At 67.5% G+C, this 55,317-nt stretch carries 63 protein-coding genes and 1 pseudogene (2 of these 64 only partly in view); 19 read left to right on the top strand and 45 right to left on the bottom strand.

The window, feature by feature from the left end; all coding sequences use genetic code 11:
* The 3 genes from A5747_RS17415 to A5747_RS17405 all read right to left on the bottom strand — a co-directional run.
* Positions 1–163 carry the start of an anti-sigma-D factor RsdA gene (locus A5747_RS17415; RefSeq protein ID WP_083700519.1) on the bottom strand. It extends 644 nt beyond the left edge of the window, so 163 of the gene's 807 nt are visible here — the first part of the coding sequence; it begins with the start codon at positions 161–163; its stop codon lies off the left edge, out of view.
* On the bottom strand, positions 156–731 hold the full coding sequence (locus tag A5747_RS17410; RefSeq protein ID WP_076061698.1) for a sigma-70 family RNA polymerase sigma factor: 576 nt from the start codon (positions 729–731) through the stop codon (positions 156–158). Before A5747_RS17410 ends, A5747_RS17415 begins: the two co-directional genes overlap by 8 nt.
* A 91-nt stretch (positions 732–822) precedes the next feature.
* A complete protein-coding gene (locus A5747_RS17405; RefSeq protein ID WP_142245630.1) occupies positions 823–1,635 on the bottom strand; it encodes a lipopolysaccharide assembly protein LapB in 813 nt (270 codons plus the stop codon).
* Positions 1,636–1,990: 355 nt separating this feature from the next.
* On the opposite strand from A5747_RS17405, the gene A5747_RS17400 reads away from it, so the two are divergent.
* The 3 genes from A5747_RS17400 to A5747_RS17390 all read left to right on the top strand — a co-directional run bounded on the left by A5747_RS17400 (position 1,991) and on the right by A5747_RS17390 (position 3,878).
* Positions 1,991–2,299: a WhiB family transcriptional regulator gene (locus A5747_RS17400; RefSeq protein WP_076061695.1), complete on the top strand. Its 309-nt coding sequence runs from the start codon at positions 1,991–1,993 to the stop codon at positions 2,297–2,299.
* 305 nt (positions 2,300–2,604) lie between these two features.
* Positions 2,605–3,402 (top strand): Rieske 2Fe-2S domain-containing protein, encoded by a 798-nt coding sequence (locus A5747_RS17395; protein ID WP_083667716.1) that lies wholly within the window; start codon positions 2,605–2,607, stop codon positions 3,400–3,402.
* On the top strand, positions 3,399–3,878 hold the full coding sequence (locus A5747_RS17390) for a hemerythrin domain-containing protein (protein WP_076126409.1): 480 nt from the start codon (positions 3,399–3,401) through the stop codon (positions 3,876–3,878). Before A5747_RS17395 ends, A5747_RS17390 begins: the two co-directional genes overlap by 4 nt.
* Here the strand turns inward: A5747_RS17390 and A5747_RS17385 are convergent.
* The gene (locus A5747_RS17385) at positions 3,870–4,757 is read right to left on the bottom strand and encodes a LysR family transcriptional regulator (RefSeq protein ID WP_076126406.1); all 888 of its coding nucleotides are present in this window, start codon (positions 4,755–4,757) and stop codon (positions 3,870–3,872) included. The genes A5747_RS17390 and A5747_RS17385 overlap by 9 nt on opposite strands.
* 70 nt (positions 4,758–4,827) lie before the next feature.
* Between A5747_RS17385 and A5747_RS17380 the strand changes: the two genes are divergently transcribed.
* Entirely contained in the window at positions 4,828–5,163 is a 336-nt protein-coding gene (locus tag A5747_RS17380; RefSeq protein WP_076126403.1) for a nuclear transport factor 2 family protein, read from the top strand.
* A gap of 49 nt (positions 5,164–5,212) precedes the next feature.
* On the top strand, positions 5,213–5,950 hold the full coding sequence (locus A5747_RS17375) for a superoxide dismutase family protein (protein WP_076126528.1): 738 nt from the start codon (positions 5,213–5,215) through the stop codon (positions 5,948–5,950).
* Between the two features lie 70 nt (positions 5,951–6,020).
* Here the strand turns inward: A5747_RS17375 and A5747_RS17370 are convergent, their stop codons facing one another.
* From A5747_RS17370 to glmS, 14 genes and pseudogenes are all read right to left on the bottom strand, one after another.
* The gene (locus tag A5747_RS17370) at positions 6,021–6,485 is read right to left on the bottom strand and encodes a cupin domain-containing protein (protein ID WP_076126400.1); all 465 of its coding nucleotides are present in this window, start codon (positions 6,483–6,485) and stop codon (positions 6,021–6,023) included.
* A gap of 153 nt (positions 6,486–6,638) precedes the next feature.
* The gene (gene groL / locus A5747_RS17365) at positions 6,639–8,255 is read right to left on the bottom strand and encodes a chaperonin GroEL (protein ID WP_076126397.1); all 1,617 of its coding nucleotides are present in this window, start codon (positions 8,253–8,255) and stop codon (positions 6,639–6,641) included.
* Positions 8,256–8,331: 76 nt separating this feature from the next.
* Positions 8,332–8,634: a co-chaperone GroES gene (gene groES, locus A5747_RS17360; protein ID WP_076061676.1), complete on the bottom strand. Its 303-nt coding sequence runs from the start codon at positions 8,632–8,634 to the stop codon at positions 8,332–8,334.
* 241 nt (positions 8,635–8,875) lie between these two features.
* Positions 8,876–9,901 carry a tRNA (adenosine(37)-N6)-threonylcarbamoyltransferase complex transferase subunit TsaD gene (gene tsaD / locus A5747_RS17355; RefSeq protein WP_076126394.1) on the bottom strand — a complete coding sequence of 342 codons (1,026 nt, stop codon included), beginning with the start codon at positions 9,899–9,901 and terminating at the stop codon, positions 8,876–8,878.
* Complete coding sequence (rimI, locus tag A5747_RS17350; RefSeq protein WP_076126391.1) at positions 9,898–10,365, bottom strand: ribosomal protein S18-alanine N-acetyltransferase; 468 nt, start codon at positions 10,363–10,365, stop codon at positions 9,898–9,900. The genes tsaD and rimI overlap by 4 nt, the downstream gene beginning before the upstream one ends.
* Complete coding sequence (tsaB, locus tag A5747_RS17345) at positions 10,365–10,985, bottom strand: tRNA (adenosine(37)-N6)-threonylcarbamoyltransferase complex dimerization subunit type 1 TsaB (protein WP_076126526.1); 621 nt, start codon at positions 10,983–10,985, stop codon at positions 10,365–10,367. Before tsaB ends, rimI begins: the two co-directional genes overlap by 1 nt.
* Complete coding sequence (gene tsaE, locus A5747_RS17340) at positions 10,982–11,443, bottom strand: tRNA (adenosine(37)-N6)-threonylcarbamoyltransferase complex ATPase subunit type 1 TsaE (RefSeq protein WP_076126388.1); 462 nt, start codon at positions 11,441–11,443, stop codon at positions 10,982–10,984. Before tsaE ends, tsaB begins: the two co-directional genes overlap by 4 nt.
* Positions 11,436–12,488: an alpha/beta fold hydrolase gene (locus tag A5747_RS17335; protein WP_198938214.1), complete on the bottom strand. Its 1,053-nt coding sequence runs from the start codon at positions 12,486–12,488 to the stop codon at positions 11,436–11,438. Before A5747_RS17335 ends, tsaE begins: the two co-directional genes overlap by 8 nt.
* 52 nt (positions 12,489–12,540) lie before the next feature.
* Positions 12,541–13,707 (bottom strand): alanine racemase, encoded by a 1,167-nt coding sequence (gene alr, locus A5747_RS17330; RefSeq protein WP_198938212.1) that lies wholly within the window; start codon positions 13,705–13,707, stop codon positions 12,541–12,543.
* A gap of 45 nt (positions 13,708–13,752) precedes the next feature.
* On the bottom strand, positions 13,753–15,150 hold the full coding sequence (locus A5747_RS17325) for a glutamate decarboxylase (protein ID WP_076126382.1): 1,398 nt from the start codon (positions 15,148–15,150) through the stop codon (positions 13,753–13,755).
* Between the two features lie 22 nt (positions 15,151–15,172).
* Positions 15,173–16,597: a bifunctional ADP-dependent NAD(P)H-hydrate dehydratase/NAD(P)H-hydrate epimerase gene (locus A5747_RS17320; protein ID WP_076126380.1), complete on the bottom strand. Its 1,425-nt coding sequence runs from the start codon at positions 16,595–16,597 to the stop codon at positions 15,173–15,175.
* Between the two features lie 10 nt (positions 16,598–16,607).
* Entirely contained in the window at positions 16,608–17,288 is a 681-nt protein-coding gene (locus tag A5747_RS17315; protein WP_369805126.1) for a rhomboid-like protein, read from the bottom strand.
* Positions 17,289–17,318: 30 nt separating this feature from the next.
* Positions 17,319–18,259, bottom strand: a pseudogene (locus tag A5747_RS24645) (DUF4436 domain-containing protein).
* Positions 18,260–18,322: 63 nt separating this feature from the next.
* Positions 18,323–20,188 (bottom strand): glutamine--fructose-6-phosphate transaminase (isomerizing), encoded by a 1,866-nt coding sequence (gene glmS, locus A5747_RS17300; protein ID WP_076126371.1) that lies wholly within the window; start codon positions 20,186–20,188, stop codon positions 18,323–18,325.
* A gap of 431 nt (positions 20,189–20,619) precedes the next feature.
* Between glmS and A5747_RS25120 the strand changes: the two genes are divergently transcribed.
* Genes A5747_RS25120 through A5747_RS17285 form a run of 4 tightly spaced genes read left to right on the top strand, consistent with a single transcriptional unit; the run spans position 20,620 to position 23,093 of the window.
* Positions 20,620–20,775, top strand: a complete 156-nt coding sequence (locus tag A5747_RS25120) for an Rv1535 family protein (protein ID WP_158070280.1) — start codon at positions 20,620–20,622, stop codon at positions 20,773–20,775.
* Between the two features lie 9 nt (positions 20,776–20,784).
* On the top strand, positions 20,785–21,624 hold the full coding sequence (locus A5747_RS17295) for a dienelactone hydrolase family protein (RefSeq protein WP_076126369.1): 840 nt from the start codon (positions 20,785–20,787) through the stop codon (positions 21,622–21,624).
* A gap of 32 nt (positions 21,625–21,656) precedes the next feature.
* Positions 21,657–22,007 (top strand): nuclear transport factor 2 family protein, encoded by a 351-nt coding sequence (locus A5747_RS17290; protein ID WP_076126367.1) that lies wholly within the window; start codon positions 21,657–21,659, stop codon positions 22,005–22,007.
* A gap of 42 nt (positions 22,008–22,049) precedes the next feature.
* On the top strand, positions 22,050–23,093 hold the full coding sequence (locus tag A5747_RS17285) for an LLM class F420-dependent oxidoreductase (protein ID WP_076126365.1): 1,044 nt from the start codon (positions 22,050–22,052) through the stop codon (positions 23,091–23,093).
* A gap of 4 nt (positions 23,094–23,097) precedes the next feature.
* On the opposite strand, the gene A5747_RS17280 is transcribed toward A5747_RS17285, so the two are convergent.
* From A5747_RS17280 to eccCb, 11 genes are all read right to left on the bottom strand, one after another.
* The gene (locus A5747_RS17280) at positions 23,098–24,489 is read right to left on the bottom strand and encodes a hypothetical protein (protein ID WP_076126363.1); all 1,392 of its coding nucleotides are present in this window, start codon (positions 24,487–24,489) and stop codon (positions 23,098–23,100) included.
* A 2-nt stretch (positions 24,490–24,491) separates the two neighbouring features.
* A complete protein-coding gene (locus A5747_RS17275; protein WP_076126361.1) occupies positions 24,492–24,821 on the bottom strand; it encodes a type VII secretion target in 330 nt (109 codons plus the stop codon).
* 46 nt (positions 24,822–24,867) lie between these two features.
* On the bottom strand, positions 24,868–26,205 hold the full coding sequence (gene glmM / locus A5747_RS17270) for a phosphoglucosamine mutase (RefSeq protein WP_076126359.1): 1,338 nt from the start codon (positions 26,203–26,205) through the stop codon (positions 24,868–24,870).
* A 140-nt stretch (positions 26,206–26,345) separates the two neighbouring features.
* Entirely contained in the window at positions 26,346–26,843 is a 498-nt protein-coding gene (rpsI, locus tag A5747_RS17265) for a 30S ribosomal protein S9 (RefSeq protein ID WP_076126357.1), read from the bottom strand.
* A complete protein-coding gene (rplM, locus tag A5747_RS17260; RefSeq protein WP_076126355.1) occupies positions 26,840–27,283 on the bottom strand; it encodes a 50S ribosomal protein L13 in 444 nt (147 codons plus the stop codon). Before rplM ends, rpsI begins: the two co-directional genes overlap by 4 nt.
* 253 nt (positions 27,284–27,536) lie before the next feature.
* On the bottom strand, positions 27,537–28,082 hold the full coding sequence (locus A5747_RS17255) for a hypothetical protein (protein WP_076126353.1): 546 nt from the start codon (positions 28,080–28,082) through the stop codon (positions 27,537–27,539).
* A complete protein-coding gene (locus A5747_RS17250) occupies positions 28,075–29,199 on the bottom strand; it encodes an ImmA/IrrE family metallo-endopeptidase (RefSeq protein WP_076126351.1) in 1,125 nt (374 codons plus the stop codon). Before A5747_RS17250 ends, A5747_RS17255 begins: the two co-directional genes overlap by 8 nt.
* A 209-nt stretch (positions 29,200–29,408) precedes the next feature.
* Positions 29,409–29,711 (bottom strand): WXG100 family type VII secretion target, encoded by a 303-nt coding sequence (locus A5747_RS17245; RefSeq protein WP_142245627.1) that lies wholly within the window; start codon positions 29,709–29,711, stop codon positions 29,409–29,411.
* 6 nt (positions 29,712–29,717) lie between these two features.
* Positions 29,718–30,035 carry a WXG100 family type VII secretion target gene (locus A5747_RS17240; RefSeq protein ID WP_076126347.1) on the bottom strand — a complete coding sequence of 106 codons (318 nt, stop codon included), beginning with the start codon at positions 30,033–30,035 and terminating at the stop codon, positions 29,718–29,720.
* 26 nt (positions 30,036–30,061) lie between these two features.
* Entirely contained in the window at positions 30,062–31,315 is a 1,254-nt protein-coding gene (locus tag A5747_RS17235) for a type VII secretion-associated protein (protein WP_076126346.1), read from the bottom strand.
* Between the two features lie 7 nt (positions 31,316–31,322).
* Positions 31,323–35,000 carry a type VII secretion protein EccCb gene (gene eccCb / locus A5747_RS17230; protein ID WP_076126344.1) on the bottom strand — a complete coding sequence of 1,226 codons (3,678 nt, stop codon included), beginning with the start codon at positions 34,998–35,000 and terminating at the stop codon, positions 31,323–31,325.
* A 132-nt stretch (positions 35,001–35,132) separates the two neighbouring features.
* Between eccCb and eccD the strand changes: the two genes are divergently transcribed.
* The gene (gene eccD / locus A5747_RS17225; RefSeq protein WP_076126342.1) at positions 35,133–36,512 is read left to right on the top strand and encodes a type VII secretion integral membrane protein EccD; all 1,380 of its coding nucleotides are present in this window, start codon (positions 35,133–35,135) and stop codon (positions 36,510–36,512) included.
* Positions 36,503–37,819: a type VII secretion-associated serine protease mycosin gene (mycP, locus tag A5747_RS17220; RefSeq protein ID WP_076126340.1), complete on the top strand. Its 1,317-nt coding sequence runs from the start codon at positions 36,503–36,505 to the stop codon at positions 37,817–37,819. Before eccD ends, mycP begins: the two co-directional genes overlap by 10 nt.
* Here mycP and eccB read toward each other — a convergent pair.
* On the bottom strand, positions 37,784–39,175 hold the full coding sequence (eccB, locus tag A5747_RS17215; protein ID WP_076126524.1) for a type VII secretion protein EccB: 1,392 nt from the start codon (positions 39,173–39,175) through the stop codon (positions 37,784–37,786). The genes mycP and eccB overlap by 36 nt on opposite strands.
* A 206-nt stretch (positions 39,176–39,381) precedes the next feature.
* Between eccB and A5747_RS17210 the strand changes: the two genes are divergently transcribed.
* Positions 39,382–40,230, top strand: coding sequence for a cutinase family protein (locus tag A5747_RS17210; protein WP_076126521.1), 849 nt, complete (start codon positions 39,382–39,384; stop codon positions 40,228–40,230).
* 32 nt (positions 40,231–40,262) lie between these two features.
* Positions 40,263–40,844, top strand: a complete 582-nt coding sequence (locus tag A5747_RS17205; protein WP_076126338.1) for a cutinase family protein — start codon at positions 40,263–40,265, stop codon at positions 40,842–40,844.
* Here A5747_RS17205 and truA read toward each other — a convergent pair.
* The 8 genes from truA to infA form a co-directional block, all read right to left on the bottom strand.
* Positions 40,841–41,731: a tRNA pseudouridine(38-40) synthase TruA gene (truA, locus tag A5747_RS17200; protein ID WP_076126336.1), complete on the bottom strand. Its 891-nt coding sequence runs from the start codon at positions 41,729–41,731 to the stop codon at positions 40,841–40,843. The genes A5747_RS17205 and truA overlap by 4 nt on opposite strands.
* Positions 41,703–42,293, bottom strand: coding sequence for a 50S ribosomal protein L17 (rplQ, locus tag A5747_RS17195; protein WP_076126334.1), 591 nt, complete (start codon positions 42,291–42,293; stop codon positions 41,703–41,705). Before rplQ ends, truA begins: the two co-directional genes overlap by 29 nt.
* 32 nt (positions 42,294–42,325) lie before the next feature.
* Positions 42,326–43,369, bottom strand: coding sequence for a DNA-directed RNA polymerase subunit alpha (locus A5747_RS17190; protein ID WP_076126332.1), 1,044 nt, complete (start codon positions 43,367–43,369; stop codon positions 42,326–42,328).
* 80 nt (positions 43,370–43,449) lie between these two features.
* Positions 43,450–44,055 (bottom strand): 30S ribosomal protein S4, encoded by a 606-nt coding sequence (gene rpsD / locus A5747_RS17185; RefSeq protein ID WP_076061623.1) that lies wholly within the window; start codon positions 44,053–44,055, stop codon positions 43,450–43,452.
* 15 nt (positions 44,056–44,070) lie between these two features.
* Positions 44,071–44,490, bottom strand: coding sequence for a 30S ribosomal protein S11 (rpsK, locus tag A5747_RS17180; protein WP_076126330.1), 420 nt, complete (start codon positions 44,488–44,490; stop codon positions 44,071–44,073).
* 3 nt (positions 44,491–44,493) lie between these two features.
* Entirely contained in the window at positions 44,494–44,868 is a 375-nt protein-coding gene (rpsM, locus tag A5747_RS17175; protein ID WP_076126328.1) for a 30S ribosomal protein S13, read from the bottom strand.
* A 145-nt stretch (positions 44,869–45,013) separates the two neighbouring features.
* Positions 45,014–45,127: a 50S ribosomal protein L36 gene (gene rpmJ, locus A5747_RS17170; RefSeq protein ID WP_003879483.1), complete on the bottom strand. Its 114-nt coding sequence runs from the start codon at positions 45,125–45,127 to the stop codon at positions 45,014–45,016.
* 32 nt (positions 45,128–45,159) lie between these two features.
* Positions 45,160–45,381 (bottom strand): translation initiation factor IF-1, encoded by a 222-nt coding sequence (gene infA, locus A5747_RS17165; protein ID WP_003418601.1) that lies wholly within the window; start codon positions 45,379–45,381, stop codon positions 45,160–45,162.
* A 225-nt stretch (positions 45,382–45,606) separates the two neighbouring features.
* Between infA and A5747_RS17160 the strand changes: the two genes are divergently transcribed.
* Genes A5747_RS17160 through A5747_RS17140 form a run of 5 tightly spaced genes read left to right on the top strand, consistent with a single transcriptional unit; the run spans position 45,607 to position 49,466 of the window.
* Complete coding sequence (locus A5747_RS17160; protein WP_076126326.1) at positions 45,607–46,452, top strand: LLM class F420-dependent oxidoreductase; 846 nt, start codon at positions 45,607–45,609, stop codon at positions 46,450–46,452.
* An 18-nt stretch (positions 46,453–46,470) separates the two neighbouring features.
* Positions 46,471–47,331, top strand: a complete 861-nt coding sequence (locus tag A5747_RS17155; protein ID WP_076126324.1) for an LLM class F420-dependent oxidoreductase — start codon at positions 46,471–46,473, stop codon at positions 47,329–47,331.
* Between the two features lie 9 nt (positions 47,332–47,340).
* On the top strand, positions 47,341–48,336 hold the full coding sequence (gene rfbB / locus A5747_RS17150) for a dTDP-glucose 4,6-dehydratase (protein ID WP_076126322.1): 996 nt from the start codon (positions 47,341–47,343) through the stop codon (positions 48,334–48,336).
* 1 nt (position 48,337) lies between these two features.
* A complete protein-coding gene (gene rfbC, locus A5747_RS17145) occupies positions 48,338–48,946 on the top strand; it encodes a dTDP-4-dehydrorhamnose 3,5-epimerase (protein WP_076126320.1) in 609 nt (202 codons plus the stop codon).
* A 58-nt stretch (positions 48,947–49,004) separates the two neighbouring features.
* Entirely contained in the window at positions 49,005–49,466 is a 462-nt protein-coding gene (locus tag A5747_RS17140; protein ID WP_233148073.1) for a lipoprotein LpqH, read from the top strand.
* Here A5747_RS17140 and A5747_RS17135 read toward each other — a convergent pair.
* The 7 genes from A5747_RS17135 to A5747_RS17105 form a co-directional block, all read right to left on the bottom strand.
* A complete protein-coding gene (locus tag A5747_RS17135; protein WP_076126316.1) occupies positions 49,463–49,843 on the bottom strand; it encodes a hypothetical protein in 381 nt (126 codons plus the stop codon). The two genes, A5747_RS17140 and A5747_RS17135, sit on opposite strands and share 4 nt — an antisense overlap.
* On the bottom strand, positions 49,840–50,772 hold the full coding sequence (locus tag A5747_RS17130; protein WP_076126314.1) for a metallophosphoesterase: 933 nt from the start codon (positions 50,770–50,772) through the stop codon (positions 49,840–49,842). The genes A5747_RS17135 and A5747_RS17130 overlap by 4 nt, the downstream gene beginning before the upstream one ends.
* Complete coding sequence (locus tag A5747_RS17125; protein WP_369805125.1) at positions 50,769–51,101, bottom strand: cupredoxin family copper-binding protein; 333 nt, start codon at positions 51,099–51,101, stop codon at positions 50,769–50,771. Before A5747_RS17125 ends, A5747_RS17130 begins: the two co-directional genes overlap by 4 nt.
* A 156-nt stretch (positions 51,102–51,257) precedes the next feature.
* Complete coding sequence (locus A5747_RS17120; protein ID WP_076126310.1) at positions 51,258–51,953, bottom strand: Rieske (2Fe-2S) protein; 696 nt, start codon at positions 51,951–51,953, stop codon at positions 51,258–51,260.
* Positions 51,950–52,498 carry an RNA polymerase sigma factor gene (locus A5747_RS17115; RefSeq protein WP_076126308.1) on the bottom strand — a complete coding sequence of 183 codons (549 nt, stop codon included), beginning with the start codon at positions 52,496–52,498 and terminating at the stop codon, positions 51,950–51,952. The genes A5747_RS17120 and A5747_RS17115 overlap by 4 nt, the downstream gene beginning before the upstream one ends.
* A 32-nt stretch (positions 52,499–52,530) precedes the next feature.
* Positions 52,531–53,952: an NAD(P)-binding protein gene (locus A5747_RS17110; protein WP_076126306.1), complete on the bottom strand. Its 1,422-nt coding sequence runs from the start codon at positions 53,950–53,952 to the stop codon at positions 52,531–52,533.
* Positions 53,953–53,984: 32 nt separating this feature from the next.
* Positions 53,985–54,557, bottom strand: a complete 573-nt coding sequence (locus A5747_RS17105; protein ID WP_076061602.1) for a TetR/AcrR family transcriptional regulator — start codon at positions 54,555–54,557, stop codon at positions 53,985–53,987.
* Between the two features lie 84 nt (positions 54,558–54,641).
* Between A5747_RS17105 and A5747_RS17100 the strand changes: the two genes are divergently transcribed.
* On the top strand, positions 54,642–55,317 hold the 5' portion of the coding sequence (locus A5747_RS17100; RefSeq protein WP_076126304.1) for an SDR family oxidoreductase. 203 nt of this gene lie beyond the right edge of the window; only the first 676 of its 879 coding nucleotides appear in the window; its start codon is at positions 54,642–54,644; the stop codon falls past the right edge of the window.

Below are 55,317 nucleotides of genomic sequence, written 5' to 3'. Positions count from 1 at the left end.
GCGCGCTGGCCGGTGGCCACCGCAGATCGTCGCGCCATTCCGCCAGAAGGCCGGCCAGCGCTTCAAAATCCTCGTCGGGATCGTCGATGTCGACCGGCCGACGCTCGGCTAGCGAGTCGAGCAGCAGGTCGGTGCGGGCGAATTCATCCAAGGATTCAGGCATAGTCACCCGCCGCGACGATTTCGGATTTCAGGCGGTTCAACGCCCGGTGCTGCGCCACCCGCACCGCGCCCGGGGTTGCGCCGACGGCGGCGGCGGTCTCCTCGGCGGACAGGCCGACGACGACGCGCAGGATCAGGATCTCGCGCTGCTTGGAGGGCAAGATCTCGAGCAGTTCGTTCATGCGGCTGGCCGAATCGGCCTCGATGGCACGCTGTTCCGGCCCGGCCTCCGACGACCAGCGCTCGGGAACCGAGTCGGAGGGGAAGGCGAGATCGCGGCCGGCGGCCCGGTGGGCGTCGGCCACCTTGTGGGCCGCAATGCCGTACAGGAAGGCCAGGAACGGGCGACCCCGATCTCGGTAGCGCGGCAGCGCCGTAATAGTGGCCAAGCAAACCTCCTGCGCCACGTCATCGGCTGACAGGCCACCCCGATCGATTGTGCCGACCCGAGCCCGGCAATACCGCACGACAATCGGACGGATGGTCTCCAGCACCTCCCGTAATGCCTTCGTGTCTCCCGCTACGGCCTCGGCAACCACAGCGTCGAGACGTTCCGCTTGAATTGTCATCGACGGCGGTATCTCCAACGTTACGAACCGGACACAGCACGGGCTATCACGGGCTAACTCACGCAATGACTTTAACGGCCGCAAGCCCGTTTCAAGCGGAACGCCACGCCCCACCGGCGCGCCGCACCTGGCCTGCGCAGATATCGCGAATTTCGGGCAGTTCTTGTGCCGAAAATGTGACGCTTCCGATATCAATCAGCAAGCAAGCCAGCGCCCAGCGAAGCGGTATCAATCCGAATCGCTCGGTGGCGTCCAGTGCCGCCTCGGCGACCTCCCGGGCGCGGTCGGCGCGGCCCGCGCTGCACAGGGCCGCGGCGAGCACCACGTCGCTTTTGACGCGGTGCCGCGCCGAGGCCCCGAGCCGCGCGAGTTCGACGGCTTCCTCGGCGCGACGGACTGCGACGTCGCCGTCGCCGGAAGCCATGGCCAACTCGGCGCCCACCCATCCGCGCCGCACCGCGAGCCGGTCGGGCACCGTCGCGGCCGCCAGCGCGGAATCCGCACGCGTCAACAACGCTGCCGCTGCGGCGAAGCGGCCGATTCCCAGCGCGTCGGCGGCCAGCCCGATCAGGGCATCGGCCCGCGCCTCGGGATCAATCCCGGCCAGCGCCAGGGCGCGACCATCCCAGCCGCGCGCCCGCTCGTGCCAGCCGAGCTGGCGTAGGAACGATCCCTGCGTGCTGTGCGCCAGCGAGACCAGTCGCCCAGCGGACCCGCTGCGGCGCAGCGCGGCGAGGTCGCGGTACGCGCTGCCGTAGCGTCCCTGCCCGCCGGACGCGACGGCGCGCAGCCACAATTGCCGGGGTGTGGTCGCCGTCGGCAAAGGCCAGCTTTGCGGCTGGTTTCCGAACGCGGCGTCCGCCAGCGTTGCGTCGGTCGTCGAAGTGTGACGAGTTTCAATCACGGTGATAGTAGTAAACAGTTCGTGGTGTCTGTGTTACTGAAATGTTAATCACGATCGGCGTGTACAAATTAGCCTCTCCCCGTCCAACCGCCCTGAGCAGCGAAATCCCAAGGGGCACCAACTAGCTGGTAGCACGGCTCTTGTGCGGTAAATGCGTCGCAGATGAACGCAGAGTTAATTCTGCAGCAACGGTCATGTATTTTGCCACACTAAGCGCCTATTGACGGAAATTCATCGGCGCCCCTAAGTTCTAGCAATGACGGGCAGTCATCGGTGACGTCCCCCCCGAAATCAGTTGCACAATCGTTTCGCGAACCCGACATTCTGGGCGTGCCGTGCAGAGAGGGAACTAGCCATGCCACAACCGGAGCAGCTACCTGGGCCCAACGCCGATATCTGGAACTGGCAACTGCAAGGCCTGTGCCGCGGTGTCGATTCGTCGATGTTCTTCCATCCGGACGGCGAGCGCGGCCGCGCGCGCATGCAACGCGAACAGCGCGCCAAGGAGATGTGCCGGCAGTGCCCCGTGATCCAGGAGTGCCGCGCCCACGCGCTGGAAGTCGCTGAGCCGTACGGTGTTTGGGGCGGCCTGTCGGAATCCGAGCGCGACCTACTGCTGAAGGGCGACATCGGCCGCACTCGCGGTATCCGTCGCAGCGCCTGATCTCCCGCGTCTGCGATTGAACGGTTCGGCGCTGCGGCGCGTGTACTAGTCATGGACTGGGCGAACCGGCCGCGGTCCATAGTCGACGCGGTGTCGAGACGCGTTGCGCCGCGTCGGCCTAGATTCACGCGATCGTTCGCGGTGTCGGGGCCCGCGTCGAGTCGCGGTCGCGCAGGAGGGGCGCTGTGGCTAAGCGCTGGCACAATTTTGGAACTCGGGTCCGCAATGCCGGACTCGCCGTAAGGACAACGCTGGGACAGCAAGCGTGGCTGGATCGACCCAGCTACCGGCTCGAGCACGCTCTGATGTTCGCATTCGCGGCCACGGGCCGATACCGGGACCGCGTCAGCAACGCGCTGCATGGCACCTGGCTCGGTCATCCGCTTCATCCGGCGCTGACGTCCGTGCCGACGGGTGCGGTGGCGACGGCGGTCGCGATGGACGCGGCCAGCCTGCTCCCCGGACGCGCCACCGGCCTTCGTGACGCTGCACGGTTTGCGTTGGGTGTCGGAGTTGTCGGAAGCGTCGGCGCGGCCGCTACCGGTCTGACCGACTGGCAGCACACCCATGAGCAATCCCGTCGGATCGGTCTGGTGCACGGCGTGCTGAACGCGGTCGCAACGGGTCTGTACGCGGTGTCGTGGTGGCAGCGGCGCGACGGCCGTCATCTGCGGGGAATGGCGAGCAGCGCGCTGGGCTACGGCCTGACCCTTGGCAGCGGCTATCTGGGCGGCGATTTGGTTTTCGGGTCGGGCACCGGTGTGGATCGCTCTGGAGCTCGGCTGCGTGGGGACCGTTGGACGCCGGTGCTGTCGGTAGCGGCTTTGGATGGCCAGCCGCAGCGGGTCGAGGTGGCCGGTGTGGGCGTGGTCCTGTATCGCAACGGCGGCAAGGTCCTGGCGGTGGGTGCGCACTGCCCGCATCTGGGTGCGCCGATGCATGACGGCTGGATTGATCGCGATCGGATCGTGTGCCCCTGGCATGGTTCCCGGTTCGCGTGCGAATCAGGCGAGGTGATGCGGGGGCCGGCGACGGCGGCACTGCCGAGCTATCCGGTGCGGATCCGCGACGGACTCGTCGAGCTGCGGGGAGTGGCGATATGAATGCCTATGACGTGCTGTTCGAGCACCACAAGGTGTTGCGGGGACTGTGCGCGAAGACCACGGCGATACCGCCGGATACCGATGAGCGGCAAGAAGCCCTCGGTGAGCTGTTGATCGAGCTGGACATCCACATGCGCATCGAGGACGACCTGTTCTATCCGGCGGTACAGGCGGCGAGCAAGCTGGTCGCTATCGCTCATGCGGAGCACCGGCAGGTGTGGGATCAGCTGGCGATACTCCTTCGGACGCCGCCGAGCGCGCCGCAGTACGAGGACGAATGGCACTCGTTCGTCACGGTCCTGGACGCCCACGCCAGCGAAGAGGAGCGTGACTTGTGCCCGGCCCCAATCGATTTGAGCGAGAACATGCTCGACGCCCTGGGGGACCGGATGGTGGAGCGCATGACCCAATTGCGTCGATCGGCGATCAACAAGTTCCGCGTTCGCGTCCGCGCGGCCGTGCTGAGCTCACTGTGATCTATCGCCAACCCGGCGCCACAACTCGACGAGCGCCGCGGCGGCCGGTGAGAGCCGGCCGTCGGCGCGCCACGCCACACCGACGCGAACGCGCATTGGTGGACGGCTGATGCGGATCGGGCGCAGGTCGTCGCGGGTGCGCACGTAGGAATGCGGCAGCACCGCAACACCGAGCGACCGTGCGGCGAGATCACCGACCAGCACCGGGTTGCTGGCCTCCAGCGCAATGGTGGCCCGGATACCGGCGGCGGCGCACCCCTCGTCGAGGCCGGCCCGGATGCCCGCGCCGCGCGGCAGGCAGATCAGCGGATGCCCGGCGAGCGCTCGCAATGAGATCGACGTCCGTCGGGCGAGGGCGCCGCCCGGTGCGACGGCCGCCACCAACACGTCGTCGTTGATCACCTTTACCTCGATGCCGCGGCCGAGCGCCGACGCGAACCCGACGACGGCCAAGTCGATCGCGCCGTCACGAAGGCCGACGATCAGATCGGCCGACGGCGCCTCCACCAAGCTGATCTCGACGCCGGGATGCTCGTCGTGAAACACGGCAAGCGTGCCGGTGATGACGTCGGGCGGGCACGACGGCATCATTCCGACCGCGACGCGCCCGCGCAGCACCCCCCGCAGTTGCTCTGCGACAGCGGTGATTTCGTGAACGGCGGCCAGCGCGGCCCGCGCCGGCGGCAGCACCCTGGCGCCCGCGTCGGTCAGTCGCACCGAGCCACCCGAGCGGTCGAACAGCGCTTGGCCGAGCTCGGACTCCAGTCGGCGGATCTGCGCGCTGACCCCTGGCTGCGCGATATGCACGCGCGCGGCCGCCTTGGTGAAACTCGCCTCTTCGGCCACCGCCACGAGGTACTCGAGCTGATGCAGCTCCATAACTACTGATTATGCACCGGATCACGAACATATCTTCGACGTATGCCCGTCTCGCCGGGAGGATGAAGGCATGGAACCGACACAGATCGCACGAACATATTTCGACAGCTGGAAGCGCCAGGATTTCGACGGCCTCCGCGCGATCCTCGCCGACGACGTGACGTTCTCCGGGCCGATGGGCACCGCCAGCGGCGCCGACGACTACGTCACGCAACTCGCCGGCTTCGGCCAGATGCTCGACGACATCACCATCGAGAAGATGTTGGCCGACGACCGCGACGTGCTGACGTGGTTCAACCTGCATCCGAAGGGCGGCGACCCCGTCCCCGTCGTGAATTGGTGTCATGTGGAAGACGGGCTGGCCCAACGGGTGCGCGTGGTGTTCGACCCCCGGCCGCTGCTCTAGTGGGTTTGACCGCGGCTAATTCGGGTAGCTCCCGTGCATGAATACGGGCTTGAAAAGGGAAGTAGCCGTTGCGGCCGCGGTACTGGCCGCCACCGCGGCACCGGTGGGCGCATGCACGAACCAGCGCGGCAGCCAGCCCAACACGTCACCGCTCACCACGTCGCCGGCCGGCGCGGAGAGAATGGCCACGCAGTTGAAGAGCGCCGACGGGACGGTGGTCGCCAACGCCACCTTCGATTTCGCCGACGGCTACGCGACAGTGACCGTCGAGGCCGGCGCCAACCAGGTGCTGAGCCCGGGTTTCCACGGGCTGCAGATCCACTCGATCGGCAGATGCGACCCCGGGGACTTCAGTTCGGCCGGAGGCGTCTACCAGGCACCGGGTCACACCGGCTATCCCGCGAGCGGCGAGCTGACCGCGTTGCAGGTGCGCACCGACGGCTCGGCGAAACTCGTCACCACCACGAACTCGATCACCGCCGCGGACCTGCGAAACGGCTCGGGCAGCGCACTGGTCATCCACCAAGATCCGGATAACTTGAGCACCGGCTCCACCGGTGAATCGGGCAAGCGGGTGGCCTGTGGCGTGATTGCCGCGGCGGCCGCGACGACGACGTCGTCCACCACGGAGACAACGACCGCCACCACGATCACCACCACGACGGCCGTAGCGCCGCCGTCCACGAGCACGAGCACCAGCACCGTCACGGTCACCACCCCGCCGACCTTCACGTCGACGCCGACCATCACCGTGACGACTCCGCCGGTACTTCCTCGCGGTCGCTGAAGCCCCCAACGCACCGCTTCCGCGCGGCGACCGTGGGGGACGGTATGACGTGTGCCGGCGTGTGGCCCTCCTAGCCCCGAGGCGGCCCGGTGATTTCCAGGTGGTACTTGGCCGCAAGCGCGCCGACCCGCTCTATAAATGTGTCCGTATCGATTTCCTCATCACCGGCTACCTCGGTGAAGATCCGCTCGAAGCCTGGTGGCGAGACAATCACGAGCAGCTTTGCGTGGGTCGACCCGGCGTTCCAGAAGGTGTGCACCGTGCCGCGGGGGACGAGGACGAACGACCCTTGCGTGATGTGCTTGGTTTGGTCACCGACCTGAACGTTGACCTGACCATCCACGACATAGATCGCTTCTTCCTCGGCGTGGTGAATATGTTGCGGCGGCCCTTCACCGGTGAGCGTGGCTTCGATCAATGCATAGGCGCCAGCTGTATCCTCGCCGGCCGCCTTGTAGGTGTACGACTGACCCGGCAAGCGATCGGTCCGCCCCTCACCCGGACCCAAAACGAGGCTTCTCGATCCAAATGACACGATGCACCTCCCACCCGTGCCACCGAAAACCCGTCACTTGATTGTATTTGACTGGGAACCAGTGAGGGATAGACGATTTGGCTTCCCGGTGCCGTGCCCCAGAAACAAAGCACCCTCGGCGACAAACCGAGGGTGCTTCGTTAGAAGGTGCTTCTAGTGATGGTGATGACCGTGGCCGTGGTCGTCGTCCTCATCGGCGGGCTTGTCCACGACCGCGGTCTCGGTGGTGAGCACCATCCGGGCCACCGACCCCGCGTTCAGGACCGCCGAACGGGTGACCTTGACGGGATCGATCACGCCTTCGGCGACCAGGTCGCCGTAGTTCAGCGTGTCCGCGTTCAGTCCCTGCCCGGCGGGTAGCTCGCTGACCTTGTTGACCGCGACCGCGCCGTCCAGCCCCGCGTTGGTGGCGATCCAATACAGCGGCGCGGGAAGCGCTTCGGCGAACACGTCGACACCGAGGGCCTCGTCGCCGCTCAGCGACGCGCGCAGCTCCTGCAGCTTTTTGCCGGCCTGGATCAGGGCCGATCCCCCGCCGGCGACGATGCCCTCTTCGACCGCTGCCTTGGCGGCCGCGACGGCATCCTCGACGCTTTCCTTGCGCTCCTTGAGCGCGGTCTCGGTCGCGGCGCCCACCTTGATGACGGCCACCCCGCCCGCCAGCTTGGCCAGCCGCTCCTGCAACTTCTCGCGATCCCAGTCCGAGTCGCTCGCCTCGATCTCGGCGCGCAGCTGCTTGATGCGATTGGCCACCGCATCCGCGGAGCCGCCGCCCTCGACGATGATCGTGTCGTCCTTGCTGACCACCACGCGCCGCGCGGTGCCCAGCACCTCGGTGCCGACCTCGCGCAGCAGCAGGCCGGCGTCGGGATTGACGACCTGCCCGCCCGTCACGATCGCCAGGTCTTCCATGAAGGCCTTGCGGCGATCGCCGAAGAACGGCGACTTGACCGCGACGGCCTTGAGCGTCTTGCGGATGGAGTTGACCACCAGCGTGGCCAGGGCCTCGCCCTCGACGTCTTCGGCGATGATCAGCAGCGGCTTGCCGGCCTCGGCGACCTTCTCCAGCATGGGCAGCAGGTCGGGCAGCGAGCTGACCTTGTCCTGGTGCAGCAGGATCAGAGCGTCTTCGAGCACCGCCTCCTGGGAGTCGAAGTCGGTGACGAAGTACGCCGACAGGAATCCCTTGTCGAAGCCGACGCCCTCGGTGAAGTCCAGCTCGGTGCTGAGCGTCGAGGATTCCTCGACGCTGACCACGCCGTCGTGGCCCACCTTGCTCATGGCCTCGCCGACGAGTTCACCGATCTGCGCGTCGCGTGAGGAGACCGTCGCCACCTGCGCGATGCCTTCCTTGCCGGAGACCGGGGTGGCGGCGGCCAGAAGCGCCTCGGACACCGCGTCGGCCGCCTTGCCGATTCCGGCGCCGAGCGCGATCGGGTTGGCGCCGGCGGCGACCATGCGCAGGCCGCCCTTGACCAATGCCTGGGCCAACACGGTCGCGGTCGTCGTGCCGTCGCCGGCGACGTCGTTGGTCTTCGTGGCCACCGACTTCACCAGCTGGGCGCCCAGGTTCTCGAACGGGTCTTCCAGGTCGATCTCGCGCGCGACGGTGACGCCGTCGTTGGTGATCGCGGGCCCGCCAAATGCCTTGGCCAGCACCACATGCCGGCCACGTGGGCCCAGGGTCACGCGTACCGCGTCGGCGAGCTTGTCCACACCGGCCTCCATGGCGCGGCGGGCGGTTTCGTCGTACTCAATCAGCTTGCTCATCAAGGCTCCCCTTCGACGCGAGCCGCCCCGGAAATCACCCGTGGTTACAGGGATCGCCGGGGCGGAACACGGTTCTTTACTTGGATACGACGGCCAGCACGTCGCGTGCCGACAGGATGAGGTATTCCTCGCCGTTGTACTTGATCTCGGTGCCGCCGTACTTGCTGTAGATGACGGTGTCACCCTCCGACACGTCGACCGGGATCCGCTTGTCGCCGTCCTCGTCCCACCGGCCGGGGCCGACTGCGACGACGGTGCCTTCCTGCGGCTTCTCCTTGGCGGTGTCAGGAATGACCAGACCGGACGCGGTCGTGGTCTCGGCCTCGTTGGCCTGCACGAGAATCTTGTCCTCGAGTGGCTTGATGTTCACCTTCGCCACGATTGGAGCCCTCCACTATTTGGGTCGGGTCCGGGATGTGCCCGGACCGGAGTTGGCGGTCGGTCCGGGGCTTGCCCCGAACCGTCCGAATTGTCAGGTGTTTCGGCACCCGTCCGCACCCTCGCGCCGTCGTCGCGGGTGCCGACACGGGGGGTTGGCCGATTGCCACCTAGCACTCTATACATGAGAGTGCTAGCACTCAAGGCCGCACCGCTGCTTCCCGCGGGTTGGCGCCATGCAGTCAGTTGACCTGGCCTTTTACCACCGGCAGGCCCGGGTCGCTGGGCACGTCCAGCGGTGAGGGTGCCGCTCCGGCGGCCACCAGGTGCGCGGCGAACGCGGCGATCATCGCCCCGTTGTCGGTGCACAGTCGCGGTCTGGGGATCCGTAGCGTCAGGCCCGCCGCCGCGCAGCGCTGCGTGGCCAGCTCCCTCAGTCGGGAGTTGGCGGCCACTCCCCCGGCGATCAGCAGGGTCCCCACACCAAGCCCGGTCGCCGCCCGCATCGCCTTCATGGTCAGCACGTCGGCGACGGCTTCCTGAAAGCCGGCGGCGATGTCGGCCGTGGCGGCGTCGGGGTGGCTCTCCACGTATCGCGCGACGGCGGTCTTGAGCCCGGAGAAGCTGAACGCGTGCGGGTCGTCGGCCGGGCCGGTCATGCCGCGCGGGAACGTGATGGCCCCGCGGTCACCGGTGCGGGCCAGGTCGTCGAGCACCTTTCCGCCGGGGTAGCCCAGGCCCAGCAGGCGCGCGACCTTGTCGTAGGCCTCGCCCGCGGCGTCGTCGACGGTGCTGCCCAGCTCGACGATCGGCTCGCCGAGCGAACGCACGTGCAGCAGATGCGTGTGGCCACCGGACACCAGCAGCGCCACGCATTCGGGCAGCGGCCCGTGTTCGTATACGTCGGCGGCCAGGTGCCCGCCCAGGTGGTTGACGGCGTAGAACGGCACGTCCCATGCGGCCGAATACGCTTTGGCGGCAGCCACTCCCACCAACAGGGCACCGGCTAGGCCGGGCCCGATGGTGGCGGCGACGACGTCGGGTCGTTCCACGCCGGCCGCGGACAGCGCGCGACGCATGGCGGGACCCAGGGCTTCCAGGTGCGCGCGCGAGGCGATCTCGGGCACCACGCCACCGAACCGGACATGCTCGTCGACGCTGGATGCCACCTCGTCGGCCAGCAGTGTCACGGCGCCGCCAGCGTCCAGCCGCGCGATGCCGACTCCCGTTTCGTCGCAGGAGGTTTCGATCGCCAGGATGGTGGTCATTCGGCCTCCCTGCACATCGTGTACGCGTCGGCGCCGCTGACCCGGTAGTAGCGCCGACGCAGGCCGATCTGGTCAAAACCGGCGCTGCGGTACAGCGCGATGGCCGCCTCGTTGTCGGTGCGCACCTCCAGGTAGACCACACCGCCGTCGGCGAAATTCAGCAACTCGTCGAGCAGGCGGCGGCCGATGCCCCGTCCCTGGAATGCCGGGTCCACGCCGATCGTGTGCACCTCGTATTCGAACGGCGGTTTGCGGCCCAACCGGGAGATGCCCGCATAACCCACCACGCGGCCGGCGGCGCGCGCGGCCACGTAGTGGTTGTGCGAGCTGGCCAGTTCGCGGTTGAACGCCACCGCCGGCCACGGGTCGTCGCCGTCGAACAGCTGGGCCTCCAGCTGTGCGCAGCGCTCGGCGTCGGCGGGTGTCAACGCGCCGATGGTCACGGGCTCGCGGGGCGCGGTCACTAACGGGCCGCCAATGGCTTGGCATCGGGCCGGCGCAGATACAGCGCGACCAGCGGCGCGGGGTCGGCCGACCAGTCGGGCACCGCGGCGACCAGCCCGGCCGCCGTCGGATAGACCGGCTCGCAGGTCCGCAGGCCGAACCGGGCCGCGTGCTCGGGCGAACCCGCGACCGCCCGTGCCGGGCCGGGCTCGACGTCGGCCGGGGCGTTGACCGCCGGGCCGGCGGTACGCACCCCGTCGCGGTAGCGGGCCCAGTAGACCTCGCGGCGGCGGGCGTCGGTGACCACCAGCGTGTCGCCGGTGGTCCGCACCCCGATGGCGTCCAGGCTGCACACCCCGTGTACGGGGATGCCCAGCGCGTGCCCATATGCGGCGGCGGTCGCCATCCCGGCCCGCAGGCCGGTGAACGGGCCGGGACCGCAGCCCACCACGACGGCGTCGAGATCGGCCATCGTCAGCCCGGCCTGGCCCAGGGCGGCCAGCGCGTTGGGGGTGAGCCGTTCGGCGTGCGCGCGGGCGTCGACGGTGACCCGCTCGGCCAGGACGGCGTGATCGGACAGACGCACGACGCCGGCCGTGACCGCAGGCGTCGAAGTATCCAGGGCGAGAACAACATTCACGGGCGGTTCCACTCCCAGGTCGCGATCCGCGCGTCGGAATGGCTGACCCGCTCGAGGCGGACGTCCAGGTGTCGCTCGGAGAGGCGTTCGGCCAGGCCCTCGCCCCACTCCACGACGACGACAGCGTCGTCGAGCTCCGTATCGAGGTCCAGCGAGTCGAGCTCGCCGAGCAGGTCGGTCCCCCGGTGGTCCAGCAGCCGGTAGACGTCGACGTGAATCATCGCCGGCGCGCCGGGCCGTCGCGCCGGATGCACCCGCGCCAGCACGTACGTCGGTGAGGTGACCGGGCCGTCGACATCCATCGCCGCGGCAATACCCTTGGCCAGCACCGTCTTTCCGGCGCCGAGCGGACCGGAGAGCACCACCACGTCACCGGCACGCAGCTGCTGGCCCAGCCGGGAACCCAGCGCCACGGTGTCCTCGACGCGCTCACAGGTCGCGGTGCCCTGCTCAGGCATGACGCCGGAACCGTTCCCGCAAACGCCGGTAGCGCAGGACCACCTTGCTCGGTGTGGCGCGGTTGACCAGCCGGACCAGACCGTCGTTGATGGCTTCGTGTTTGTCCAGCAGGGCCAGGTGACTGGCCCCGGTCACGATGACCAGCTCGGACTGCGGCAGGGAGGCCGCCATCTTCCTGGAGTACTCGTCGGGGGTGATCAGGTCGTGGTCACCGCAGGCGATCAGCGTCGGAATGCGCAGCAACGTCCACAGCCCGGCGGTTTCGTCGTGCACTTCCAGTGCCCGCAAGAATCCCACCAGGGTGGCGATCGGCGTGCCGTTCATCATGCGCTGGGAGAAGGCGTCCAGGCTTCGGCTGACGTGCAGGTCGCTGTAGGACGCGGCCCGCAGCACCGGCGCGATCAGCGACCGCGACACGTTGCGGCCGCGGTGCGTCAGCTTAGGGGCGGAGCGGGCGGTGAACCGAAGCGCTTCCACCGCAGGGTTTTTCAGGACCTCCCCCAACGGCGAACGGGTAACGCCTTCGGCGGCAGAGGAAATCAACGCCGCGCCGACGATCATGCGCCCGTACTGTTCGGGGTACTGCCGGGCGTGCGACAACACCGTCATGCCGCCCATCGAATGGCCGACCAGCACGACGACCCCCTGCGGCGCGGCCTCGGTCAGCACGGCTTCCAGGTCCTGGCCCAGCTGGGTCAGTGTGTACGTCTCGGGCTCGGCTTCGCCGGAGAGCCCGTGCCCGCGCTGGTCGTAGAAGACCATCCGCACCCGCGGCCCCCATTTCTCGGCGAGCCGGGTGCGCTGGAAGTAGAAGGCGCCCATGCGCAGACAGAAGCCATGGGCGAAGACCATGGTCACGGGCGCGTCGACCGGGCCGACTTCGCGGACGGCCAGCGGCACGCCGTCGGCCGTGATCACCACGTAGCTGCGGTCGCTGTCTACTCTCTCGAAATCCTCGTCGGCGTAAGGGTCTTCGATATCCGTGGCCCGTTGGATCATCGAGCGGCGGGCGGAGGCCCCGACGATGGTGGCGACCGCAGTCAGCCCGGTGCCCCCCGCAAGCCAAGCCCTTTCCCGGTGGCGCCTGCGGGTTCTCTTATCGCTCAACGGTTCCGGCCTCGCGATAGGTCCTGGCGATGCGCCCGCGTGGGCTGGTGACCACTTCGTAGTGGATGGTGCCGAGTAGGTCGGCCCAGTCCTGGGCGGTGGGTTCGCCGCTGGTGCCGGGCCCGAACAGGATGGCCTCGTCGCCCTCGGCGACGTCGATCGGGCCGGGACCTAGGTCGACGAGGAATTGGTCCATGCAGATCCGCCCGACGCCGGGGCGTCGCCGCCCGTTGATCAACACGTCAAGCCGGCCGCCCAGCGATCGGAAAACACCGTCCGCGTAGCCGATCGGCATCAGTGCCACGGTGGTGTCTTGCTCGGCGATCCAGGTGTGTCCGTAGGACACGCCGTCGCCGGCGTTGATCGATTTCACCAGCGCGACAGCGCATTTCACCGTCATCGCGGGTATCAATCCCAGGTCGCCGAGCTGCGGCACGGGACTCAGGCCGTACACGGCGATGCCCGGGCGCACCATATCGAAGGCCAGGTCGGGACGGGCCATGGTTGCCGCCGAGTTCGCCAGGTGCGCAAGCTCGAAGGTCACCCCCGCCTGGTGCGCCTGCGCCAGCATGTCGCTGAGCCGTTGCGCCTGAACGTCGTTGATCGAATTGTCGGGCTGGTCGGCGTAGACCATGTGCGACATCAGCCCGCGCAGCCGGATGGCGTCCTCGGCGACGGCCTGGCGCAGCGCGGTCAGCATCGACGGGTATGAGGCGGGGGCGACGCCGTTACGGTTCAGTCCGGTGTCGACCTTGACGGTCACGGTCGCGGTGCGGCCAGTGCGGCGCACCGCGTCCAGCAGCTCGTCGAGCTGGCGGACCGAGGACACGGCGATCTCGATGTCGGCGAGCAGCGCGGGGCCGAAGTCGAGGCCGGGCGGGTGCAGCCAGGCCAGCACCGGCGCGGTGATCCCGTCGGCGCGCAGCGCCAGCGCCTCGTCGACGGTGGCGACACCCAGCTCGGCCGCCCCGGCGGCCAACGCGGCGCGGGCAACCCGGGTGGCCCCGTGGCCGTAACCGTCGGCCTTGACGACAGCCATCAGCCGCGCGGGACCGGCGTGCTCGCGCAGGACCCGCACGTTGTGCTCGATCGCGCCCAGGTCCACGACGGCCTCGGCGAGGACCCCAGGGCTCAGGGATATCGGCGTAACGGCCACGGCCGCCATTGTCCCAGAACCGGCTCCGCGCGCCGCCCGCGAGCGTCAGTGTGCGAAGTGCTGCGCCTCGTAGTGCCCGCCCGGCTTGAGCTTGTCGAGCGAGGCCAGCGCGGTGCGGGCGTCGTCGTGCAGCGCCCGTGCCAGGTCGGCGGAGAGGCCCTCGCGAACCACGATGCGCAGCACCGAGATGTCCGTCGCGTTCTCCGGCATGGTGTAGGCGGGCACCTGCCACCCGTAGCCGCGCAGCTCGTGGGAGACGTCGAACTCGGTGTAGCCCAGACCGCGAGCAAGCCGGAAGCTGACCACCGGGATCGCTGAGCCGTCCGAGATCAGCTCGCAGTGGTCTCCGACACGCAGTTGCTCACCCAGCCAGCGCGCGGTCGACGACAGCGTCTGCATGACCTGGGTGTAGCCCTCGCGGCCCAGCCGCAGAAAGTTGTAGTACTGGCCAACGACCTGGTTGCCGGGGCGGGAGAAGTTCAGGGTGAAGGTCGGCATGTCGCCACCCAGATAATTCACGTGGAACACCAGGTCCTCGGGCAGGTACTCCTTGCTCCGCCAGACCACGAACCCGACACCGGGGTAGGTCAGCCCGTACTTGTGGCCGCTGACGTTGATCGACACCACTCGGGGCAGCCGGAAATCCCACTTGAGCTCGGGATGCAGGAACGGCACCACAAAGCCGCCGCTGGCGGCGTCGACATGCACCGGAACATCCACGCCGCCTTCTGAAAGGGGCTTGCCGGCCAACTTGTCCAGCGCCGCGCAGATCTCGGCGATGGGCTCGAGTTCGCCGGTGTAGGTGGTGCCCAGGATCGCCACCACGCCGATGGTGTCCTCGTCGACGGCGTCGACGACCTGCTCGGGAGTGATGACGTAGCGCCCCTCCTCCATGGGCAGATAGCGGGGTTCGACGTCGAAGTAGCGGCAGAATTTCTCCCAGACCACTTGGACGTTGGAGCCCATCACCAGGTTGGGAGTGCGGCCCTCCCACCCCTTGCCGACCTTCTGCCGCCAGCGCCATTTCATGGCCAGGCCGCCCAGCATCACCGCCTCGCTGGAGCCGATGGTGGACACCCCGCAGGCGCTGCCCGGGTCGTCGTCGCTCAGGCCGTCGGCGTGGAACAGGTCGGCGACCATGCAGACGCAGCGCTGTTCGATGGCCGCGGTCGCGGGATATTCGTCCTTGTCGATCATGTTCTTGTCGAACGTCTCGGCCATCAGCTTGCCGGCCTCGGGGTCCATCCACGTGGTGACGAAGGTGGCCAGGTTCAGCCGCGAGCTGCCGTCGAGCATCAGCTCGTCGTGGATGAAGCGGTAGGCGGCCTCCGGGTCCATCGACTCCTCGGGCAACCGCAGCGCGGGCACGGGCGCGGTGAACAGGCGGCCGGTGTAGGCGGGGGCGATCGAGTGCGCGGGCACCGACGGGTGGCTGCCGGTCATGGCGAATCCTTTCGTTGTGCGGCTAGAGGGCGCCCAGGGCGGCCCGGATGTGCGGGACCATCCGCGACGACGACGTCGGCGCCTCGCCGGGTCCGGGGTCGGCGGCCGACAGCGCCGCCGCGCGGGCATGCACGAACGCCGCGGCCGCGGCCGCCTCACCGGCCGGCAGCCCGGAGGCCAGCAGCGCGCCGATCATCCCCGAGAGCACGTCGCCGGAGCCCGCCGTCGCCGCCCAGGACTGCCCGGCGGGATTGAGATAGACCGGGCCGCCGGGGTCGGCGACGACCGTGACGTTGCCCTTGAGCAGCACGGTGGCGCCGAAGGTGTCGGCCAGTTTGCGGGCGGCGCCCACGCGATCGTCGCCGGGCGGACTACCCGCGAGCCGCGCGAATTCGCCCGCGTGCGGGGTGAGCACGGTGGGCGCCGCGCGGTTGGCGACGAGATCGGGGTGGGCGGCCAGGATGGTCAGCCCGTCGGCGTCGACGATCACCGGCAGGTCGGTCTCCAGCGCGAACCACAGCGCCGCGGCCCCGGCGTCGTCGGTGCCCAGGCCCGGCCCGACCACCCACGACTGCACCCGCCCGGCGGCCGCCGGGGTGGGCGCCGCGATGACCTCCGGCCACCGCGCGAGCACCTCGGCGTGGGCACTACCGGCATAGCGGACCATGCCGGAGGTGGCGGCGACGGCGGCCCCGGTGCACAGCACCGCCGCGCCCGGGTAGGTCGACGAGCCGGCCATCACCCCCGTCACGCCTTGGGTGTACTTGTCGTCGTGCGGGCCGGGCACCGGCCACCGCGCGGCCACATCGGCGGCTTCGAAACTCAGCACTGATGTTTTTGAGGTCTCCGGCAGGTCGAGCCCGATGTCGACCAGCACGACGCGCCCGCAGTCGGCCAGCGCGTGCACCGGCTTGAGCCCCCCGAATGTGACCGTCAGCGCCGCGCGCACGGCGGGGCCGGTGATCGCCCCGGTCTCGACGTCGATCCCGCTGGGGGTGTCGACGGCGACGACGGGGATTCCCTCCGCGGCCGCGAACACCTCGGCCGCCGCAGGCCGCAGCGGGCCCGAGCCGGAGATGCCCACAACTCCGTCGATGATGAGATCGGTTGTGGCCGAGACCCTTTCGACGGCGCGTCCGCCAGCTTTCAGGAAGGCCGCCAGACCCTTGCGGTGGGTGCGATCCGGCTTGAGCAGCACCGCGTCGGCGCCCGCGCCGCGACGGCGCAGGAAAGTCGCCGCCCACAGCGCGTCGCCGCCGTTGTCGCCCGAGCCGACGACCGCGCACACCCGGCGGCCGGCGACCCCGCCGGTTCGGGCGGTCAGTTCCGCGATGATCTCGGTGGCCAGCCCGAAGGCGGCCCGTCTCATCAGGGCCCCGTCGGGCAGGCTGGCCAGCAGCGGCGCTTCGGCGTCGCGGATCGCGTCTACGGAGTAGTAATGCCGCATCGAAGCCAGCCTAGGTTTCCCCGGACCGGAAGCGGCGGAAAGCGGTTCCGAGTTTCGCCGGGTTCAGCGGCGGGCGCTTGCGCTCTCGCGCCATCGGGAAAAAGCACAGCCCGATCAGGATCGACGCGAAATGGCCGATCGCGGTGAAGTTCAGCGCGTGATGGTTCATCGTGAGCAGCGGAAAACCGAAGATGACGAACAGCACCCCGAGGTAGCCCCAGCGCCACGGCCGCGCAATGTGATAGGTCAGCACGGCCATCACGCCGACAAGGAAATAGCTGACGCCGATGTCGCGCGCGTGCACTAGCCGTTCCGGCGCTTCGTGTTCCTCGATCGCGTAGTAGAGGATGCCTTCGCTGATATAGGTGGCAAGGATGTGCGACGTCAATCCCACGGTGAGCCAGCGCAGCTGGCCCAGCCAGTGTTCGGCCGGCGCCAGGAACAGGGTGAACAGCAGCAGGAACGGCTCCAGGTTCTTGCCGTCGATCCACAGCAGGCTGGAGAACAACACACCCAGCGGGTTGGTGCCCAGCTCGTGGATGTTGGTGGAGCGGTGCAGCAGCACGGAGTGCAATTCGCGCCCGGGAAGTTGGTTTTGCACGATCGTCGTGATCAGCAGCACCAGCAGCCAGCTGTAGGTCAGGGGCGCCCCGATGATGAAGCGCCAGACCGCGAGCGCCATGCCGCGCAGTCGGGTCCCCACCGATGCATTGGCCACGGCTCAACTGTTGCACGTCGGCGACGCGGCCGGCGTCGCTGACTCGTCCGGCGGCGACTCCGCTGCTTCCCCGGCTGGTTTCTCGGGGGGTTTCTCGGCCGGCTTTGCAGGTTTGACGAAGTCGGGCGGCAAGTGCCGCCACCAGCAGGTGATGTACACCATCATCGAGAGCACCAGCACGACGACCACCCAGAGCACGACCCGGACGTCGATCCAGGAGCCGAACGGCGGCGCGTTGGGCAGCGCGTTGCGCAGCGGAACCACCGCGAAGAGCATCGCCGCATACCACGTCGTCATCGGCGGCTGGAATTGCCGTTTGTCGCGCGCCGTCAGAACCGCAACGACGAGGCCGAGGGCAGCCAGCCCGACGAGTACCCCGACGATGACGACGGCGAACGCCACGGTGCCCGCCGACCGCTGGAGCTTCACCTGGTAGGGCGCCAGGCCGTCGGCCGCGGCGGGGCGGGAATGTCGATCTGCCAGCCGGCCAGCCGGTCCACGAACCTCACCGCGGCCCGTTCGGGCCTTTGCTCGGGACCGCGGAAGAGCTCGACGGTGACCGGCCCCGAAACGTAGTGGTCGAACGGCCAGTTGGTCACGTCACCGCTGAGGGTGAGCGGAACCGGAAACGTGCCGGGCAGCACGTCTTTCGACCACGTGCGCTTGGTGGGCGTTGCCGTGGAGGTGACCACCACGCTGAGGTCTTCGGTGAGCCCGTGCGTGCGCGGATCCAGCAGCGCGGGTCCGGGCGCGATCGACATGTTGGTCATCAGCACGGTGTTGCTCTGCGCGACGTCCTGCAGGTCGATCGTCACCGTGGTGCCGTCGGAGGTCGGCTGCGCTCGAGTCAGGTCATGCGGGCCCTTACCGGCGCTGCCGTACAACGTGGTCGACGCAATGTAGGCCGCGATGAAGAGCAGCAGGCCGGCGATGCCCAATTTCATCAGCGACGACTCCCCCCAGGTTTCAGAAACTGCTTGCCCGCATGGGGAAATCTAGTTCAACGACTATTCGACGGTGACGGATTTGGCGAGGTTTCGGGGCTTGTCCACGTCGTAACCGCGGGCCTGCGCCACCGACGCCGCGAACACCTGTAGCGGGATAGTCGACAGCAGCGGCTGCAAAAGGGTTGACACCGAGGGGATTTCGAACAAGTGATCGGCGTACGGCCGCACGGTGTCGTCGCCCTCTTCGGCGATCACGATCGTCACCGCGCCGCGGGACTGGATCTCGCGGATGTTGGACAGCAGCTTGGCGTGCAGCGTGGCCGACCCCTTCGGCGAGGGCATGACGACGATGACGGGCAGGTCGTCCTCGATCAACGCGATCGGGCCGTGCTTGAGTTCGCCGGCCGCGAAACCCTCGGCGTGCATGTAGGCCAGCTCTTTGAGCTTCAGCGCGCCTTCCAGCGCCACCGGATAGCCGACGTGGCGACCCAGGAAGAGGATGGTCGAGGATTGGGCGAACCGATGGGCAAGGGCGGCCACGGGTTCGACCGTCGCGAGCACCCGCGCCACCAGGTCCGGCATCGCCTCGAGCTCGCGATACTCGCCTTCGACCTCGTCGGGATACTTGGTGCCGCGGGCCTGCGCCAGCGCCAGGCCGACGAGATAGTTGGCGGCTATCTGCGCCAGGAATGTCTTGGTCGAGGCGACGCCGATCTCCGGGCCGGCGCGGGTGTAGAGCACCGCGTCGCACTCGCGCGGGATCTGCGAGCCGTTGGTGTTACAGATCGCCAGCACCTTGGCCTTCTGATCCTTGGCGTGCCGGACCGCTTCCAGGGTGTCCGCGGTCTCGCCCGACTGCGAGATGGCGACCACCAGCGTGCTGCGGTCCAAAACCGGGTCCCGGTAACGAAATTCGCTGGCGAGTTCCACTTCCACGGGCAGCCGCGTCCAGTGCTCGATCGCGTATTTCGCCAGCAGGCCCGAGTGATACGCGGTACCGCAGGCGACCACGAATACCTTGTCGATCTCGCGCAGTTCCTGGTCGGACAGTCGCTGCTCGTCGAGCACGATCCGGCCGTTGACGAAATGGCCGAGCAGGGTGTCGGCCACCGCGGTGGGCTGCTCAGCGATCTCCTTGAGCATGAAGAACTCGTAGCCGCCCTTCTCGGCGGCGGACAGGTCCCAGTCGATGTAGAACTCGCGGTATTCCACGTCTTCGTTGCCGTGGAAGTCGGTGATGCGGTAGCCGTCGGCGGTGAGCACCACGGCCTGGTCCTGGCCGAGTTCGACGGCGTTGCGGGTGTAGGTGATGAACGCGGCCACGTCTGAGCCGACGAACATCTCGCCGTCCCCGACGCCCAGCACCAGCGGCGTCGACCGGCGGGCGGCGACGATCGTGTCGGGTTCGTCGGCGTTGGCGAACACCAGGGTGAAGTGGCCCTCCAGTCGGCGCAGCACTGCGAGCACCGAGGCCACGAAATCACCGGCCGTTTCGCCATGGCGGTAGGCGTGCGAAACCAGGTGCACCGCGACTTCGGTGTCGGTGTCGCTGGAAAACTCGACGCCGTCGGCCTCCAGTTCGTGGCGCAGGGCGGCGTAGTTCTCGATGATGCCGTTGTGGACGACGGCGATCTTGCCGGCGGCGTCGCGGTGCGGGTGCGCGTTGCGGTCGGTGGGCCGGCCGTGGGTCGCCCAGCGGGTGTGGCCCAGTCCGGTGGTTCCGGTCAGCGCGTCCGGCGGCATCTCGGCCGTCGTCTTGTCCAAGTTGGCCAGGCGGCCGGCGCGGCGTCGCACGGTGAGTTTGCCCTTGCCGTCCAGCAGCGCGATTCCCGACGAGTCGTAGCCGCGGTACTCCATCCGGCGCAGCGCGTCCATGACGACATCGAAGGCAGGGCGCTGCCCGACGTAGCCGACAATTCCGCACATCCTGCACAGGGTAGTGGAGCCGCCCTGGCGGTCCCAGCAGCACGGACTTGCGGCGCGCTGACCTGCGTAAATGCGGTAGGGGGGTGGCCGCGCCGGGCGCGGTTGCCGGCGAAGCGCACTCCGCGGGCGGCGGCGGCCGCTACTTTTCGGTTGAAATCATATTCCTAAACAATGCGTGTTTGTCACCTAATGTATTTCTGACGTTTTCTATACTTTCATTGCTCCACCGCGACGCGCACTTAAACTTCGGAATATCGGCTAGTGAAAGGAACGTCACTACGACGAACAATGTTGCAGCACAACAGTTGTGCTGCAGCACGGCTTCCCCGCCCAATCGATCAGTTGCTCTTTACCGGCTCTTCAAGTCGACATCAATGCCGATATTCGCCAATTTGTCTCGGAATTCCCCACGCAATCTTTAGGAGCGGATCATGACCGCTGTTCCGTACGACGAGGTGGTGGCGAGGCCTCGGCCGCCGACCGGTCGGGGTGACCCGGTGCTGGACGCGGCGGCTCGTTTGCTGAGCGTTCCGCTGCGCCAGGTGTACGCGGCGCTCTGGCGGCTCGGGCTGATCGAGGTGCGCTAACGTCGACGCGTGGCCCGAACCCGCAAGCTCGTCAAAGCTCTCGGCCGGCGCGGCCCACACCGGGTTTTGCGCGGTGAACTGGCCTTTGCCGGTTTGCCGGGGGTGGTCTACACCCCGGAAGCCGGATTGAACCTGCCCGGTGTCGCGTTCGGTCACACGTGGCTGGCCGGTGCCGCCCGCTATTCGGGTTTGTTGGAGCACCTGGCGTCGTGGGGCATCGTGGCCGCCGCCCCCGACACCGAACGCGGCCTGGCGCCCTCGGTGCTCAACCTGGCCTTCGATCTCGGCACGGCCCTCGACATCGTGGCCGGAGTGCGGCTCGGGCCGGGCAAGATCAGCGTGCACCCCGCCAAGCTCGGTGTGGTGGGCCACGGTTTCGGCGGCTCGGCCGCGGTCTTCGCGGCGGCCGGCATGCCGGCCAAGCCTGCGGCCGTGGCGGCGCTGTTCCCGACCGTCACCAGTCCCCCGGCCGAGCAGCCGGCCGCGACGCTAGCGGTCCCGGGTTTGATCCTGACCGCGCCCGGAGACCCAAAGACATTGAACTCCAACGCCTTGGCGCTTTCCCGGGCGTGGAGTGCGGCCACGCTGCGCATCGTCAGCAAGGCCCAACCCGGTGGCCTGGTCGAGGGCCGGCGGCTGACGAAAGCGGTCGGGCTGCCCGGCGCGCATCGCGGCACGCAGCGATCGGTTCGGGCGCTGCTGACCGGGTACCTGCTCGCCACGCTGGCTGGCGACAAGACCTATCGCGCCTTCGCCGACCCGGACGCGCACCTGCCCAAGACGGTCCCGGTGGATCCCGATGCCGAGCCGGTCACGCCCGAAGAAAAGATCGTCGCGCTGCTGAAGTGATTGCGCTCACGCCGAATGGGTAATCGCGCGCAATGGCTACCGTCGAAGCGCTGTACGACCGCTGGATCACCGGCCTGTGGGCGGGCCAATCGATCGCTGCCGAGCTCGTCACCGAGGACTTCGTAGGCCATTGGCCCGACCGCGACGTACACGGCCCGGACGAGCTTCAGCAGATCGTCGAGCAGACCCGAAACATGCTGGACGACTTGGATTTTTCTGTTGAAATCGGCCCGTTTTCCGACGGCGCATTCGTCGCCGGCCGCTGGGTCGGTACGGGTCGCGGCCCGGACGGCCCGGTCTCGTTCACCGGCAATGACATCCTCCGGCTCACGGGCGACGGTCAGCGGTTCGCCGAATACTGGACGGGCACGTCGGCAGGCTGAGGTCCACGCCGAGCGAATTTCACGTCGTGATATGCATCGTTGATGCGAATCGGGATCGCTCTGGATTATTCGGGCGGCTTTAAAGAGGCCGTCGACCGCGTCGTCGAACTGGAAAAGCAAGGCATCGACATCGCGGTGGTGGCCGAGGCGTATTCCTACGACGCCATCAGCCAACTCGGGTATCTGGCCGCCAAGACCAACACCGTCGAATTGGCCACGGGCGTGGTTCCCATCTACATCCGCACGCCGTCGCTGCTGGCCATGACCGCCGCGGGCCTGGACTTCGTGTCCGACGGCCGGTTCCGTCTCGGCATCGGCACGTCGGGGCCTCAGGTGATGGAGGGGTTCCACGGCGTCCCGTTCGACGCCCCGCTGGGCCGCACCCGCGAGGTCGTCGAGATCTGCCGGAAGGTGTGGCGCCGCGAGCGGGTGCAATACGACGGCAAGTACTACCAGCTGCCGCTGCCCGCGGATCGCGGAACGGGGTTGGGCAAACCCTTGCAGCTGATCAATCATCCTGTGCGCGAACGCATTCCGATAACGATCGCGGCGCTGGGACCGAAGAACGTCGAGCTGACCGCCGAGATCGCCGAGGGCTGGCAGCCGGTGTTCTATCTTCCGGAGAAGGCCGACTCGGTGTGGGGTAAGGCGCTGAAAGCCGGTGCCGCAAAACGGGATCCGGCGCTGGGACCCTTGGACGTCATGGTACACGCGTCATTGGCCATCGGCGAGAACGTAGAGGATCGGCTGGCGTGGGCCAGGCCGCAGCTGGCCCTCTATCTCGGCGGAATGGGTGCCAAGGGCCGCAACTTCTACCACAACCTCGCGACGCGCTACGGGTACGGCGAGGTCGCGGACAAGATCCAAGAGCTATATCTGTCCGGCCGCAAGCGTGAGGCGATCGACTTGGTGCCCGACGAATTGGTGCGCGGGATGTCACTCGTCGGACCGCGCGGCTTCATCGCCGAGCGCCTGGCCGCCTTCGCCGAGTCCGGCGTCACGACGCTGTTGGTAAGCCCGATGGCAACCGACGCCGAAGAGTCCGTGCGCTTCGTCGAGGAAGCGCTCCAACTGCGACCCGCCTGAGCCCTCACTGCCCCGCCTGCGGAAGCTGATCCGCGGCAATCTCGCACGGTGTTGATCCGTCGGTCGGCGGTGCAGCGGCCGGTGCGGGCGTGGCCGCCGGCGGCGGTTCATCCGGCGGCGGTTCATCCGGCGGCGCTTCGGCCGTCGGGGGCGCGTCCGCCGGTGGCGTCGCTTCAACCGGCGGCGCACCCACCGGCGGCGGCGCTTCGAACGGTGGTGGCGGACCGTCAACCGGTTTATCCCCGGCGGCCTTGTCACCATTTTCGGGCTGCTCGGATTCGTCCCCGTCGTCATCGGTCCGGTCGTCGGAATCTTCGCGCTCGTCGTCCGGGTGGAACGGATCCCCGCCGAACGCATCCTTGTCGAAGGGGTCGTCGCCCCCGAGCGCGTCGCCCGCCGAACCCAATAGCCCACCCATCGCATCGACGATTCGGCTGGCAAGTCCGCCCAGGCCGCCAAGACCGCTTAGTCCGCCGCCCAGATCTCCCGCGCCGCTGGGCATCCCCGAACCACTACCAAGCGCGGTTCCCAAATCCGGTAACGGAGCGGGATTCGTGGGCGGCACGGCCGCGGCGCAGGCCGCCGCCGGTGCCGCAGCGGCGGGAGCGACCGCGGGCGGTACCGCAGCGGCTGGCGTTACCACAGTCGCCGCGGGCGGAGCCGGCGCGCCCGGTGGGACCGGCTCAACCGGTTGCCAGCCGGGCCCGAGCTCGCCGGGAAGCTCGAAGTACACGACCGGCGTGGCGGCCATCCTGTCGATGACCATGTCGTACGACGCGGCGACCCCGGCGAGCGATGAACGCATCGCGCTCACCCACTCGTTGCGAATGTCGTTGTCCACGTATGGTTTCAGCTGTTCCTGGACGATCTCCGCGGCCGTCCACCGATCCCCGGCCCCCGTCGTGACGGAAGCGGCGGCGGCCAACCAAGTCGGGCGCTGCGCCTGTGTGCGATCGTCGATGGCGATGGCAGTTGCGGCCTTTGCGTCGACCAGACACCACAAGTTGTCGCGCAACGACTCGCATCGCTGGGCCGCAGCGCGCACTTCGGTCGCAAGGGCGCCTGCTTCATCGCAGTGACGCTGCAGGAACGCAAGCGCCGCGTCAGCCCCAGGTCCTGTCCAGGCCGCCGCCAGCTCACCGGCCTGGGCACGCTGGATGCGCAGGCTTTCCGTCACCGCGTCGCCCGCGGCCCGCAGCTCCGCGCAATCATGGTCGAGCGCGTGAAGATCCAGGCCGTCTTCGCTTCCGTACCAGTCGCGGATCTGGCTGGGGTTCGACGTGAGGTCGGACTGTTCGTAACCCAGCGCCTGGCAAGCCCGCACGTATGCCTGAGTGTGCTCTACGGCGAGCCGGCCCTCGGCGAGGCGCTCGGCGACGTCCAAACGATCGCCCACTATCAGGCAATCCGCGCCGCGGCGTACAGCTCGGCATCGGCATAGCGTTCGGCGCCGGACCGCAGGGCGACAGCGATCGCGACGGACGCCCGCGACCACTGCGACAACTGCGCCACAAGTTGCTCCAACTGGCCGCGCAACGCGTCGCCACGCGCGCTGTGCGCCCGACCTGCGGTGGCGCCGCTGAAAGCCAGCCCGGCCAGGTGGTCGCTCACCGCGGCGTCGACGAGCTCGGCGGCGCCACGCAATTGGTCGGCGACCCTATGCACCGCCGCGACGTCGACCCCAGTGCGGGTAAAAGCGTTGTGTCGTACTGGACTATCGAATCTCATGCCTAATCCGACGCCGGATCCCCCGTCGGGGTTCCAGGATCGCGGATCAGCCCTGAGCGCTCACCGCTTCGGCGACTCGCGTGGCGACGTGCCGAGCCACGTCGGCTTCGGGCGCTTCCACCATCACCCGGATCATCGGTTCAGTTCCAGAGGGGCGCAACAGAATTCGCCCGGTATCACCGAGCTCCGCTTCGGCTTGCTCGACGGCGGCCTGCACTGCGGGCGCCGCGGCGGCGGCGGCCTTGTCGGCGACCTCCACGTTGATCAGTACCTGCGGCAATGTCTGCATCTGCGAGGCAAGGTCGGCCAGCGACGAGCCGGTCTGCACCATGCGCGTCATCAGCCGCAGGCCGGTGACGATCCCATCGCCGGTCGAGCCCAGTGCGGGCATCACGATGTGGCCGGATTGCTCACCGCCGAGGCTGTACTCGCCGGCCCGTAAAGCCTCCAAGACGTAGCGGTCGCCGACGGCGGTGGTGTGCACCGTGATCCCAGCCGTGCGCATGGCCAGGTGCAGGCCGAGATTGCTCATCACCGTGGTCACCAAGGTGTTGGAGGCCAGCTCGCCGGCCTCCTGCATCGCGCGCGCCAGCACCACCATGATCGCGTCGCCGTCGACCAGTTCGCCGTTGGCGTCGATGGCCAGGCACCGGTCGGCGTCGCCGTCGTGCGCCAGGCCCAGATCGGCGCGGTGGTCGATCACGGCCGCCCGCAGCGAATCCAGGTGCGTCGAGCCGCAGCCGTCGTTGATGTTGAGCCCGTTGGGCTCGGCGTGGATCGGGATGACCCGGGCGCCGGCCGCGCGATAGGCGCGCGGAGCAGCCACCGACGCCGCGCCGTGGGCGCAGTCGACGACCACGGTCAGGCCGTCGAGCGGTGCAGTGCTGACCTTGCCGACGTGGCGCAGGTAGCGGTCGGCCGCATCCTCGGCGTCGAGAACACGGCCGATTCCGGCGCCGACTTGGCGCAGCCCGGGCCCCCCCGCGACGAGTTCTTCGATCTGGTCCTCGGTGTCGTCGTCCAGCTTGTGGCCGCCCGGGCCGAAGATCTTGATGCCGTTGTCGGGCATCGGGTTGTGCGACGCCGAGATCATCACCCCGAAGTCGGCGTCGTAGGCGCCGGTCAGGTAGGCCACGGCGGGGGTTGGCAGCACTCCGACCCGCAGCGCGTCCACGCCTTCGCTGGTCAGGCCAGCGATCACGGCCGCCTCCAACATCTCGCCGCTGGCTCGCGGGTCGCGACCGATCACGGCGACTCGGCGGCCCGGTCCCCCCGCGCTCGCCAGCCGCCGCGCGGCCGCCGAGCCCAGCGCCAACGCCAGCTCGGCGGTCAACTCACGATTGGCGACCCCGCGAACGCCGTCGGTGCCGAATAGTCGACCCATGCGGATAAACCTCTCACAGTTGACGGTCGTGCACCTAACACATGCCCGTTCATTTCTGGACGAAACCGTGCGTGTTTGTGCGCGGACACGCCGCTAAAGGTGCAGTAGATGCACGGTTGCGGCCAGAAAGTGATCGGCGATCAGCGCTTGCTGTACTGCGGCGCCTTGCGCGCCTTCTTCAAGCCGTACTTCTTGCGCTCGGTGGCACGCGGATCACGGGTGAGGAACCCGGCCTTCTTCAAAGCCGGCCGGTCGTCCGGCGACGCCAGGATCAACGCCCGGGCGATGCCCAGGCGAAGCGCTCCGGCCTGACCCGAGGGGCCCCCGCCGTGCAGCAACGCGAAGATGTCAAAGCTCTCCACCCGGTCGACGGTGACCAGCGGGGCCTTGATCAGCTGCTGGTGCACTTTGTTGGGGAAGTAGTCCTCGAGGCTGCGGCCGTTGAGGTCGAACTTGCCGGTACCGGGCACGATGCGCACCCGCACCACGGCCTCCTTGCGGCGGCCGACGGTCTGGATGGGCCGCTCGAACACGAACGGCTCGCTCGGCTTGGCCGCCGGGGCCTCGGCCGGAGCGGCCGGGGTTTCCGGGGTTTCTGGGGTGGCCGGGGTCTCAACGGCCTCGGTTGTTTCGGTCACTGGGCCACCTGCTTGATCTCGTACGGAACCGGCTTTTGTGCGATGTGAGGATGCTCCGGGCCCGCGTAGACATGGAGCTTGCGCTGAATCTGACGGCTGAGCTTGTTCTTGGGCAGCATGCCGACGATCGCGTTTTCCACCACGCGAGTCGGGTGCTTTTCCATCAGTTCGCCGATCGTGCGCTTGTGCAGGCCGCCGGGATACCCCGAGTGGGTGAAGGCCAGCTTGCTCTGCAGCTTGTCGCCGCTAATGGCGACCTTGTCGGCGTTGATGACGATGACGTAGTCACCGCCATCGACATTGGGAGCGAACGTGGGCTTGTGCTTACCGCGCAGCAGGGTGGCTGCCGCGACGGCAAGGCGGCCAAGCACCACGTCCGCGGCGTCGATGACGTACCACGACCGCGTGGTGTCACCCGCCTTGGGCGCGTATGTGGGCACAGCGCTTACCTTCTTCTTCTCGAGGTGGATCCCGGTGTGACCCGGGTATCGGTCAGGCGTTGACGGTGGGGTGGATCTCGGCGACCGACATTGACCCGAGGCCCCGGCATACCGCACGCCAACCGAGCAGCTTACCGACCCGCATCCCCGCAGGTCAAAATCGTCGCAACAGTCGGTAGCGGGCAGTCGAAGCAAAGCGGGGTCCAACGCCCCGGCCGCCCGCCGGCGGGTTTGAGTCGGTCGAGCTTGATGACTACGGCAACATGCCCTCTTTCCAAGCCCAAGCGAAGAAGGAATCGCCGTCCTTGAAGGGAAGGTACATATCCGTCTCTAGGAGCGCGTCGACAAGCTCCACTGTCTTAGTCCGATCTCGATCGAACAGCGACTTGTAAGCCTCTGCCACGATCCACATCGTGTCGATGGCCTTGACCCTGAGCCGGTCAGCCTGAGCGACAGCCGCACGATCATCCAGCACGGCAACCAGATTGCGGTGGTGCGCGCACGCGATAACCGCTGACTCACCTAGGTGTCGGCACCTGCCGCCACCCAGGGCGGCCTTGACGCGTAGCGCGGTCCATGTCTCGTCGTCGGTCATCGAAGTGTGCACAGCCCAGTTGACTGTGGAAACGCCCGGAATCCCGGGGTGTCTGTCTCTGCCCTTCTCGATTTCGGTGTTGACCTCTGCGGGAATGAGAACCACTCCATGGGGAGCAAGGCTTTGAATAATGGAGGCGTACCCCGCACGACATAGGTGTGTATACGCGCTGGTGTCCATCACCCACTGAGCGGCCTCAGTCACCGTGTCCCGCGAATGACCTTCGCAAATCGTCCAGTGTCCTGGGCGGCCGTTCCGGGAGATCGTCTCGCGTCATCATGCCACGCAGCAGTTCAATGGTGCGGGCCGCTGTCAGTCGACCCGATGTGTACCCCTCGATGCATGCTGCGGCGAAGCTCGGTGAAACGTAGGGGCTCTTGGGTTCTCTTGCCCAAGTCAACTTGAGGTGAACATAGTCGCCTGTTCGCGGCTCTTGGGCAAGCAGCCTCTCATATTCTCTCCAATCGATCAGGCCGAGGTTACGCAGTTGACCTACCGCCGCTGACCAGCTCAGGAGGTAGGCCGCGCTTACAGCAAGCGCGCGGTCACGAGCACTCCACTCGTGGTGGTCGTTCCATAGCCGCAGGACGCCAGACCGAGGGGCAAGGAAGTGAATGGCGAATGCAAATAGCATTTTCTCGCACTCGTCGCCCGCCATCGCGTCGTATGCGTCCCCGCAAAGCCAATGACCCAATTCATGAGCAAGCGTCATCCGGCGTCGACCGGACTCCACATCGCCATTGATCACCGCAACTGCGATGCTTTCCGTGTCAGCAGTAACCTCTACGCATCCACCGTCTGGACCGTCCGGCCCCAAGGGGGCGGCATAGGTATACAGACCGAGCTGCTCACAAGCCTCTCCGAGACTGACTATTGGACGATCCGCTGCTCCAAGATCGTTACGAACTGCGGTGGCCAATAGTTCGGCCTCTTCGTAGGTTTGGGGTGTCCTAGCATCCTGGTTACGTTCCGCCCGGGGGAGGAGATCCATCTCTAAAAGCATGAGGGCGTCGGATGCAAACAACTCGATCGCGTCATCAAGCGCCTGGGTCGTATCGTGACGTGCATCGTCAGGAGCGTTAACAAGGTCCCTTCTTCGGTTGACGACGGCCGGAAGAGGATCATTGACGAAGAACCCAAGCGGACGCTCCAGCGCTTCCGCAATCGCGACCATCTCGGTCATGGTGAGCTTGCGGTCACCGCCTTCCGCACGATTGATGGCTGTGCGGTCGAGGCCGACGAGTTCCCCCAATTTTCCTTGGGAGATGCCCCGTTCCTGGCGCGCCTGGGCAACCCGTTGTCCAAGCGTTACGTGATCCATGTGTGTGATTTTCGCACAGGTACAACGAAAGTGTCGACGCATATGCCCCTGAACTGGCCTTTGTCTGGCCAAGCTAGCTTGTTCACCTCCGGCGCTGTCATCTGGTCGCACTTACTCTCTGGACGTCCTTCCTCACTTAGACATCAAAACGACTGTGCGGTCCTGACGGCTCTCCCCCGCCAGGACCGCACAGAGTCTCGTGCATCGGGCTACCTTCCCCAGGCCCCGGCCGCTCGTCGGTCGGCGTCTGCCACCTCATCCGCGCCGTCGCGTACGGCATTTCCAAGGTCGATTAATATCTCGTTAAGCGCCGTCGCAGCCTGATGCCATCTGAGCTGCTCGGCCTGATATGCGGCCGCGGCTTCGCGAGTCCACAACTGCTGCAACGGAGCGATTTGCGATCTCAGCTCGTCCAGCGCGGCATTGAAACGTGCCGAGGTGGCGTGAATCTCCTGGCGCACGGAGAATTCGATTTCGCTAAAGCTGTACGACAACACGGGATCCACGGACAACTCCGATCAGAGGTTTCCGCCGGCAGCGGCGATGTGGTCGGCATGGATCTGACCGGCCTCCTGCAGAACGGCCTCGTTGTGCCGAATCGTCTCGGCGATCGCGTGCAGGACGTGGTAGAGCCTCGTCGACTCGGCGTTCCAACGATCGACCACATCCTTGAACCGCGCGGCGGCGAGCCCACCCCACACCGACTGCGGCACACTGCTCATGCGGCCGATGAATGCCTGCAGCATCACCCGGATTTCTTCGTTGCGGGCATCGGTGGTCGCCGCGACGGAGCGCATCAGGTCGAAGTCTGCGCTCAGTGTGTTCGGTGTTCCCATACCAAATACGACCCTGCGGACGCCCACTAGGTTCCATTGATCGCGTGCGCAGACCGGACCGCCTCCTCGCACGCGTCCCGGACGGCATCCTCACCGCCGGGCCGGCTCTGGCATCCGATACTGATCCGGACCGTTCCGTCCAGCAGCACGGCCCAGCGCACATGGTGGATGGCGCGCACTTCGCGGTAGGTCACCGCCGGCCGGCCCGCGCTGTTTCCCGAGGGGTTGAAGTCGACGAACACCCCGGCGGGCTCGGCATCGATCGCGCGTTTCAACCGCTCAGCGGTGTCACCCAGCGTCTCCTCGGGCACCGGCGACTGTGTGACGTGCAACGCTACTTCGGGATCTGATGGCGACGTGACTTGCACCCGTGCCGAACCGGGTCCGGCAATCACACGCTGCGTGGGCCAATTCGCGGGCACCCTTAGCGCTACCCGGCCTTCCACTAGAACGGTCGTCGCCGCAGTCTCGGCGCGCGTGACGCCGTGACGGCCCGTTGAGGCCACCGCCGGTACCGCCGCGGCCAGGACGACGCCGGCTGCCGCGATTCCCCTGAGCATCCAGGCGCGCGAACCGACCTTCGGGTTCGACGGCGGTGAGGCCAGCTCGTCGAGGGCCGACAACGACGACTGCGCCGACGCGGCGAGACTTGGCAGCGCGGAGTCACCGATCTCCACCGCCGTCCGGCCACTATTGCGCAGCGCGCCGACGATCAATGTCGAAAGCGCCGCTGCCCCGGCCACCGTGGCCGGCGCATCGATCAGCGTGACCTCCGTTGTCCCGCATGCGATCTCGTCGACAGCACGGGCTACCTGCTCGGCGACTGCGCCGGGTTCCGTCCGGCGGGGCACGGCGACGATGTCGACACCGGCGATCGACACCACCCGTTCGGCGATCTCCACCACCACCGCAGCGTTCGGCTCGGCCTTGGACGACTGCCTCAGCAGCCACGATCGCGGGCGTGCCGACACATCGTCGGCAAGGCCCTTGGCGACCGAGGTCACCAGGCCGACGCGCGACGATGACCACCACGATGGGTGCACCACGACCATGGCCTTGTGTGGCCGCCGCCTCGGGCAGTCCACCGACCGCAGCGCGGTCCGCCACACCGAATCGACGGCGACCGGCCGCCCGTCCACCATGGCCACCGGATCGTCTATCGATTCCAGCGCCGTCCTGGTGATCTCAGCCATCTCGGCGTCGGTGACAGCGGTTGAGCCGCAACACAATCGGCGGATCGCACCCGGGCCGACCTCAATGATTGCGCAATGACCGCTCACGACAGGCTCATGCCGGCGGGCTCCAAAACACCTGTACAAGCTGTTCGTCACCGGCACGTGCGTCCAGAACGCCACGACCCGGTGGCAGCCGGGCGGGGCGGCAGCCTAACAGCGCACCCTCGTCCGGACGTCCGCTCATCACGAGTGTCATGCAACCGAGGTCGCGGAGACCGGCCAGCAGAGGCTCGAACAGGGAGCGCGCCGCGCCACCACTGCGCCGCGCCACGATGAGGTGCAGTCCCAGATCCCTTGCATGCGGTAGAAACTCGGTGACGGCCACTAGCGGATTCTCGGCCGGAGCGGCGACCAGGTCATAGTCGTCGACTACGACAAAGATATCCGGACCGGACCACCAAGATCTGGTTCGCAACTGCGCCTGGCTCACCTCCGGAGGGGGCACCCGCTGTCTCAACATGTCGAGGACGCCCGGCAGCAATGCGCCCAGTGCTGCCGACGACATGGCATACCCGCCAAGGTGTTCCGACTCGATGACACCGAGCAAGGAGCGCCGATAGTCGACTATCAACAGTTGCGCTTCCGCGGCGCTATTGGTACGTACGATCTCGCGGCACAGGGTCCGCAGCGTCGCTGTCTTCCCGCACTCGTTGTCTCCGAGGATCAGCAGATGCGAATGCTGATCGAAATCCAACGTGACCGGCTGCAGTCGGCGCTCCTCGAGCCCGAGCAGGATGCGCCCCGCGAATTCGTCACCCGCTCGGTGGACGGCAGCCTCGCGGTCCACGTGCGCCGGCAGCAGCTGTATCGGGGGCGCGGCCGCCTCGCCGTCACGGCATGCCAGCTCGCTCGGGTCCGTCGGCAGCGCGATCAGCATGTGCAGCCCCTCGTGGGAAAGGCCGCGGCCGGGTTTGTCGCGCGGCACCTGCTGCGCGCGTTTGCGGTCGATTTCGGAGTCGGCGGGGTCACCCAACCGCAACTCGATGCGGGTCCCGATCTGATCCTTCAGCGACGGCCTGATGTCCGCCCAGCGCGACGCCGACAAGACTACGTGTACGCCGAATGAAAGCCCCTGCGTCGCCAGCGAAGTGATCGCTTGCTCGAGCGCCTCGAATTCATGGCGCAGGGTCGCCCAGCCGTCGACGACGAGGAAAACGTCGCCCGGCCGGGCGGAATCGGATGCCGCATCGGTTCGATCCAAGTCCCGAGAGCGGACGATCGATTCCATTTCGGCGACCATGCGCGCGACCAGCGCCGGCTCGGCCCTGCCGGCGACCGTGCCCACGTGGGGCAATGAACGCAGCGGCGCCAACCTTCCGCCGCCGAAATCGAGGCAATAGAACTGCGCCCGGCGCGGATCGTGAGTCGCGGCCAACGCAGTGATCAGTGTGCGCAGTGCCGTTGATTTTCCCGACTGAGGCGCTCCGACGATCGCGACATTGCCTGCGGCCCCGGACAAGTCGACCATTAGCGGCGTTCGGGACTGCTCGAAAGGACGGTCGACGACGCCGATGGGTGCGATCAGGCTGCCCCTCGGAATTCCGCTGTCGCGCAACAGGCTCCCCAACGGAGGTGCCGGACCGAGCGGCGGCAGCCAGACTTGGTGCGCGGGCGGCCCGTGCACTGACAGCCGGTCCAGCACCGCACCCAGGACGGTTGGTGCGGGTGGCCGGCCTGTCCCGGCGTCGCGTGTGATTGGGCCGACGGCGCGTGTGCTGAACGGCTGCACGGAAGGCGATCTCGTCGCGGTGCTGACATCCACCCGCGGGGCGGACAGCGGTCCCGAAACGAATGCGGTCTGGAAACGAATCGGCTCGTCGCCACCGCAGCGCAGGTAACCGGCACCGGGCGTATTCGGTAGTTGATACGCGTCGAGTGTTCCGAGGACGATTCGCGATTCGCTCGCAGACAAAGTCTTCAGGCATACCCGATAAGAAAGATGGGCTTCCAGGCCTCGCAGCCGGCCTTCGTCGAGGCGCTGGCTGGCCAGGAGCAGGTGCATGCCCAACGACCGGCCGAGCCGGCCAATTGCCACGAACATGTCGGCGAAATCGGGATGGTGGCTGAGCAGTTCGGAGAACTCGTCAACGACGATGAACAATGTCGGCAGCGCCGCCGATTTCATGCCGGCCCGGCGTGCCTCGTCGTAGGCTGCGACGCTGCCATGGCCCGCCACCCGCAGCAATTGTTGCCGCCGGTTCATCTCACCGGCCAGGGCGTCCCTCATGCGGGCCACCAGGGGCGCGTCGTCCGAGAGGTTGGTGATGACCGCGGCCACGTGCGGAGCACGAGCCAGATCGAGAAACGTTGCGCCGCCCTTGAAGTCGATGAGGAGCAGATTGAGCACCTCGGGCGAGTTTCGCGCCATCATGCCCAATGCGACGGTGCGCAGCAGCTCCGACTTGCCCGAGCCGGTGGCGCCCACGCAGAGGCCGTGTGGGCCTATGCCGTTTTCCGCGGGCTCTTTGATATCGAGCTCGAGCGGCTTTCCGTCGACCGTCGTTCCGATTTGAACGCGGAGGCGATGGTGGCGGTCCTGGCTGTGCCACAGTGAGACCGGGTCGAAACGGGAGAGGTCGCCGAGCCCCATCAGATCCGCCCAGCCCGGGTCTTCGCTCCAGCGAGAGGCCACGTCGGCACGGTAGGCGGCCAGCCGCCGCGCACAGATCAGCGCATCGAGGGCATCCATTTGGTCGGGGCGTTCCAGCGCCAAAGTTTCGCCGGCATGCTTGATTGCCAACGACGTGCCGAAAGCGCCAACCTCGAGGATGATCGCGTCCGCGATCACACCGGCCGCGACGCGGGCGCCACGGTCGCTGATCACCAGCGCGTGCGGTCCACTCATACCGGCCAGGGCTTGCTGTGCTTCTTCCGGGCTTCGATACACCATTCGCGCCGATCCCAACCTATCGAGCGCGGCCGGATGTTGGTTGTGCGGCAGCCATTTCAGCCAATCCCAGTGACATCTGTTCCGCTCGCTGATCACGGCGATGATCAGCAACTGGTCCGGAGGATGCAATACCGCGAGTTGACATACCATCGCACGCAGCACTCCGCGCGCTTCGCCAGCATCGCCATCGATCGTTACCGTCGTAGCCGCCCGCAGGCTAATCGCAATCGGCGCTTCCTCGATCGTCGAGTGCGCGCGGACAAACTGGTCCAACGCCGTTGCGGTGACCGGGTCCGCGAGCTCCGCGGGCGGGATTTCCGGGGCCACCAAACGCGTGGCGAGCGGCTGGGTTCCGACGCCGACTCGGATGACGCAGAAGTCGCCGTCCCTCGCTTGCCGCTCCCACATTCGCGGTCCGCCGATCATCGTCCACAACGTCTCGGGATCTGGATGCCTCCATCTGAGTGATGAACGCTGTGCCGCAGCGGTTTCCGCGACCGTCGCGCGCAGGCGGCTTAGATATGCGAGGTATTCGACTCGATCGGCGTCCATGCCTCCGCACTGCCGACGGCCTCGTCCGGCGACCGTCGTAGCAATCATCGAACCCAGCATCATCACGGGAAATGCCAGGAACGTGGGATTGCGGGTTACGGTCGACCCCGAGAAGAAGGCCGTTGCCATAACCCCAAGACTCACGAGGGATATGAGAACCGGCACCAGGTGCACCAGCAAGCCGGACGACGGGGAGCGCGAGAGCTCGGGTGGCGCGGCGATGTTGACGTCCGCCGTCTCGACGGGCGGCGGCGGATGGCACACCGCAGGCCCGAAAACCTCAGTCATCCTGACCCCTCCCACCGTTCGACGAACGGTAAGGAGCACCCGGATCGGGCGCAACTCGCCTGTGGATAGCCGGAAACCGGGCGATCGAAAACGGGTTACCGTGCCGACAATTCAATTCTGAAGGGGTCGCCCTTGTCCGCATCCGATCCGGGACTGCGCCGCGTGTCGGTTCATGCCGGCAATGCGCTCGTCGATTTGTCGCTGCCCGCCGCGGTGCCCGTCGCCACCCTGATCCCGTCGATCCTCGACAGCCTGGCGGCCCTCGACATCGATTGCCAGCCGGGGGAGCGTTATCACCTGTCCGTGCCCGGTTCGTCCGCGTTGGATGCGTCGACGACGTTGGCACAGAACGGCATCCGTGACGGGACCGTCATGGTGCTGAGCCAAGCGCGGCCGTCGCTTCCCGTTGCTCGCTGCGACGATGTGGCGGAGGCGGTGTCGGCGACGCTGGGTGCTGCAGCCTGCGGTTCGGAACAGTCCCAGGACCGGCTGACGAGTCGCGTCATGGGTGCGGTGGCGGCGATCTGCCTGACTGGCATTGGGGCTGCCACGCTCGTTCGAAACGCCGTCGGGGGCAACGCCGCCCGCTACACCACCGCCGGCGTCGCGGTGTTCGCCGGCTTCCTTGCTCTACTGTTTGCCGTGTTTGCGCACCGGGCGCACGGCGACCCGATGGCGGGGCTCACGCTCGGCCTGATCGCTACCGTATTTGCTGCGCTCGCGGGCTTTCTGGCTGTACCTGGAGCGCCTGGCATCCCCGGTGTGCTCCTGGCCGCGATGGCGGCTGCCGTGATGTCGGTGTCGGCGATGCGCCTATCGGGGTGTGGTCGTGTCACGTTGACCGCGGTGTCGTGCTTCGCGATGGTCGTCGCGATCGCCGCATTGGCGGGTGTCATCACAACCGCCCCCCTGCACGTCATCGCGTCGGTATCCGCGTTGGCCTCGCTCGGACTGCTCGAAATGGCGGCACGAGTGTCGATCATGCTGGGCGGGCTGTCGCCGCGGTTACCGCCCACACCGGGCCTGGACACCCCGGATCGTCTGGCCGCCAAGGCGACCCGTGCCGATAGCTGGCTGACCAGCCTGCTCGCCGCATTTTCGTGTTCGGCCGCGCTGGGCGCCATCGTCACCGCTGTCACCGGCGCACCGAGGCTCGGCTGCGTAGCTCTTGCCACTGCCACCGGCGCAGTCCTGCTGCTGCACGCGCATGGCGTTGACAGGAGACGGGCTTTGATTTTTGTCGTCGGCGGAATCGTCACCACTGGAACAACATTCGCAATTACGGCGGCGGGCATCCCGGATCGCGGACCGTGGATTGCCGCGATGACGGCGATGCTCGTCGCCGCGGCGCTCTACCTGGGCTCCGTCGCTACGGCGATGCCGACGTCGCCCCTAGCGCGGCGAGGCGTTGAGCTGATGGAGTATCTGGCCATAATCGCTATGGTGCCCCTGACCTGTTGGATATGCGGCGTCTATCGCGCCGTTCGTGCCATCAATCCGACATGGAGTTGATCCCGTCACGCGTCCGGCGGCTGCTGGCGGTATCGGCGTTGACGGCGCTCGCCCAGTTCGGAACGCCGTCGGCACACGCGGTTTCGCCGCCGAAGATCGACGACACGTGGTTGCCGAAGCCCGCCCTGCCCGCACCACCGCGGCCGACCGTGCAACGCGAGGCTTGCACGACGATGGCGTCGGATTCAAGCGCGGGCGGCAACCAGCTTGCACACCTCGACCTACCGCGGGTCTGGCAGCTCACCCGCGGTGCCGGCCAGCGGGTCGCGGTGATCGACACTGGTGTCTCGCAACACGGCCGGCTACCCGACGTGGTGCCCGGGGGTGACTATGTATCCACCGGCGACGGCACGCAGGATTGCGATGCGCACGGCACATTGGTGGCCGGAATCATCGCTGCGACACCCGATTCCCGGGCCGACAGCTTCGCCGGGGTGGCGCCCGACGTCACCCTGATCGGCATCCGCCAGTCCAGCGCCAAGTTCGCTCCGGCCAACGACCGATCCAGCGCCGGGGTGGGTGATGTCGACACGATGGCGCGAGCCGTCCGGACGGCCGCCGATCTCGGCGCGTCGGTGATCAACATTTCGTCGGTCGCGTGCGTTCCGGTCGCTTCGCCGCTCGACGACCGCTCGCTGGGCGCCGCACTGGCGTATGCGGTCGACGTCAAGAACGCGGTAATAGTCGCCGCGGCCGGCAACACCGGCGGCGGCGCACAGTGCCCGCCGCAACGGCCGGATGCGACATGGGACAGCGTTACCGTCGCGGTCAGTCCGGCCTGGTATGACGACTACGTGCTGGCCGTCGGGTCGGTCAACGCCGACGGCGCGCCATCGGCCTTTACCCTTGCCGGCCCCTGGGTGGACGTCGCCGCCGTCGGTGAGGCAGTGAATTCGCTTGGCTCAGCATCGCTTTCCGGCACGAGCTACGCGGCGCCAGTCGTCAGCGGGTTGGCTGCGCTCATCCGAGCGCGATTCCCGACGATGACCGCGCGACAGGTGATGCAGCGCATCGAATCGACCGCCCATCACCCGGCGGCCGGACGGGATCCGCTCGTCGGCAACGGCACCATCGATGCCCTTGCCGCGGTCAGCACCGACTCGATTCCACCGATCAACACGTCCCAACCAGGCCCGGCGCCGGTGCCGATCCCTCCCCCTCTGGCACCGGCGCCGCTTGATCGTCAAGGCCGCAACACCGCCCTGGGTGGCGCGGCGATCTGCTTGGCCGCGCTGGCGGCAGCCCTGATCGCCGGCCCGGCCAAGAGTCGGTTAAGGCGGACCCGCAACAGTGTCTCGAGCGACTGACGCGCTTTGCCTGCTCAGTTCGGGCCCGGACGGCAGGACCGCGAGCATCGGCCAGAACACCGTTAGCGCCGCAGTCGGCAGCCCAAGGTCGTGTGCCGCGTCGTCGTCGTGAATCGCGAACCGCACCCCGGTGTCGGTGACGAGATAGCGTGCACCGCCTTGGGCGTTGCCCCGCACGTAGGCGACGCGGCCGGGCGGGAGGTATACCGCGTCCAGCGCGGGGCCGCGGCCGTCTGCCTGTGCCAAGGTCACCGGCACTTGGCCAACCGGCAACGGCAGCCCGCTGCCCGCCAGGAAAGCGATGTCGGAACGCCCGGAAGCGGCAGTCCACGACGCGCACACGGTGGTATCGGCATCGCTCAAGGCGCCGTCGCGGGGCGCGTGGTCGGGGAAACTCGCCACCGGCAGCGTCGTAACGATCGGCGCGGCGCGGATCGCGTCCGGCGCCGCCGGGATGATGTTCGCGTTGCCGTGCGAATTGCTGAGACGCAACATGTCTGCAGTGACCTGACCGATTCGTTGCGCGCCGGCTGCCAAAACGACGTAATACTCGTCACCACCGGCTCGTGTGATGCGCAACACGTCGCCCACCGAAAATCCGGGCAGTCCAGCGGCCTTCGCTCCTGCGTCGCGAATTCGCGGCGGCGTGATCGGCGGCGCCTCGGGAATGGCGCTGAGCAACGACGTGGCGACGACTCGCGGCGTGCGGCCCTCCAACCTCAACGCACGCACCACTGCGCTGTCGGCGAGATCGACGATCGCCCGCTGTCCGTTGTAGAGCAGGTAGGCCGGCGAACCCGAGCTGGGAGCCACCACGACGGCGTCCTCGGGGCTCAGTCGGCGGACCGCCGGGCCCCCCGCGGGTCCGACGAGGACCGTCGTCGGCACGTTGCCGGCCGTATCGCAGATCGTCCACACTGATTCGTCCGCCGACAGCGGCGGGCCGAGAATTTGCGGTGCACCCGGAATGCCCAGCAGCGGACCGCGTTTGGTGCGCGCAAGCTCGGACTCGCGTACCGGTTGCGGGTTGGCATTGGTTCTTGCGATCAACCGCGCCGAGGCCAGGTTCAGCACCGGATGCCAAATGTCACCCACCCGTACGTACAGCGCTCCGGATTGTTGGCCCATCACGATCGATGTGCGATCGAACGCGACCTGTGGCCGCAGCAAAGCAAGTAGCGCGGATCCGGCGACAACGACGGCCGCGAGCGCACATCCGGCCGTAAGCGATACCCTCCGCGCCCGCAGGTGTCGGGCAGCGGCGCCGGTGTCCCCGCTCAGCAACGCGCACTCGATGCGACGCAGCAGAAATCGGTACGCGCCGATTTGCACGCGGGTCGGTGATTGTGGGGGCAAGGATCGGTCCAAAATTCCCCCGCGAAATTTGTCGAATCCGGATTTCCGCTTCACGGTAAACCGCACGCCGAGCGCCCTGCGCAGGTTTATCCACAGGTCGGCCGAGTTTCGGCTTTGCCGGATACGGGTAAAATTTCCGGGTGTTTACTCACCGCATACGTAGCCCTCGGGCGGGCGCCGCGCGGTCCGCAGGCCGCTGGGTCGGCCTGAGCGCTTCCGCGCTGGTCACCGCGACCGGCCTGCTCGCCCTCCCAAGCGCGGCGCCGAGCGCCTCCGCCGACGACTGCCCGGATGTCGAGGTGATCTTCGCCCGCGGCACCAACGAGCCCCCCGGCCTGGGCCGCGTCGGCGACGCCTTCGTCGACTCGCTGCGTCAGCAGACCGGCCTGAACATCCTGCCTTACGGGGTGAACTACGCGGCCAGCAAACTGCAGCTGCACGGCGGTGACGGCGCCAACGACACGATCGACCGCGTCAAGAAGAGCGTGGAAAAGTGCCCGAGCACCAAGATCGTGCTGGGCGGTTACTCCCAGGGCGCCTCGGTGATGGACATCGTGGCCGGCGTCCCCATCGGGGGCATCAACTGGGGCAACTCGCTCCCACCGCAATACGCGAACAACATCGCGGCCGTCGCCACCTTCGGCGACGTGGCCGACCGCGCGGGCGGAACGCTGCCGGCCCAGAGCACGCTGCTGGGTTCGAAGGCGATCGACCTGTGCAATCCGCAAGACCCGATCTGTCATGCGGGCCAGGGCAACGAGTGGACCGGGCACACGGAGGGGTATGTGCCGGTGTACACCACTCAGGCAGCGGCGTTCGTCGCGTCGAAGCTGCTGGCCGGAACCGGTCAACAGGTACCCGGCTACGGCCCCACGTCACCGGGATACGGCCCGCAGACGCCGGGATCCGGCCCGCAGTCGCCGGGTTCCGTGCCGCAGTCACCGGGTTCCGTCCCGCAGGCGCCGGGGCCCGGCCCGTCGGTTCCTCCAACGGCCCCCGGGCCCGCGCCCGCGGCGCCGACACCTTCGCCTGATCTGGTCTCGGCGATCCACTGACCGCATAGGCTGGCCGGTTAATATATCGGCCCATGAGGCTGCGCGGTTTCGCGGCCGCGACATTGCTCGCCGCGGCATTGGTGATTGCCCCCGCCACGGCGCCGATTGCATCGGCGGCGTGCCCGGGCGCCGAAGTGGTGTTTGCCCGGGGCCGGGAGGAACCGCCCGGGCTCGGCGCCATCGGCGACGCGTTCCTCAATTCGCTGCGCGGCAAGACGGCTATGCCGGTCGGAGCATATGGGGTCAACTATCCCGCCAACATCAGCGTCGACGCCGGCGCCAACGACATCAGCGCCCACGTTCAAGCCATGGCCAAGCAGTGCCCGAACACCCGCGAGGTGCTCGGCGGCTATTCCCTGGGCGCCGAGGTGGTTGATCTCGCGACCTGGGGCCGTATTCCGCCGGGGGCGGATCAGCACGTCGCGGCGGTCGCGTTGTTCGGTAATGGCACCCGGCAGGTCGCCCCCGCCTTTGCGGGTAAGACGATCGACCAGTGCGCACAGGGCGACCCGATCTGTCGTAATGGCATGAATTGGCCGTCGCATCTGCAGCCGTCGTATCTCAACTCCGGACTGGTGGATCAGGCCGCCAGCTTCGCCGCCGCCCGGCTCTAGCGCGTGCGCAGATCGCGGGTGATCAGGATCCGCGCCGCGAGCTCGCCATCGGGTGGGTAGTCCACGCCGATCAGCGTCAAACCGTGCGGGGGCGCGGCCGCGAAGTCGCTGGACCGGTCCGTCGCGGTGAGCAGGTCGCGACACCAGGTGACCGGACGCCGATGTTCGCCGACGGCCAGCAGCGCCCCGATCAGTGAGCGCACCATCGACCAGCAGAACGCGTCGGCGCTCACGTGCGCGGTGATCAGCTCGCCGTCGCGCGACCAGTCCAACCGCTGCAGATCCCGGATCGTGGTGGCGCCGTCGCGCTGACGGCAGAACGCCGCAAAGTCATGCAGCCCCAACAGGTCTCGTGACGCGGCGCTCATCGCGTCCAGGTCGAGTGCGCGCGGCCACGCGGTGACGTAGCGCGCCTGCTGCGGCTGCACGCCGTAAGGCGCCGTGGACAAGCGGTAGGCGTAATGGCGGCGCAGCGCCGAGAAGCGGGCATCGAAACCCGCTGGGGCGCGGACGATCCGGAGGACCCGGACGTCGGTGGGCAGGAACCGGCCCAGGCGCCGCAGCAGCGGCAAAAACTCGGGCTCGCCGGTGTGTGGGGGTACCTCCCGCTTGCGGGGACGTGCGCGCGGGTACGCGTTCGGCAGCGCGTCGTCCGGGACGTCGACGTGTGCCACCTGCCCGGTGGCGTGCACGCCGGTGTCGGTGCGCCCGGCGGCGCGCAGCCGCACCGGGGTGCGGAAAACCGTCGTCAGCGCCTCATCGAGAACGCCGGCGACGGTTCGCTGCCCGGCCTGGGTTGCCCAGCCCGCGAAATCCGTTCCGTCGTAGGCGATATCGAGCCGCAGACGGACGTCCTCGCTAACTGTCGGTGGCTCCGTCGCCCTCATCGGCGGCCTCAGCCTTGGCCTCTTGGGGCTCGGCCGTCTCGGCCACGACTTCTTCAGCCGTCTCGGCCTCGACCTCCTCGGCCGTCGGACCCTCCGCGGCCTCGGGCTCGACGGCGGCCTGCGGCGCCGCAGCAGCCGCGACAGGAGCGTCAGCCTTCTTCGAGGCTTTAACCCGGCGCGCGCGGTCGGCCTCCGACGTCACCGTCTTCTCCCGCACCAGCTCGATCACGGCCATCGGGGCGTTGTCACCCTTTCGCGCCTCGACCTTGATGATGCGGGTGTAGCCACCGTTGCGGTCGCTGTAGAACGGCCCGATCTCCTCGAACAACGCGTGCACGATGTCCTTGTCGCGGATCTTCTTGAGAACCTCTCGACGGTTGTGCAGCGTGCCCTTTTTCGCGTGCGTGATCAGCTTCTCCGCATACGGCCGCAGCGCACGGGCCTTCGGCTCGGTCGTCTTGATCCGACCGTGCTCGAACAGCGACGTGGCCAGGTTGGCCAGAAGGGCCTTCTGGTGCGAAGACGACCCGCCGAGGCGAGGGCCCTTGGTGGGCTTGGGCATTGCTGTCGCTCCTGTCTAGATGATTCTGGCCTTTAGAGCTGTTCGGTTTCCGCGTAGTCCTGGTCGTCGTAGGCGCCCTCGGTGGACCAGGTGCCGGTCGCGACGTCGTAGCCCGCAACCTCCGACGGGTCGAAGCTCGGCGGGCTGTCCTTGAGCGACAGACCCAGCTGGTGCAGCTTGACCTTCACCTCGTCGATGGACTTCTGGCCGAAGTTGCGGATGTCGAGCAGGTCGGACTCGGTGCGCGAGACCAGCTCGCCGACGGTGTGCACACCCTCGCGCTTGAGGCAGTTGTACGACCGCACGGTCAGGTCCAGGTCGTCGATCGGCAGCGCGAACGACGCGATGTGGTCGGCCTCGGCCGGCGACGGCCCGATCTCGATGCCCTCGGCCTCGACGTTGAGTTCGCGTGCCAGACCGAACAATTCGACCAGGGTCTTACCCGCCGACGCCAGCGCGTCGCGGGGGGTGATCGAACTCTTGGTCTCCACGTCCAGGATCAGCTTGTCGAAGTCGGTGCGCTGCTCGACGCGGGTGGCGTCGACCTTGTAGGTGACCTTGAGCACCGGCGAGTAGATGGAATCGACTGGGATACGGCCGATTTCGGCGCCGGACGCCCGGTTCTGCACCGCCGGGACGTAGCCGCGGCCGCGCTCGACGACTAGCTCGACCTCGAGCTTGCCCTTGTCGTTCAGCGTCGCGATGTGCATGCCCGGGTTGTGCACCGTGACACCGGCTGGCGGCACGATGTCACCCGCGGTGACCGCACCCGGACCCTGCTTGCGCAGGTACATGGTGACCGGCTCGTCCTCCTCCGAGGACACGACGAGGCCCTTGAGGTTCAGGATGATGGCGGTGACGTCTTCCTTGACGCCGGGCACGGTGGTGAACTCGTGCAGCACGCCGTCGATGCGGATGCTGGTGACCGCCGCACCGGGGATGGACGACAGCAGGGTCCGCCGCAGCGAATTGCCCAGCGTGTAACCGAATCCCGGCTCCAGCGGTTCGATGACGAACTGGGACCGGTTGTCGGTGAGGATCTCCTCCGACAGTGTGGGTCGCTGTGAGATCAGCATGGTGTTTCTTCTTCTCCTTCTCGACACCCGCTATTTGATGCCGCTCAGGTGTCCCGCACCGGTCGGCGCGGGGGGTCTTGTTACTTCGAGTAGTACTCGACGATCAGCTGCTCGGTGAGCGGCACCTCGATCTGCGCGCGCTCGGGCAATTGGTGGATCAGGATGCGCTGGCGCTCCCCCACGACCTGCAGCCAGCTCGGGATCGGGCGCTCGCCGGCGGTCTCCCGCGCGATCTGGAACGGCACCGAGTTCACCGACTTGTCGCGCACGTCGATGATGTCGTACTGCGACACCCGATAGCTGGGGACGTCAACGCGCACGCCGTTGACCGTGAAATGGCCGTGCGTGACGAGCTGACGGGCCATCCGCCGGGTGCGCGCGATGCCCGCGCGGTAGATCACGTTGTCCAGCCGGCTCTCCAGGATCTGCAGCAGCTCGTCACCGGTCTTGCCGGGACGGCCCGCGGCCTCCTCGTAGTAGCGGCGGAACTGCTTTTCCATGACGCCGTAGGTGAAGCGGGCCTTCTGCTTCTCCTGCAGCTGCAGCAGGTATTCGCTCTCCTTGATCCGCGCGCGGCCGTGCTGGCCGGGCGGGTAGGGACGCTTCTCGAACGCCTGGTCGCCGCCGACGAGGTCGGTGCGGAACCGGCGCGACTTGCGGGTGACGGGTCCGGTGTAACGAGCCATCGGTTGTTTCTCCTCCTAGACCCTGCGTCGCTTCGGCGGGCGGACGCCGTTGTGCGGCTGGGGCGTGACGTCAGAGATCGCGCCGACCTCCAGGCCCGCGGCCTGCAGCGAGCGGATCGCGGTCTCCCGGCCCGAGCCGGGGCCCTTCACGAACACGTCGACCTTCTTCACGCCGTGCTCCTGAGCCTTGCGGGCGGCGTTCTCGGCGGCCAGCTGCGCGGCGAACGGTGTCGATTTCCGCGAACCCTTGAAGCCGACATGGCCCGACGACGCCCAGGCGATGACGTTGCCCTGCGGGTCGGTGATCGTCACGATCGTGTTGTTGAACGTGCTCTTGATGTGCGCGGCGCCGTGCGGGACGTTCTTCTTTTCCCGTCTGCGGGTCTTCTGACCCTTCTTGGGCGCCGCGGCACCACTTGCCTTCTTCGGTGGCATCGGTTACCTGGCCTTCTTCTTGCCTGCGATGGTGCGCTTGGGTCCCTTGCGGGTCCGCGCGTTGGTCTTGGTCCGCTGGCCGCGCACCGGCATGCCGCGCCGATGCCGCAGGCCCTGGTAGCAGCCGATCTCGATCTTGCGGCGGATGTCGCCCTGCACCTCGCGGCGCAGATCGCCCTCCACCTTCAAGTTGGCTTCGATGTAGTCACGCAGGTGGGTCACCTGGTCATCGGTCAGATCCTTGGTCCGCAGATCCTTGTCGATGCCGGTGGCGGCCAAAATTTCGTTGGCACGGGTACGGCCGATGCCGAAGATGTAGGTCAGCGCGATCTCCATCCGCTTGTCCCGCGGTAGATCGACGCCTACTAGTCGAGCCATAGGTGGCGTTTCCTCTTATCTCATGCGGAGGTCTTGTCCCAGTCCGTTCCCGATCTTGATCGGGGCCCGGCCTCCGTCCGGGCGTAGGTAGGCGGCGTATCCGCCTATTGGTGCTGGGAGGTCATCATTTAGTTGTCGGGTGGGCCTAGCCCTGTCGCTGCTTGTGGCGCGGATCTGAGCAGATCACCATGACCCGCCCATGCCGACGGATCACCCTGCACTTGTCGCAAATCGGCTTCACGCTGGGGTTGACCTTCACGGCTTTTCGATCCTGTCTCGTCTATTGGTGGGTTACTTGTATCGGTACACAATGCGGCCCCGGGACAGGTCGTAGGGAGACAACTCCACCACCACCCGGTCCTCGGGCAGGATGCGGATGTAGTGCTGCCGCATCTTGCCGCTGATATGGGCGAGCACCTTGTGACCGTTCTCCAGCTCAATGCGGAACATCGCATTGGGCAGGGGCTCGACCACGCGGCCCTCGACCTCTATGGCGCCGTCCTTCTTGGCCATAACCTCTCGTCAAATCCTCGTCGTTTAGTTTCGTTTCATCTGCGCCCACATCGGCGCAGCATTCACACCGACTTGAAACGTGAGCCGGTGACAGGAAAGTTCCTAGGGACTGGGCACGCAAAAGCCGGCGCGATGACGCACCGTTGGTCCAGGATACCTGGTTATTCGGCCCCGGCCAAAATCCCTCCGCGGAATAGCGCTCGCACGCCGCCGGTTGCAGCCACCATGACTGATTCTGCAGCTAGCAAGCCCAATCTCGGCCGGTTCGGATCGTTCGGGCGCGGCGTCACTCCCAAGCAAGCCAAGGAGATCGAAGCCCTGGGATACGGGGCGGTCTGGGTAGGCGGTTCACCTCCCGCCGAGCTGGCCTGGGTAGAACCCATCCTCGAGGCCACGACCACGCTGCAGGTGGCCACCGGGATCGTCAACATCTGGACGGCGCCCGCCGCGCCGGTTGCCGAATCGTTCCACCGGATCGACAAGGCCTACCCGGGCCGCTTCCTCCTCGGCATCGGCGTCGGCCATCCCGAGGCCCACACCGAATACCGCAAGCCGTATGACGCGCTGGCGGAGTACCTGGACAAGCTCGACGAGCACGGCGTGCCCGCACACCGCCGGGTCGTGGCCGCGCTCGGACCACGGGTGCTGAAGCTTTCGGCGGAGCGCAGCGCGGGAGCGCATCCCTACCTCACCACCCCCGAGCACACCGCGCGGGCGCGTGAGCTGATCGGCCCGTCGGCGTTCTTGGCGCCCGAACACAAGGTGGTGCTGACCACCGACGCGGACAAGGCACGCGCGGTCGGCCGCAAGGCGCTCGACATCTATTTCAACCTGGCCAACTACCGCAACAGCTGGAAACGGCTGGGCTACTCCGACGACGAGGTCACCCGGCCGGGCAGTGACCGCCTGGTGGACGCGGTGGTGGCCTATGGCACGGTGGACCAGATCGCGGCTCGGCTGAAGCAGCACCTCGACGCCGGGGCCGACCACGTGCCCGTGCAGGTCCTGACCAAAGATGAAAACCTGGTTTCGGCGCTGGCCGAGCTCGCGGGACCGCTCGGGCTGACCTAGCACACCAGGGGGATCTAAATGACCGGGGGAGCAGCACTGAAACCCGACCTGGGACGGTTCGGCGTATGGCTGGGATCACGGTCCATCACGCCGCAGCTGGCCAGCCGAATCGAATCGCTGGGCTATGGCGCGGTGTGGATCGGCGGGTCACCGGACGCCGACCTGGCTTGGGTCGAACCTGCCCTCGCCGCAACCGACTCGCTACAACTGGCCACCGGGATCGTCAACATCTGGTCCGCGCCGGCCGCGGCGGTCGCGCGGTCTTACGAACGCATCGAAAGCGCCTATCCCGGAAGGTTTTTGCTCGGCATCGGGGTGGGCCACCGCGAGCACACCGAGGAGTACGTCAGGCCCTACGACGCGTTGGTCGGTTACCTCGACGAACTCGACGCGGCGATGGTGCCGACCAGCCGGCGAGTGCTGGCGGCGCTCGGCCCGCGGGTGTTGCAGCTGGCGGCCGAACGCAGCGCCGGCGCGCACCCGTACCTCACCACACCCCAACACACGGCCAAGGCGCGCGAACTCGTCGGAAGCTCGGTGTTCCTGGCGCCCGAACACAAGGTCGTGCTCAGCACCGATGCCTCCGAAGCCCGCGCCATCGGCCGCCGGTATGCGAACTTCTACCTGGACCTCAGCAACTACGTGAACAACTGGCTGCGGTCGGGATTCACCCACGACGACGTGCGCAAGCCGGGCAGCGACAAGCTGATCGACGCGGTGGTGGCCTACGGCACCCCGGAGGCCATCGCGCAACGCCTCACCGAACACCTGGATGCCGGCGCAGACCACGTCGCGGTCCAGCCGCTCGACGCGACGCCCGACGACGAAGTGGTGCGCGTCCTGGGAGAACTGGCGGGACCGCTGGGCCTCACCCGTTAGGGTTTGACCATGCGGCTATTGGTCACCGGGGGTGCCGGTTTCATCGGCACCAATTTCGTGCACAGCACCGTCCGCGAGCGTCCCGATGTCGCGGTGACGGTGCTCGACGCCATGACCTACGCCGGGCGACGCGAGTCGCTGGCGGATCTGGGCGATGCGATCAGGCTGGTGGAGGGCGATATCACCGACGGCGCGCTGGTTTCCACGCTGGTCGGCGAGTCCGACGCGGTCGTGCATCTTGCGGCCGAAAGCCACGTCGACAACGCGCTGTACGACCCGGAGCCGTTTCTGCACACCAATGTGATCGGGACGTACACCATCCTGGAAGCGGTGCGGCGCTACGGTGTGCGGCTGCACCACGTCTCGACCGACGAGGTCTACGGCGACCTGGCGCTCGACGACCCGCAGCGGTTCACCGAGTCGACGCCCTACAACCCGTCCAGCCCGTACTCGGCGACCAAGGCCGCCGCAGACATGCTGGTCCGGGCCTGGGTGCGGTCGTATGGGGTGCGCGCGACAATCTCGAACTGCTCCAACAACTATGGGCCGTATCAGCACGTCGAGAAATTCATCCCGCGTCAGATCACCAACGTCCTCACCGGCCGGCGACCCAAGTTGTACGGCAGCGGTGCCAACATTCGCGACTGGATCCACGTCGACGATCACAACAGCGCGGTCTGGCGGATCCTGGAGAAGGGCGAGATCGGCCGGACCTATCTGATCAGCGCCGACGGCGAGCGCGACAACCTGACGGTGCTGCGCACGCTGCTGCAGATGCTGGGCCGCGACCCCGACGACTTCGACACTGTCCCCGACCGCATTGGTCATGACCTCCGATACGCCATCGACTCATCGGCGTTGTGCGACGAATTGTATTGGGCGCCAAAGCACACCGACTTCGACGAGGGTCTCCGGTCCACCATTGACTGGTACCGGAACAACGAATCCTGGTGGCGTCCGCTGAAGGACGATGCCGAGGCCCGCTACGAAGCGCGCGGTCAGTGAGATGAAGGTTCGCGAGCTCGACATCCCCGGCGCCTGGGAAATCACTCCCGAGATCCACGGCGACTCGCGTGGCCTGTTCTTCGAATGGCTCACCGATCGCGGGTTCAGCGCCTTCGCCGGTCATTCGTTGGACGTCCGGCAAGCCAACTGCTCGGTTTCTGCCGCCGGAGTGTTGCGCGGCCTGCACTTCGCCCAGCTGCCACCGAGCCAGGCCAAGTACGTCACCTGCGTGGCGGGCTCGGTATTCGACGTCGTCGTCGATATCCGTTTGGGCTCACCGACATTCGGCCGATGGGATTCCGTGCTGCTCAACGACTCCGACCGCAGGACGATCTATATCTCCGAAGGCCTCGCCCACGGGTTCCTTGCGCTGCAAGACAATTCGACGGTGATGTACTTGTGCTCGTCGGAATACAACCCGCAACGCGAGCACACGATCTGTGCGACGGATCGGGAGCTGGCAATCGACTGGCCTTTGGTCGACGGTGCCGCACCAAGCTTGTCGGATCGCGACGCGGCGGCCCCCAGCTTCGATGAAGTGCGCAAATCCGGTGTCCTGCCCGCCTGGGAGGACACGCAGCGATTCATCGCCAGCTTGCCGAGCAAATAATCGAACGGCGATACATACTGCTTGTGTGAAGCGTCAGTTGTCAGTCGCCGTTGCAGCCGTGACGATCGTTGCCGGCGCGGCCGGCTGTTCCGGCGGCAAGAAGGCCTCCGGCCCGTCGTCCAGCTCGGCGGCGCCGTCCAGCACAAGCTCCAGCGCCGCCCCCGCGAGCAGCACGGTCGCGACGGCGCCGGGGGAAGCGAAGGTCAGCGTGGGCGGTGAGCCCCTGAACGTCAGCGGCCCGGTGGTGTGCGCGACGAACAACGGCAAGTTCTCCATCGCGATCGGCGAGGCGGTCACCGGCGTGATCGTCGGGCTGGAGCCCGACGCATCGGTGGTCCACGACGTCGGGCTCGGGTCGATCAACGACGTGGTGCTGAGCTTCACCGAGGGCGCGCCCGGTAACAGCGCCGGCGCCACCAAGAACGGCAACAGCTATCACATCACCGGTACTGCCACCGGTGTGAACAACGTGGGCCTGCAGGTCAGCAAGGCCTTCACGATCGACGCCACCTGCCCCTAAGGCTGAACGGCCTTAAGCCGACGCCACCTCACCAGGGTCCCCGCCCACAGCAGCACCGTCAGCAGTTCGGCCGCCACGCTGATAACGGCATGGGGAGCTGGGTCCCAGCCGCGTTCGGAAAAACCGAACAGCCCGACGGTCCTCGAGAGGGCGAACGCCACCAGCGACCCGCCGGCCACCGCGGCGGCGACCCATTGCAGCCATGGCGGACCGCCGATGATGATCAGCAGAGCCAGGGCGAACAAGGCGCTGGCCTGGACCAGAAAGGCGGTGCCGATCATCGGAATGTGTTGATAGCCGTGGATATAAAGGTAGGCATGGCTGGTGGCGCTGACGGCCAGGGACAGGGCCAGACCGATCCGAAGCAGGAATGTCATTGCAGCTTAGCCTCTTTCAGCGCCAGGGCGGTCTGCCCCTTGGTGTAGTTGACCTCGCGAATGCCCAAGGCGTCGTGCAGCTTGCCGGCCGGCAGCGTGACCGGCTTGGGCGCGGGCCCGTCCCCGGGATGCGGCAGCGGATAGGCCGTCGTCGTCCCGCTGTAGAAGGTCACGTTGCCTTCCGTCTTGGAAAACAGTTGGTGCACATGGCCGTTGAGGCACGTCACCGACGAGAAGCGCCTCAGATAGCTCAACGCCTGGGTGGCATCGTCGGTGCCCCAGCCCCAATCCGGGTACATCGCGAACAGCGGGATATGACTGAAAACGATGATGGGCGTGTCGTTCGACAACCCCGCGACGTCCTTCTCGACGAACTCGAGCTGCTCGGTGCCCAAATGCCCGAGCTTCTTCAGGTTCAAGGTGTTCACCAGGGCGATCACGTGCACGCCGGCGATGTCGAAGCTGTACCAGCCGTCGCCGCGGGTTCCCGCACCGAAGACGCTCCGGTACTTCTGACCCGCGTCGTCGACCGAATCGTGTTCGCCCGGCACCGTGAACACGTGCGGAGTCTGCAGCTTGCCCAGCATCTGCTTCACCTGGTCGAACTGGTCGGGAGTCGACAGGTGGGTGAGGTCGCCGGTGTGAATGACGAAATCCGGTGTGTAGCCGAGGCTGTTGATCTGATCGATCGCATGGCCGAACGTGCCGGTGACGTCCGGGTTGGGCGGACCGGAGAAACCGATGTGGCTGTCGCTGACTTGGGCGAACCGCAGGGTGGGCCGGGCTTGAGCGTGCGAGGCCGAAGCCGTACCCGCGACATGCGAGATCACCTCGCCGCCAACGACGGCGAATCCGACCGCCGCGCCGAACCACGCGGAGTGCCGGATGAGCTGGCGGCGAGTCAAGGTGTTCGGGTCTTGCTTGGTCATCCCGTCACCACCACGGTGCCGTGCATCATCGGGTGGATCGAGCAGACGTAGTCGAACTTTCCGGCGGTCGGAAAGGTGTGGCTGAAGGTGGCGCCCGTCCCCATCCCCGGCGAGTGAAACGAACCGTCGCTGGCGGCCACCGTGTGCGGTTCTTCGTCGCGGTTGGTCCAGGTGACAGTGCTGCCTACCTTGACGGTCAGCGTCGCCGGCGCGAAGGCGAAGTTGTCGATGCTGACCTCGTCACCCGCGGCCGCCGCCGGCGATCCGGTTGCCGACGCCGAGCCCGTCGGTGCGGCCGAGGCCGGCGGCATCCCGCTCATTCCCGGCATCCCGGGGGTGGCGCTCGCACCGGAGCCGAAGGTGACCGACGGTTGGGCTGCCGGCGGCGCAGACGAGCATCCGGCCAGCACCACACCGGCGGCGACCGCCGCGACCACTTGTTTTCGAAGCATGGGGATATCCATGCCAAGAGATAGGGCAGCGGGTTACACGGGTCGTGCCGGAGCGAATACCTCGATCACCCCGTTGACCTCGCGAACCATCAGCGTGGGCAACGGCTTTGGTGCGATCGGAAGCTGGTGGGTGAGCACCTGTCCGGTGGGCGAGAACGACGTGGTGTGGCAGGGACAGCGCAGCCGGTCGTCGGGGGCGTCGAACCACAGCCGGCACCCCTGATGCGTGCATACCCCGGAGATGGCCTCGAGTTTGCCGTCGACACGGCGAACGAATCCGCTGACTGAGCCCAGATCGAAGGGATGCATGCGCCCGTCCGGCACGTCCGAGCTGGCCGCGACCCGCTGCCAGCTTCCGTCGTTGGGCGTGAGTTGGCCCGCGACGGCGGGGGCTTCGGCGGGGCCGCCCGTCACCGCCCGATCGATGGACACGGCGGCCGCGGCGGCCGCGGCGGCCGCCGAGGTGCCGACGATGACCTGCCGGCGCGTGGTGTTGGCCTTCGGCGCGGCGGCCGGCGGCGTGCCGGACATCTGCTCCGCGAGGCGACCGTGCAGGTCGGCCAGGAATTCGGGGCGGGGAGCGTCGTCAACCTCGGAACCCTGGCGGGCCGCCCGCAATTCGATCGCCGTGCGGATCTGCGCCGCCTCGAAGTCGTCCGGCGCGAACGGCTTTGGCCGGCGGCCCCGCAGCAGGTCGTCGACGTAGCGGCGTAGTCCGCGCGCGTTCATGGCTGGCCCCCATCATTGACTTGCGCTGCCAGTCGCAGAGCGCGGTGTTGGAGAACTTTGGCGTTGGCGACGCTGATCCCAAGTTCGGTCGCGGACTCCTTGATCGAATTGCCTTGCAGGAAACGCAGTTCCAAAATTCGGCGGTAGCGGTCCGGCAGATTGTCGAGCACCTGCGCGACGCGCTGGGGTGCGGTGCTGATCGCTTCCTCGCTCTCGGGCGGTTGTTCGATGTCCTCGATCGCGGTGATTTCGCGGCCCATGGTCTCGCGCCAATGCGCGGCCAGCACCGTTCGGGCCGTCGCCCGCAGGTACGCGCGCACCTCGCCGACGCTCGCGGTCAGGCGCAGCGGCCGCAGCGCGGCAAGGAAGACCTCGGCGGTGAGGTCTTCGGCATCGGCCCGGTTGCCGACGCGAGCAAACAGCGTCCGGTACACCCAGGCCGCGTTGTCCTGATACACCGCGTTCCAGTCGGTATAGCCCTGAAAGCCACTGTCCGGCACCGCGCGCAATGGTCGCGGGCCGACGGGTTCGTTTTGCGCCGCCACGTGCCTCCTTTACCGACCAATATCAGCTCGGGTTACACCGACGGCGCGCTGAGCGAGGCTTCCTGGACCATCAGCTGGTCGAGTTTGGTGGCGGTGGCGGACAGCGCCGACTTGGCCATGCCCAGTATCCGGTCCTGCACTCGGGGCTTGGCCGACGCCGGCGCCAGGAGGTGGCCCATCAGGTGACCGAAAAGGTCCAGGCGCGCGCCGGCGAGCCACGCGGTCAGGTCCGGGTCCTCCATCCAGCGCAGCTGGTTTCCGTAGTCGGCCAAGGCGACGCGCAACCAGTCGAGGTCGGTGTCCGGATGCGGCAGTGGCACGCACAGCCGGTTTTTCACGGCGTCATCGGGGTAAGCGGTCTCGACGTGGCCGACCAGTGCGGCGCTGAATATTTGTTGGCACCCGCGCACGCTTTGTAGCGTGATGCAGCCGGTATCGAAAATGGGTGTGGCGGGCCGTTTTTCGGCGCCATCAGCGCTGCAGTCGATGTACAGCGCACGGCCGTCCATCGCGACCGATCCGTCGTCGAGGACCATTTCGTCGGCGTCGATACGCAGCACGTGGCCCATCCGCACGATGTCGGAGATGCGCCGCAACTGCTCGAGTTCGAGCCGTGTGACGGTCGCGCAGCGGTACATGGTGGGGCGAACCGCGGGATCGATCCGCAGCAGCGCGCCGGCGTCCTCGAGACGCGCGAACAGGTCGTCGACGGACTCGGCGTCGCGGACGGCCCGCAGTTGCGCGGTGAAGGCGGCCTTGATCTGATCTGCGAGCAACGAGCCGGGCTGGATCGTCGCGCGATCCAGTAGCCACGAATCCCGCGGCATGATCCACGTCAGCCGGTCCGGCGCGATGCCCTGGCCCAGCAGCCATAGGCAGGTGTCGATTCCGGTCTTGCCGGCCCCGACGACGACGTAGCGCTCGCGGGCCCGGCGCCGCGGCAAGCCGTTGGGCGCGATGCATTCGACACCGGGCGCGACCTGGTATGGGGGCGGGCGCATCGAGGGAACCATGACGCGCATGTAGGTGGCATCGACGACGCGCCGCGCCACGTTGACGGTGTAGTCGGTCCCCGCCATCGTGACAAAGCGGCCCTCACCGACGTATTCGCTCATCGGGAAGTAGCTGACCCGGCCCGTCGGCAAGAACCGCTGACGCATCACGTGGTCGTAGTAGGCGCAGACTTCCCCGGCCGTCGCGAGCTCGTAGAGCCCTTTGTTCCAGCCGACTTGGTCGATGGTGTCGCTGCCGAGGCGCAACGAGTTAACGCCGTAGAACGCGGAGGGCTGATGCAGCCGCACGAACGGGTAGGCCGTCGTCCAATGCCCGCCCGGCTGGTGGTAGCGATCGACCACCACCACGCGTGCCTCTGTCTCAGAGATCAGCGTGTCGATGAACGCCATGCCCATGGCGCCGGCCCCGACGACGAGGTAGTCGGCCTCGATGGTGTGCATACGGGGTAAAGGCTAGTCGGCCCGGGCTCGCTTCAGCGGATTTCGGCGGCCGCGGTGCGCAGCTCGTCCAAGGCCTTGAGTGCGAGTTCAGCCAGGCTCTGGTCGCCCTTTGCCGTAATCCATTCGGCGAACGCCTCTTTGAAAGCCAACGCGCCCAGCTCGGCAGCCAGGGCGGCCGCCCGTTCCGGCACGCCCCGCGCTCGCAGCGCCTGCACCATGGCCGCGGCGAGGCCGACCTGTTTGAGCGCATCGCGCTCCTGAAGTTCGGTGCTGGTGGCAATGACGGCCTTCACCTGGGGAGCAAGCTCGCGATTGAGCGGGGTCATCGCCCCGGCCGCGCGCTCCAGCCCGGCGGCGACCGCGACGAGCGGGGTGGCGTCCGCGGGCGCCGAGGCGATGCCCTCGGTCAGGAGTTGGGACAACGTCTCCTGCCCGGCCGCCAGCACCTCGCGCTTATCGGGGAAATACCGGAAGAAGGTGCTTTTCGTCAGGCCGGCCCGATCGGCGATCTCGGCGACGGTGGTTCGGTCGTAGCCCCGCTCGGAGAAGAGGTGCAGCGCCGCCTCGACCAGCCGCGCACGCGCATCGGGTTCCCATCGGGGCATGCCGTCATGGTAGGTGATGAGACCTTTGTCCCATCACGGTGGTAGTGTGATGGGACATCGGTCCCATCACTTGAGGAGTGTGTCATGCGAGTTTTCGTCACGGGCGCCACCGGCGGGGTCGGCTCGGCCGTCGTTCCCGAGCTCATCCGCACGGGCCACGAGGTTCTGGCGCTGGCCCGCTCCGACGCGTCGGCCCAGGCCGCCAAAGCCATGGGGGCCGACGTGCTGCACGGCGACCTCGACGACCCCGACAGCCTGCGCGCCGGCGCCAAGGACGCCGACGGGGTCGTCCACCTCGCCTTCCTCCACTTCGACGATTTCGAGAGGGCCGTCGCGCAGGAGGCGGTCGCCGTCGAGACCTTTGGCGCGGCCCTCGCGGGGAGCGGCAAGCCGTTCGTCATGGCCTCGGGCACGCCCCCCATCGCCGGCCGCGCCTCCACCGAGCGGGACCCCGCGCCGACCGACGGGCTAATCGGCGGGCGCGACCGAAACGCCCACGCCGCACTGGAACTGGCGGCCCAAGGAGTCCGCTCGGCGGTGGTCCGCCTCCCCCGCTCGGTCCACCGGGCGGGCGGCCCCTGCGGGTTCGCCTCCCTGCTCGTCGAGGCGGCCCGACGGACCGGGGTCTCCGGATACGTCGGCGACGGCGCCCAGCGCTGGCCGGCTGTGCACGTTCTCGACGCGGCCCGGCTCTTCCGCCTGGTCCTCGAGGAGGCGACGCCCGGGACGGTGGCGCACGCCGTCGGTGACGAGGGCGACC

The organism is Mycobacterium sp. IS-836, assembly GCF_001954275.1.
GTDB lineage: Bacteria > Actinomycetota > Actinomycetes > Mycobacteriales > Mycobacteriaceae > Mycobacterium.
The sequence above is the reverse complement of the archived record's forward strand: the minus strand, read 5'-3'. Positions and strand labels throughout refer to the sequence as shown.

What these genes read in the sequence shown, in the direction of transcription:
- A5747_RS17410 (WP_076061698.1), bottom strand. Translation starts at nt 731, where the DNA reads ATGACAATTCAAGCGGAACGTCTCGACGCTGTGGTTGCCGAGGCCGTA.
- A5747_RS17400 (WP_076061695.1), top strand. Translation starts at nt 1,991, where the DNA reads ATGCCACAACCGGAGCAGCTACCTGGGCCCAACGCCGATATCTGGAAC.
- A5747_RS17395 (WP_083667716.1), top strand. Translation starts at nt 2,605, where the DNA reads ATGTTCGCATTCGCGGCCACGGGCCGATACCGGGACCGCGTCAGCAAC.
- A5747_RS17390 (WP_076126409.1), top strand. Translation starts at nt 3,399, where the DNA reads ATGAATGCCTATGACGTGCTGTTCGAGCACCACAAGGTGTTGCGGGGA.
- A5747_RS17385 (WP_076126406.1), bottom strand. Translation starts at nt 4,757, where the DNA reads ATGGAGCTGCATCAGCTCGAGTACCTCGTGGCGGTGGCCGAAGAGGCG.
- A5747_RS17380 (WP_076126403.1), top strand. Translation starts at nt 4,828, where the DNA reads ATGGAACCGACACAGATCGCACGAACATATTTCGACAGCTGGAAGCGC.
- groL (WP_076126397.1), bottom strand. Translation starts at nt 8,255, where the DNA reads ATGAGCAAGCTGATTGAGTACGACGAAACCGCCCGCCGCGCCATGGAG.
- tsaD (WP_076126394.1), bottom strand. Translation starts at nt 9,901, where the DNA reads ATGACCACCATCCTGGCGATCGAAACCTCCTGCGACGAAACGGGAGTC.
- tsaE (WP_076126388.1), bottom strand. Translation starts at nt 11,443, where the DNA reads ATGCCTGAGCAGGGCACCGCGACCTGTGAGCGCGTCGAGGACACCGTG.
- A5747_RS17325 (WP_076126382.1), bottom strand. Translation starts at nt 15,150, where the DNA reads ATGACCGGCAGCCACCCGTCGGTGCCCGCGCACTCGATCGCCCCCGCC.
- A5747_RS17320 (WP_076126380.1), bottom strand. Translation starts at nt 16,597, where the DNA reads ATGCGGCATTACTACTCCGTAGACGCGATCCGCGACGCCGAAGCGCCG.
- glmS (WP_076126371.1), bottom strand. Translation starts at nt 20,188, where the DNA reads ATGTGCGGAATTGTCGGCTACGTCGGGCAGCGCCCTGCCTTCGATGTC.
- A5747_RS25120 (WP_158070280.1), top strand. Translation starts at nt 20,620, where the DNA reads ATGACCGCTGTTCCGTACGACGAGGTGGTGGCGAGGCCTCGGCCGCCG.
- A5747_RS17290 (WP_076126367.1), top strand. Translation starts at nt 21,657, where the DNA reads ATGGCTACCGTCGAAGCGCTGTACGACCGCTGGATCACCGGCCTGTGG.
- A5747_RS17285 (WP_076126365.1), top strand. Translation starts at nt 22,050, where the DNA reads ATGCGAATCGGGATCGCTCTGGATTATTCGGGCGGCTTTAAAGAGGCC.
- A5747_RS17275 (WP_076126361.1), bottom strand. Translation starts at nt 24,821, where the DNA reads ATGAGATTCGATAGTCCAGTACGACACAACGCTTTTACCCGCACTGGG.
- glmM (WP_076126359.1), bottom strand. Translation starts at nt 26,205, where the DNA reads ATGGGTCGACTATTCGGCACCGACGGCGTTCGCGGGGTCGCCAATCGT.
- A5747_RS17250 (WP_076126351.1), bottom strand. Translation starts at nt 29,199, where the DNA reads ATGGATCACGTAACGCTTGGACAACGGGTTGCCCAGGCGCGCCAGGAA.
- A5747_RS17240 (WP_076126347.1), bottom strand. Translation starts at nt 30,035, where the DNA reads ATGGGAACACCGAACACACTGAGCGCAGACTTCGACCTGATGCGCTCC.
- eccCb (WP_076126344.1), bottom strand. Translation starts at nt 35,000, where the DNA reads ATGACTGAGGTTTTCGGGCCTGCGGTGTGCCATCCGCCGCCGCCCGTC.
- mycP (WP_076126340.1), top strand. Translation starts at nt 36,503, where the DNA reads ATGGAGTTGATCCCGTCACGCGTCCGGCGGCTGCTGGCGGTATCGGCG.
- A5747_RS17205 (WP_076126338.1), top strand. Translation starts at nt 40,263, where the DNA reads ATGAGGCTGCGCGGTTTCGCGGCCGCGACATTGCTCGCCGCGGCATTG.
- truA (WP_076126336.1), bottom strand. Translation starts at nt 41,731, where the DNA reads ATGAGGGCGACGGAGCCACCGACAGTTAGCGAGGACGTCCGTCTGCGG.
- rplQ (WP_076126334.1), bottom strand. Translation starts at nt 42,293, where the DNA reads ATGCCCAAGCCCACCAAGGGCCCTCGCCTCGGCGGGTCGTCTTCGCAC.
- A5747_RS17190 (WP_076126332.1), bottom strand. Translation starts at nt 43,369, where the DNA reads ATGCTGATCTCACAGCGACCCACACTGTCGGAGGAGATCCTCACCGAC.
- rpsD (WP_076061623.1), bottom strand. Translation starts at nt 44,055, where the DNA reads ATGGCTCGTTACACCGGACCCGTCACCCGCAAGTCGCGCCGGTTCCGC.
- rpsK (WP_076126330.1), bottom strand. Translation starts at nt 44,490, where the DNA reads ATGCCACCGAAGAAGGCAAGTGGTGCCGCGGCGCCCAAGAAGGGTCAG.
- rpsM (WP_076126328.1), bottom strand. Translation starts at nt 44,868, where the DNA reads ATGGCTCGACTAGTAGGCGTCGATCTACCGCGGGACAAGCGGATGGAG.
- infA (WP_003418601.1), bottom strand. Translation starts at nt 45,381, where the DNA reads ATGGCCAAGAAGGACGGCGCCATAGAGGTCGAGGGCCGCGTGGTCGAG.
- A5747_RS17160 (WP_076126326.1), top strand. Translation starts at nt 45,607, where the DNA reads ATGACTGATTCTGCAGCTAGCAAGCCCAATCTCGGCCGGTTCGGATCG.
- A5747_RS17155 (WP_076126324.1), top strand. Translation starts at nt 46,471, where the DNA reads ATGACCGGGGGAGCAGCACTGAAACCCGACCTGGGACGGTTCGGCGTA.
- rfbB (WP_076126322.1), top strand. Translation starts at nt 47,341, where the DNA reads ATGCGGCTATTGGTCACCGGGGGTGCCGGTTTCATCGGCACCAATTTC.
- rfbC (WP_076126320.1), top strand. Translation starts at nt 48,338, where the DNA reads ATGAAGGTTCGCGAGCTCGACATCCCCGGCGCCTGGGAAATCACTCCC.
- A5747_RS17135 (WP_076126316.1), bottom strand. Translation starts at nt 49,843, where the DNA reads ATGACATTCCTGCTTCGGATCGGTCTGGCCCTGTCCCTGGCCGTCAGC.
- A5747_RS17130 (WP_076126314.1), bottom strand. Translation starts at nt 50,772, where the DNA reads ATGACCAAGCAAGACCCGAACACCTTGACTCGCCGCCAGCTCATCCGG.
- A5747_RS17125 (WP_369805125.1), bottom strand. Translation starts at nt 51,101, where the DNA reads ATGCCGGGAATGAGCGGGATGCCGCCGGCCTCGGCCGCACCGACGGGC.
- A5747_RS17120 (WP_076126310.1), bottom strand. Translation starts at nt 51,953, where the DNA reads ATGAACGCGCGCGGACTACGCCGCTACGTCGACGACCTGCTGCGGGGC.
- A5747_RS17110 (WP_076126306.1), bottom strand. Translation starts at nt 53,952, where the DNA reads ATGCACACCATCGAGGCCGACTACCTCGTCGTCGGGGCCGGCGCCATG.
- A5747_RS17105 (WP_076061602.1), bottom strand. Translation starts at nt 54,557, where the DNA reads ATGCCCCGATGGGAACCCGATGCGCGTGCGCGGCTGGTCGAGGCGGCG.